The 55,325-nt window shown below is 67.7% G+C and carries 54 protein-coding genes and 3 pseudogenes (2 of these 57 cut by a window edge); 35 read left to right on the top strand and 22 right to left on the bottom strand.

All coding sequences use genetic code 11. The features are described from left to right. The 5 genes from xylB to ACPTTC_RS38595 form a co-directional block, all read left to right on the top strand. Window positions 1-1,218: the 3' portion of a xylulokinase gene (xylB, locus tag ACPTTC_RS38615; RefSeq protein WP_423396486.1), read on the top strand. The gene continues 261 nt to the left of window position 1, outside the view; only the last 1,218 of its 1,479 coding nucleotides appear in the window; its start codon lies beyond the left edge, outside the window; the stop codon is at window positions 1,216-1,218. A gap of 123 nt (window positions 1,219-1,341) precedes the next feature. Continuing rightward, a complete protein-coding gene (xylF, locus tag ACPTTC_RS38610; protein ID WP_175951853.1) occupies window positions 1,342-2,370 on the top strand; it encodes a D-xylose ABC transporter substrate-binding protein in 1,029 nt (342 codons plus the stop codon). A gap of 60 nt (window positions 2,371-2,430) precedes the next feature. Beyond that, entirely contained in the window at window positions 2,431-3,990 is a 1,560-nt protein-coding gene (gene xylG / locus ACPTTC_RS38605; RefSeq protein WP_423396485.1) for a D-xylose ABC transporter ATP-binding protein, read from the top strand. Continuing rightward, a complete protein-coding gene (locus tag ACPTTC_RS38600; protein ID WP_423396484.1) occupies window positions 3,987-5,198 on the top strand; it encodes a sugar ABC transporter permease in 1,212 nt (403 codons plus the stop codon). The genes xylG and ACPTTC_RS38600 overlap by 4 nt, the downstream gene beginning before the upstream one ends. 36 nt (window positions 5,199-5,234) lie before the next feature. Further along, complete coding sequence (locus ACPTTC_RS38595; RefSeq protein WP_423396483.1) at window positions 5,235-5,552, top strand: hypothetical protein; 318 nt, start codon at window positions 5,235-5,237, stop codon at window positions 5,550-5,552. 219 nt (window positions 5,553-5,771) lie between these two features. Here ACPTTC_RS38595 and ACPTTC_RS38590 read toward each other — a convergent pair whose 3' ends face one another. The 3 genes from ACPTTC_RS38590 to ACPTTC_RS38580 form a co-directional block, all read right to left on the bottom strand. Then, on the bottom strand, window positions 5,772-7,730 hold the full coding sequence (locus tag ACPTTC_RS38590; protein ID WP_423396482.1) for a phosphatase PAP2 family protein: 1,959 nt from the start codon (window positions 7,728-7,730) through the stop codon (window positions 5,772-5,774). 184 nt (window positions 7,731-7,914) lie between these two features. Further along, window positions 7,915-9,501 carry a methyl-accepting chemotaxis protein gene (locus ACPTTC_RS38585; protein ID WP_423396481.1) on the bottom strand — a complete coding sequence of 529 codons (1,587 nt, stop codon included), beginning with the start codon at window positions 9,499-9,501 and terminating at the stop codon, window positions 7,915-7,917. A 138-nt stretch (window positions 9,502-9,639) separates the two neighbouring features. Beyond that, on the bottom strand, window positions 9,640-11,160 hold the full coding sequence (locus tag ACPTTC_RS38580; RefSeq protein ID WP_423396480.1) for a diguanylate cyclase: 1,521 nt from the start codon (window positions 11,158-11,160) through the stop codon (window positions 9,640-9,642). Between the two features lie 137 nt (window positions 11,161-11,297). On the opposite strand from ACPTTC_RS38580, the gene ACPTTC_RS38575 reads away from it, so the two are divergent. From ACPTTC_RS38575 to ACPTTC_RS38555, 5 genes are all read left to right on the top strand, one after another. Continuing rightward, the gene (locus tag ACPTTC_RS38575) at window positions 11,298-11,543 is read left to right on the top strand and encodes a hypothetical protein (protein WP_423396479.1); all 246 of its coding nucleotides are present in this window, start codon (window positions 11,298-11,300) and stop codon (window positions 11,541-11,543) included. A gap of 66 nt (window positions 11,544-11,609) precedes the next feature. Continuing rightward, window positions 11,610-12,041 (top strand): STM2901 family protein, encoded by a 432-nt coding sequence (locus tag ACPTTC_RS38570; RefSeq protein ID WP_423396478.1) that lies wholly within the window; start codon window positions 11,610-11,612, stop codon window positions 12,039-12,041. 3 nt (window positions 12,042-12,044) lie between these two features. Further along, window positions 12,045-12,410 (top strand): DUF1493 family protein, encoded by a 366-nt coding sequence (locus ACPTTC_RS38565; protein ID WP_226199804.1) that lies wholly within the window; start codon window positions 12,045-12,047, stop codon window positions 12,408-12,410. 233 nt (window positions 12,411-12,643) lie between these two features. Further along, complete coding sequence (locus ACPTTC_RS38560; RefSeq protein ID WP_423396477.1) at window positions 12,644-13,939, top strand: MFS transporter; 1,296 nt, start codon at window positions 12,644-12,646, stop codon at window positions 13,937-13,939. Window positions 13,940-14,004: 65 nt separating this feature from the next. Further along, on the top strand, window positions 14,005-14,787 hold the full coding sequence (locus ACPTTC_RS38555; RefSeq protein ID WP_423396476.1) for a substrate-binding domain-containing protein: 783 nt from the start codon (window positions 14,005-14,007) through the stop codon (window positions 14,785-14,787). A gap of 24 nt (window positions 14,788-14,811) precedes the next feature. Here ACPTTC_RS38555 and dctA read toward each other — a convergent pair whose 3' ends face one another. The 7 genes from dctA to ACPTTC_RS38520 form a co-directional block, all read right to left on the bottom strand. Continuing rightward, window positions 14,812-16,140 (bottom strand): C4-dicarboxylate transporter DctA, encoded by a 1,329-nt coding sequence (dctA, locus tag ACPTTC_RS38550; protein WP_423396475.1) that lies wholly within the window; start codon window positions 16,138-16,140, stop codon window positions 14,812-14,814. Window positions 16,141-16,174: 34 nt separating this feature from the next. After that, window positions 16,175-17,098, bottom strand: a complete 924-nt coding sequence (locus tag ACPTTC_RS38545; protein ID WP_423396587.1) for a LysR family transcriptional regulator — start codon at window positions 17,096-17,098, stop codon at window positions 16,175-16,177. A gap of 86 nt (window positions 17,099-17,184) precedes the next feature. After that, the gene (locus ACPTTC_RS38540) at window positions 17,185-18,657 is read right to left on the bottom strand and encodes an NAD-dependent succinate-semialdehyde dehydrogenase (RefSeq protein ID WP_423396474.1); all 1,473 of its coding nucleotides are present in this window, start codon (window positions 18,655-18,657) and stop codon (window positions 17,185-17,187) included. Between the two features lie 110 nt (window positions 18,658-18,767). Further along, window positions 18,768-19,259 (bottom strand): Lrp/AsnC family transcriptional regulator, encoded by a 492-nt coding sequence (locus ACPTTC_RS38535; RefSeq protein WP_226199818.1) that lies wholly within the window; start codon window positions 19,257-19,259, stop codon window positions 18,768-18,770. Window positions 19,260-19,344: 85 nt separating this feature from the next. After that, window positions 19,345-20,745: an aspartate aminotransferase family protein gene (locus tag ACPTTC_RS38530; RefSeq protein ID WP_423396473.1), complete on the bottom strand. Its 1,401-nt coding sequence runs from the start codon at window positions 20,743-20,745 to the stop codon at window positions 19,345-19,347. A gap of 161 nt (window positions 20,746-20,906) precedes the next feature. Beyond that, entirely contained in the window at window positions 20,907-21,833 is a 927-nt protein-coding gene (locus ACPTTC_RS38525) for a 2-hydroxyacid dehydrogenase (protein ID WP_423396472.1), read from the bottom strand. A 12-nt stretch (window positions 21,834-21,845) separates the two neighbouring features. Further along, on the bottom strand, window positions 21,846-22,706 hold the full coding sequence (locus ACPTTC_RS38520) for a GNAT family N-acetyltransferase (RefSeq protein ID WP_175951868.1): 861 nt from the start codon (window positions 22,704-22,706) through the stop codon (window positions 21,846-21,848). A gap of 420 nt (window positions 22,707-23,126) precedes the next feature. On the opposite strand from ACPTTC_RS38520, the gene ACPTTC_RS38515 reads away from it, so the two are divergent. The 12 genes from ACPTTC_RS38515 to ACPTTC_RS38460 all read left to right on the top strand — a co-directional run bounded on the left by ACPTTC_RS38515 (window position 23,127) and on the right by ACPTTC_RS38460 (window position 37,967). Beyond that, a complete protein-coding gene (locus ACPTTC_RS38515; RefSeq protein WP_423396471.1) occupies window positions 23,127-23,795 on the top strand; it encodes a haloacid dehalogenase type II in 669 nt (222 codons plus the stop codon). Between the two features lie 488 nt (window positions 23,796-24,283). Next, window positions 24,284-25,858, top strand: coding sequence for an ABC transporter substrate-binding protein (locus ACPTTC_RS38510; RefSeq protein WP_423396470.1), 1,575 nt, complete (start codon window positions 24,284-24,286; stop codon window positions 25,856-25,858). A 79-nt stretch (window positions 25,859-25,937) separates the two neighbouring features. Then, window positions 25,938-26,891: an ABC transporter permease gene (locus ACPTTC_RS38505; RefSeq protein ID WP_423396469.1), complete on the top strand. Its 954-nt coding sequence runs from the start codon at window positions 25,938-25,940 to the stop codon at window positions 26,889-26,891. Between the two features lie 32 nt (window positions 26,892-26,923). Then, window positions 26,924-27,883 (top strand): ABC transporter permease, encoded by a 960-nt coding sequence (locus tag ACPTTC_RS38500; RefSeq protein WP_423396468.1) that lies wholly within the window; start codon window positions 26,924-26,926, stop codon window positions 27,881-27,883. Further along, window positions 27,883-29,754, top strand: a complete 1,872-nt coding sequence (locus tag ACPTTC_RS38495) for an ABC transporter ATP-binding protein (RefSeq protein WP_423396467.1) — start codon at window positions 27,883-27,885, stop codon at window positions 29,752-29,754. Before ACPTTC_RS38500 ends, ACPTTC_RS38495 begins: the two co-directional genes overlap by 1 nt. A 199-nt stretch (window positions 29,755-29,953) precedes the next feature. Further along, window positions 29,954-31,231, top strand: coding sequence for an NAD(P)/FAD-dependent oxidoreductase (locus ACPTTC_RS38490; RefSeq protein ID WP_423396466.1), 1,278 nt, complete (start codon window positions 29,954-29,956; stop codon window positions 31,229-31,231). A 25-nt stretch (window positions 31,232-31,256) separates the two neighbouring features. Next, complete coding sequence (locus ACPTTC_RS38485) at window positions 31,257-31,670, top strand: helix-turn-helix domain-containing protein (RefSeq protein ID WP_423396465.1); 414 nt, start codon at window positions 31,257-31,259, stop codon at window positions 31,668-31,670. Window positions 31,671-31,785: 115 nt separating this feature from the next. Continuing rightward, window positions 31,786-32,520 carry a cupin domain-containing protein gene (locus ACPTTC_RS38480; RefSeq protein ID WP_423396586.1) on the top strand — a complete coding sequence of 245 codons (735 nt, stop codon included), beginning with the start codon at window positions 31,786-31,788 and terminating at the stop codon, window positions 32,518-32,520. A 2-nt stretch (window positions 32,521-32,522) separates the two neighbouring features. Beyond that, the gene (locus ACPTTC_RS38475) at window positions 32,523-33,848 is read left to right on the top strand and encodes an NAD(P)/FAD-dependent oxidoreductase (protein ID WP_226199842.1); all 1,326 of its coding nucleotides are present in this window, start codon (window positions 32,523-32,525) and stop codon (window positions 33,846-33,848) included. Between the two features lie 130 nt (window positions 33,849-33,978). Further along, entirely contained in the window at window positions 33,979-35,256 is a 1,278-nt protein-coding gene (locus ACPTTC_RS38470; protein WP_423396464.1) for an NAD(P)/FAD-dependent oxidoreductase, read from the top strand. Further along, window positions 35,253-36,710 (top strand): aldehyde dehydrogenase family protein, encoded by a 1,458-nt coding sequence (locus ACPTTC_RS38465; protein WP_423396463.1) that lies wholly within the window; start codon window positions 35,253-35,255, stop codon window positions 36,708-36,710. The genes ACPTTC_RS38470 and ACPTTC_RS38465 overlap by 4 nt, the downstream gene beginning before the upstream one ends. A gap of 69 nt (window positions 36,711-36,779) precedes the next feature. Continuing rightward, a complete protein-coding gene (locus ACPTTC_RS38460) occupies window positions 36,780-37,967 on the top strand; it encodes a M20 aminoacylase family protein (RefSeq protein ID WP_423396585.1) in 1,188 nt (395 codons plus the stop codon). Between the two features lie 77 nt (window positions 37,968-38,044). On the opposite strand, the pseudogene ACPTTC_RS38455 reads toward ACPTTC_RS38460, so the two are convergent. Further along, window positions 38,045-38,431: pseudogene (locus tag ACPTTC_RS38455) on the bottom strand (cupin domain-containing protein); the annotation flags it as partial. A gap of 26 nt (window positions 38,432-38,457) precedes the next feature. Here ACPTTC_RS38455 and ACPTTC_RS38450 point away from each other — a divergent pair. Both ACPTTC_RS38450 and ACPTTC_RS38445 read left to right on the top strand, forming a co-directional pair. Next, window positions 38,458-38,637, top strand: a pseudogene (locus ACPTTC_RS38450) (IS5/IS1182 family transposase); the annotation flags it as partial. A 370-nt stretch (window positions 38,638-39,007) separates the two neighbouring features. Further along, window positions 39,008-39,682 carry a lytic polysaccharide monooxygenase auxiliary activity family 9 protein gene (locus ACPTTC_RS38445; protein ID WP_423396584.1) on the top strand — a complete coding sequence of 225 codons (675 nt, stop codon included), beginning with the start codon at window positions 39,008-39,010 and terminating at the stop codon, window positions 39,680-39,682. Window positions 39,683-39,778: 96 nt separating this feature from the next. Here ACPTTC_RS38445 and ACPTTC_RS38440 read toward each other — a convergent pair whose 3' ends face one another. Beyond that, on the bottom strand, window positions 39,779-41,182 hold the full coding sequence (locus tag ACPTTC_RS38440; protein WP_423396462.1) for a GGDEF domain-containing protein: 1,404 nt from the start codon (window positions 41,180-41,182) through the stop codon (window positions 39,779-39,781). Between the two features lie 731 nt (window positions 41,183-41,913). On the opposite strand from ACPTTC_RS38440, the gene ACPTTC_RS38435 reads away from it, so the two are divergent. Both ACPTTC_RS38435 and ACPTTC_RS38430 read left to right on the top strand, forming a co-directional pair. Then, window positions 41,914-42,084 (top strand): hypothetical protein, encoded by a 171-nt coding sequence (locus ACPTTC_RS38435; RefSeq protein ID WP_423396461.1) that lies wholly within the window; start codon window positions 41,914-41,916, stop codon window positions 42,082-42,084. 63 nt (window positions 42,085-42,147) lie between these two features. Continuing rightward, the gene (locus ACPTTC_RS38430; RefSeq protein WP_423396460.1) at window positions 42,148-43,356 is read left to right on the top strand and encodes a chitinase; all 1,209 of its coding nucleotides are present in this window, start codon (window positions 42,148-42,150) and stop codon (window positions 43,354-43,356) included. A 188-nt stretch (window positions 43,357-43,544) separates the two neighbouring features. Here ACPTTC_RS38430 and ACPTTC_RS38425 read toward each other — a convergent pair whose 3' ends face one another. Next, complete coding sequence (locus tag ACPTTC_RS38425; protein ID WP_423396459.1) at window positions 43,545-43,808, bottom strand: hypothetical protein; 264 nt, start codon at window positions 43,806-43,808, stop codon at window positions 43,545-43,547. Here ACPTTC_RS38425 and ACPTTC_RS38420 point away from each other — a divergent pair. The 5 genes from ACPTTC_RS38420 (at window position 43,807) to ACPTTC_RS38400 (ending at window position 47,026) form a co-directional block, all read left to right on the top strand. Next, entirely contained in the window at window positions 43,807-44,688 is an 882-nt protein-coding gene (locus ACPTTC_RS38420; RefSeq protein ID WP_423396458.1) for an endo alpha-1,4 polygalactosaminidase, read from the top strand. The genes ACPTTC_RS38425 and ACPTTC_RS38420 overlap by 2 nt on opposite strands. Before the next feature lie 190 nt (window positions 44,689-44,878). After that, on the top strand, window positions 44,879-45,451 hold the full coding sequence (locus ACPTTC_RS38415) for a hypothetical protein (protein ID WP_423396457.1): 573 nt from the start codon (window positions 44,879-44,881) through the stop codon (window positions 45,449-45,451). Window positions 45,452-45,594: 143 nt separating this feature from the next. Next, window positions 45,595-46,068 (top strand): universal stress protein, encoded by a 474-nt coding sequence (locus tag ACPTTC_RS38410; RefSeq protein WP_423396456.1) that lies wholly within the window; start codon window positions 45,595-45,597, stop codon window positions 46,066-46,068. Between the two features lie 67 nt (window positions 46,069-46,135). Continuing rightward, window positions 46,136-46,411 (top strand): DUF1488 domain-containing protein, encoded by a 276-nt coding sequence (locus ACPTTC_RS38405; RefSeq protein ID WP_423396455.1) that lies wholly within the window; start codon window positions 46,136-46,138, stop codon window positions 46,409-46,411. Between the two features lie 180 nt (window positions 46,412-46,591). Then, entirely contained in the window at window positions 46,592-47,026 is a 435-nt protein-coding gene (locus tag ACPTTC_RS38400; protein ID WP_423396454.1) for an Hsp20/alpha crystallin family protein, read from the top strand. A 105-nt stretch (window positions 47,027-47,131) separates the two neighbouring features. On the opposite strand, the pseudogene ACPTTC_RS38395 reads toward ACPTTC_RS38400, so the two are convergent. Continuing rightward, window positions 47,132-47,275: pseudogene (locus tag ACPTTC_RS38395) on the bottom strand (SagB/ThcOx family dehydrogenase); the annotation flags it as partial. Window positions 47,276-47,394: 119 nt separating this feature from the next. Here ACPTTC_RS38395 and ACPTTC_RS38390 point away from each other — a divergent pair. Both ACPTTC_RS38390 and ACPTTC_RS38385 read left to right on the top strand, forming a co-directional pair. Then, complete coding sequence (locus ACPTTC_RS38390; protein WP_423396453.1) at window positions 47,395-48,045, top strand: BON domain-containing protein; 651 nt, start codon at window positions 47,395-47,397, stop codon at window positions 48,043-48,045. A gap of 55 nt (window positions 48,046-48,100) precedes the next feature. Continuing rightward, window positions 48,101-48,340 (top strand): hypothetical protein, encoded by a 240-nt coding sequence (locus ACPTTC_RS38385; protein ID WP_423396452.1) that lies wholly within the window; start codon window positions 48,101-48,103, stop codon window positions 48,338-48,340. Window positions 48,341-48,535: 195 nt separating this feature from the next. Here ACPTTC_RS38385 and ACPTTC_RS38380 read toward each other — a convergent pair whose 3' ends face one another. The 4 genes from ACPTTC_RS38380 to ACPTTC_RS38365 all read right to left on the bottom strand — a co-directional run bounded on the left by ACPTTC_RS38380 (window position 48,536) and on the right by ACPTTC_RS38365 (window position 51,337). After that, a complete protein-coding gene (locus ACPTTC_RS38380; RefSeq protein WP_423396451.1) occupies window positions 48,536-48,760 on the bottom strand; it encodes a hypothetical protein in 225 nt (74 codons plus the stop codon). Window positions 48,761-48,899: 139 nt separating this feature from the next. After that, entirely contained in the window at window positions 48,900-49,925 is a 1,026-nt protein-coding gene (locus ACPTTC_RS38375; protein ID WP_423396450.1) for an LOG family protein, read from the bottom strand. Between the two features lie 22 nt (window positions 49,926-49,947). Beyond that, window positions 49,948-50,283, bottom strand: coding sequence for a c-type cytochrome (locus tag ACPTTC_RS38370; protein ID WP_423396449.1), 336 nt, complete (start codon window positions 50,281-50,283; stop codon window positions 49,948-49,950). A 52-nt stretch (window positions 50,284-50,335) separates the two neighbouring features. Further along, window positions 50,336-51,337, bottom strand: coding sequence for an Acg family FMN-binding oxidoreductase (locus tag ACPTTC_RS38365; RefSeq protein WP_423396448.1), 1,002 nt, complete (start codon window positions 51,335-51,337; stop codon window positions 50,336-50,338). A 173-nt stretch (window positions 51,338-51,510) separates the two neighbouring features. On the opposite strand from ACPTTC_RS38365, the gene ACPTTC_RS38360 reads away from it, so the two are divergent. Next, the gene (locus tag ACPTTC_RS38360) at window positions 51,511-52,500 is read left to right on the top strand and encodes a zinc-dependent alcohol dehydrogenase family protein (RefSeq protein WP_423396447.1); all 990 of its coding nucleotides are present in this window, start codon (window positions 51,511-51,513) and stop codon (window positions 52,498-52,500) included. Window positions 52,501-52,525: 25 nt separating this feature from the next. Here ACPTTC_RS38360 and fnr read toward each other — a convergent pair whose 3' ends face one another. From fnr to ACPTTC_RS38345, 3 genes are all read right to left on the bottom strand, one after another. Continuing rightward, window positions 52,526-53,299 carry a fumarate/nitrate reduction transcriptional regulator Fnr gene (gene fnr, locus ACPTTC_RS38355; RefSeq protein ID WP_423396446.1) on the bottom strand — a complete coding sequence of 258 codons (774 nt, stop codon included), beginning with the start codon at window positions 53,297-53,299 and terminating at the stop codon, window positions 52,526-52,528. 343 nt (window positions 53,300-53,642) lie between these two features. Beyond that, on the bottom strand, window positions 53,643-54,290 hold the full coding sequence (locus tag ACPTTC_RS38350; protein WP_175970320.1) for a response regulator: 648 nt from the start codon (window positions 54,288-54,290) through the stop codon (window positions 53,643-53,645). After that, window positions 54,287-54,433 carry a hypothetical protein gene (locus tag ACPTTC_RS38345; RefSeq protein WP_423396445.1) on the bottom strand — a complete coding sequence of 49 codons (147 nt, stop codon included), beginning with the start codon at window positions 54,431-54,433 and terminating at the stop codon, window positions 54,287-54,289. The genes ACPTTC_RS38350 and ACPTTC_RS38345 overlap by 4 nt, the downstream gene beginning before the upstream one ends. Window positions 54,434-54,678: 245 nt before the next feature. Here ACPTTC_RS38345 and ACPTTC_RS38340 point away from each other — a divergent pair, with 245 nt between their 5' ends. Next, window positions 54,679-55,149 carry a universal stress protein gene (locus tag ACPTTC_RS38340; protein ID WP_423396444.1) on the top strand — a complete coding sequence of 157 codons (471 nt, stop codon included), beginning with the start codon at window positions 54,679-54,681 and terminating at the stop codon, window positions 55,147-55,149. A 48-nt stretch (window positions 55,150-55,197) separates the two neighbouring features. On the opposite strand, the gene ACPTTC_RS38335 is transcribed toward ACPTTC_RS38340, so the two are convergent. Beyond that, window positions 55,198-55,325 carry the 3' portion of a universal stress protein gene (locus tag ACPTTC_RS38335; protein ID WP_423396443.1) on the bottom strand. The gene runs 706 nt beyond the window's last position, so only the last 128 of its 834 coding nucleotides appear in the window; its start codon lies beyond the right edge, outside the window; its stop codon occupies window positions 55,198-55,200.

Here is a 55,325-nt window from a genome sequence, read left to right as displayed (position 1 = left end):
CTCGATGCGCATGGCGCCGTGCTGCGCCCCGCGATCCTGTGGAACGACGGCCGCGCGGACGCCGAGTGCGCGGAACTCGAACGGCTCGCGCCCGCACTGCGCGCGGTGGCCGGCAACGTCGCGATGCCGGGCTTTACCGCGCCGAAGCTGCTGTGGGTACGCCGTCACGAACCCGACGTGTTCGCACGCATCGCCCAGGTGCTGCTGCCGAAGGACTATCTGCGCTACCGGCTCACCGGCGCATTCGCGACCGATCCGTCGGATGCCGCCGGCACGCTGTGGCTCGACGTCGCGAAGCGCGACTACGACGACACGCTGCTTGCCGCATGCGGGCTGTCGCGCGCACAGATGCCGGCCGTGTTCGAAGGCAATCGTGTCACCGGCACCCTGCTGCCGGCCGTCGCGCGCTCGCTCGGGCTGCGCGAGATCCCGGTGGTGGCCGGCGGTGGCGACAACGCGGCCGGCGCGGTGGGCGTCGGCATCGTGCGGCCTGGCGATGCGCTGCTGTCGCTCGGCACGTCGGGTGTCTATTTCGCGGTGTCCGACGGGTTTCGCGCGAATCCCGAATCGGCCGTGCACAGCTTCTGTCATGCGCTGCCGAATACCTGGCACCTGATGTCCGTGATGCTGAACGCGGCAGGCTGCGTCGACTTCACCGCGCAACTGGCCAGTTACGACGGCGTGGCGGCGCTGCTCGACGATGCACAGACGAATGCACGTGCGACCCGGCCGTGGTTCCTGCCTTACCTGAGCGGCGAGCGTACGCCGCACAACGACGTGAATGCGAAGGGCGTGTTCTATGGGCTCGTGCCCGACACGCAGCGTGCGGATCTCGCGAACGCGACGCTCGAAGGCGTCGGATTCGCGCTGCTCGACGGAATCGACGCGTTGCATGCGGCCGGGCTGGCGCCCGACAGCATCACGGTGATCGGCGGCGGCTCGCGCAGCGCGTACTGGACGCAGATGCTCGCCGATCTGAGCGGCCGCGCGCTGACCTTGCGCGCGGGCGGCGAGGTGGGGCCTGCGCTGGGCGCCGCGCGCCTTGCGCATCTCGCGCTCGAACCGGATGCGCCGCTCGGCGACGTGTGTCCGCAGCCGCCGGTCGTCGCGGTGCGCGAACCGGACAGGGCGCGCCACGCGTGGTATCGCGACGTGCGGCGGCCGACGTTTCGCGCGTTGTATCGCGCGCTCGAACCGGTGTTTGCCACGGGCGCTTGACGTGCGGATCGCCGACGCGATTCCCGTCGCGCGATGCCGTGTTGTGCAGTGACGCGATGCGGGCGGCGCAGTTCGGCTGCCGCCCGGCGTTCGTGAGGTTGTCCGATAACAAGGAGTGGAGACATGAGATCCGTGACGCGTCGTACCGTATTGAGTTCGCTTGCCGGCGCCGCTGCGCTGGCGATCCTCGCGCTGGGCACGCCGCTCGCGCACGCGAGCAAGGACAAGCCGGAAATCGGCTTCTGCATCGACGACCTGCGCGTCGAGCGCTGGTCGCGCGATCGCGACTATTTCGTCGCGGCCGCGACGAAGCTCGGCGCGAAGGTGTCGGTGCAGTCGGCCGACGCGAGCGAGGAGCGGCAGATTTCCCAGATCGAGAACCTGATTTCGCGCGGCGTCGACGTGATCGTGATCGTGCCGTTCAATTCGAAGACGCTCGGCAACGTCGTCGCAGAAGCGAGGAAGGCCGGCATCAAGGTCGTGTCGTACGACCGGCTGATCCTCGATGCGGACGTCGACGCGTACATCTCGTTCGACAACGAGAAGGTCGGCGAGCTGCAGGCGCAGGGCGTGTTCGATGCGAAGCCGAAGGGCAACTACTTCCTGCTCGGCGGCGCGCCGACCGACAACAACGCGAAGATGCTGCGCGAGGGCCAGCTGAAGGTGCTGAAGCCCGCGATCGATCGTGGCGACATCAAGGTCGTCGGCCAGCAATGGGTGCCCGAATGGAGCGCGTCGACCGCGCTGCGGATCGTCGAGGATGCGCTGACCGCGAACAACAACCGGATCGATGCGATCGTCGCGTCGAATGACGGCACGGCCGGCGGCGCGATCCAGGCGCTCGCCGCGCAGCATCTGGCCGGCAAGGTGCCGGTGTCCGGGCAGGACGCGGATCTCGCGGCGGTCAAGCGCGTGATCGCGGGCACGCAGACGATGACCGTCTACAAGCCGCTCAAGCTGATCGCGAGCGAAGCGGCCAGGCTCGCGGTCGATCTCGCGAAGGGTGCGAAGCCCGCGTTCAATGCGCAATACGACAACGGCAGGAAGAAGGTCGATACGGTGCTGCTGCAGCCGACGCTGCTGACCAGGCGCAACGTCGACGTCGTCGTGAAGGACGGCTTCTATACCCAGGCGCAACTGGCGAGCCAGTAACGGCGCGACGCGCGGGCCATCCATCGGTGCGCCCGCGCGCATCCTGCGAGGCATGAACGAATGACGGAACCCTTGCTGACGATGCGCGGCATCGTCAAGGCGTTCGACGGCGTGAAAGCGCTCGACGGCATCGACCTCACCGTGCGGCCCGGCGAATGCGTCGGACTGTGCGGCGAGAACGGCGCGGGCAAATCGACGCTGATGAAGGTGCTGTCGGGCGTCTATCCGCACGGCACGTGGGACGGCGAAATCCGCTGGGAAGGCGCGCCGCTCGCGGCGTCCGGCGTGCGCGACACGGAGCGGGCGGGCATCGCGATCATCCACCAGGAGCTGATGCTCGTGCCCGAACTGTCGGTTGCCGAGAACATCTTCCTCGGCAACGAGATCACGCTGCCGGGCGGGCGCATGCACTTCGCGGCGATGGTCCGGCAGGCCGAGTCGCTGCTGCGCGAATTGCGGATCGACACGATCAACGTCGCGCAGCCGGTGATGAACTACGGCGGCGGCCACCAGCAGCTGATCGAGATCGCGAAGGCGCTGAACAAGCAGGCGAAGCTGCTGATCCTCGACGAACCGTCGTCGTCGCTGAGCGCCGCCGAGACGCGGATCCTGCTCGATATCGTGCGTGACCTGAAGCGGCGCGGCGTCGCGTGCGTGTACATCTCGCACAAGCTCGACGAGGTCGCGGCCGTGTGCGACACGGTCACCGTGATCCGCGACGGCCGTCACGTCGCGACCGAGCCGATGCACGCGCTGACGACCGACCGCATCATCGCGATGATGGTTGGCCGCGAGATCCGCGACCTGTATCCGCGTGAGCCGCACGAGATCGGCGAAGTCGTGCTGGAAGCGCGGAACGTGATCTGTCACGACGTGACGAACACACGCCGCAAGCGCGTCGACGACGTGTCGTTCAGCGTGCGGCGCGGCGAGATCCTCGGCGTCGCCGGGCTGGTCGGCGCGGGCCGCACCGAGCTGATGCAGGCAATCTTCGGCGCGTATCCGGGTGCGTGCACGGCGACCGTGCGGATGAACGGCCGGGTGCTGTCGATCCGTTCGCCGGCCGACGCGATCCGTGCCGGGATCGCGATGGTGCCCGAGGACCGCAAGCGCCATGGCATCGTGCCGCAACTCGGCGTGGGCCACAACATCACGCTGGCGGTGTTGCAGCGCTTCGCGGCGCGCGGGCGCATCGACGCGGCCGCCGAACTCGATGCGATCCGCACCGAGATGCAACGGCTGTCGGTACGTGCCGCGCATCCGTTCCTGCCGATCGCGAGCCTGTCCGGCGGCAACCAGCAGAAGGCGGTGCTCGCCAAGATGCTGCTGGCCGAGCCGCAGGTGCTGATCCTCGACGAACCGACGCGCGGCGTCGACGTGGGCGCGAAGGCGGAGATCTACCGGCTGATCTTCGCGCTGGCAAAGCGCGGCGTCGCGCTGATCGTCGTGTCGTCGGAGCTGCCCGAGGTGCTCGGGCTGGCCGATCGCGTGCTGGTGATCGGCGAGGGCGAGCTGCGCGGCGATTTCATCAACCAGGGCCTCACGCAGGAACAGATTCTCGGCGCCGCGCTGAAACCCGCGCGGCGGCCGACCGACCCCACCGCAGCGAGTGCGACATGAATTCCGACCTTTCCTCCTCGACTCCCGCGACGCCGGATGCACAAGCGCGTCGACCCGCCGGCCGCGCAGCGGGGCTTCCGTTGCGCCAGGTCTTCGTGCGCTACAAGGTGCTCGCGCTCCTGTTCGCGGTGGTCGCGATATGGGTGTTCTTCTCGGTGCTGACGGACGGCGCGTTCGTCACGCCGCGCAACGTATCGAACCTGCTGCGGCAGATGTCGATCACCGGGATGCTCGCGTGCGGGATGGTGTTCGTCATCATCGCGGGTGAGATCGACCTGTCGGTCGGCTCGCTGCTCGGGCTGCTCGGCGGCGTCGCCGCGATCCTCGACGTCAATCGCCACTGGCCGGTCGCGGCGACGGTGCCGGTCGTGCTCGCGCTCGGCGTGCTGATCGGGCTCTTCAACGGCTGGTGGTCGACCTATCGGCGCGTGCCGTCGTTCATCGTCGGGCTGGGCGGGATGCTCGCATTTCGCGGAATCCTGCTCGGCGTGACGGGCGGCTCGACGATCGCACCGGTGTCGGACGGCTTCGTGTTCATCGGGCAGGGCTATCTGCCGCGCATGGCGGGCGACGGCCTCGCGATACTGCTGTTCGTGCTCGTGACGCTGCTGGTGGTGCGGCAGCGCGGCACGCGGCGGCGCTACCGGCTCGCGGTCGCGCCGCCGTGGCAGGACGGCGTGAAGATCGCGGGCGCGGGCGCGGTGCTGTTTGCGTTCGTCGCGACGCTCGACCGCTATGGCGGCATTCCGGTGCCGGTGCTGTTGCTGCTCGCGTTGCTCGGCGTGTTCTCATGGATCGCGACGCAAACCGTATTCGGCCGGCGCGTTTATGCGGTCGGCTCGAACCTCGAGGCGACGCGCTTGTCCGGCGTCGATACCGATCGCGTGAAGCTCGCGATATTCGCGCTGATGGGCTTGATGTGCGCGTTTGCCGGCCTCGTGAACACGGCGCGGCTGGCGGCGGGTTCGCCGTCCGCCGGCACGATGGGCGAGCTCGATGCGATCGCGGCGTGCTTCATCGGCGGCACGTCGATGCGCGGCGGATCGGGCACGGTCTACGGCGCGTTGATCGGCGCGCTCGTGATGGCGAGCCTCGACAACGGCATGTCGATGCTCGACGTCGACGCGTACTGGCAGATGATCGTCAAGGGCGCGGTGCTGGTGCTGGCCGTGTGGATCGACGTGGTATCGCGATCGAACCGGCGCTGACGAACCTGTCGGCCGCGAGACGACGAGGGGACGACCATGGATAGAAACACGATACGCGTGCCGGACGTTTTCACGCCGGCGCAGGCAACGCACGGGGAACCGCGTGTCGACCCCGTGCTGGGCCTCGGCGATCCGCGCGACCGGCGGGTCATCGCGGATGCGCTGCGGGCGCTGCTGCGCGAGCGTTCCGAAGCGCTCGCATTCGCGATGCGTATCGCCGACGAGTGTGGCCGTTCCCGGCCCGATGCGGTCGATTTCGCGCTGAGCGACATCATTCGGCTCGCGCGCGCCGTCGAGCGGATCGAGCGGGAAGGGGCGTCGACGCACGATGCCGAGCCTGCCAGGGCGCGCTGAAAGACGACGCTTGCGACGCGCGAGCCGAGCGGTGCACGGGGCCGGCAGCGGACTTCGCATGCCGTGCGTTCGACTGCGCGAACCGGCCCGTATGACCGATCGGGCGGCGAATCCAGCGTGTCCCGGGCGAACGGCACGGTTTCTTGCGCCGCCGCACGATCGACCCCGCGCGGTCCTGAAGTCGCTGTCGAAGCCGCCCGGATCGACGGCCGATGCCGGCTACGCCGCCGACAGCGTGATCGACACGCCCGTCGCGGTATAAACGGGCGTTGCCTTGAACCCGTCGACCGTCACCGTCGAGAACTTCGCGGCAGCCGCCGCGCCGTCGATCAGCGCGATGGTGTCGCCGGCCTTCGGCGCGTAGTCGTTCACGAACTTCACGTGCAGCGTGCCGCCCGCGACGGTGAGCGGGCCGCCCACGCGCAGGCGTCCGCCGCCGTTGCCGTCGATGTCGAGTTCGAGCGTCGTGCCGTCGAGCTGCGTGTAGCGGGTCGCGATCGTCACCGGCGCGCCGGCCGCGATCCTCACGCTGCCGCCCGGGCCGACGTACACGTCGCCTGTGCCGAACGCCGTCGTCGACGCAGCCGCAAGCGTGCCGCCGCTCACCTGCGTGCCGCCCGTGTAGCGGTTGTTGCCCGCCAGCGTCAGCGTACCGCTGCCCTGCAGCGTCAGCTTGCCGGCGCCCGCGACGTCGTTGCGCCACAGGTCGGCCGCATTGAGCCCGCCTTGCGACGCATCCATCGACACGATCACGTTGCCGTTGAACGCGCCGTAGCCGTCGGCTGCCGCGAACAGGTTCAGGCGCCCCCAGCCTTCCGCATCGTCCATGACCGGATAGCCGGACGGCAACTCGGTGGTCTTCAGCACGACGCGCCGCTGGTCGGCGCTCAGGTACGGGAAGCGCGTCTGCAGCAGGATCTCGGCGCCCTTCGGCACGACCGGCGGCGCGTCCGTCGATTCGATCGCGCCGAAGCCGAACGTCAGGCGGCGCAGGAATGCGGCCTTGTTCGTCGCGTAGTCGGCGAACCGGTCGGTTGCCGCCGTGCCGGTGTGCGCGAATGCGGAGAACGTCGTGGCGGTCGTCCCCGTCAGTTGTTCCAGCGTCTGGTGGGCTTGCGTGTAGGCGGCCTGCGCGTCGCTGGCGTACGCGGTCAGGTTCGCCGCGCTGACGGCCAGCGCGAGCATGCGGCCGCCGATCACGTCGAGCGGCGAGTGCATGCCGGCGAGGATCCGGTTCTCGCCGAGTTCGAGGCCGCGGCTGACCATTTCCTGGAAGCGTTCCGGCACGAGCCACGCCATCGTCGTCGCATCGCGCATCGCTTCCGCCTCGTGGCCGCTGATGAAGCCGCCGTCGGTCGCGGGCGTCGTGCTTTCAGCCGGAACGAGCGTCGGCGCGACCACCACGCTCGTGCTCCAGCGGTACGGGCGCGCATATTTGTAGAAGCGCTTGGCGGGTTCGGTCGACGCGTTGTTGCCCATTTCGTTGAGCAGGTCGACGACTTTCCCGAAGTTCGCGTTCGTGCTGCTGCCCACGCCGACGTTGTTGCCCGAGTCGTTGTAGAGCACCGACGTCGCGTCCGCCGGAATGCTGGTGATGCTGGTCGTCTGCTGGGCCGCGGTGCGCCACGCCGCCGTGAGCGGGCCCATGCCGTCGGTCACGCTGAAGCCCTTGCCGCGCCGGTCGTCGTAGTACGCGGCATCGGCCTGCTGCGGCGTGCGGGCGGTCGTCGCGTTGATCACGTACTGCACGTTGGCCGACAGCACGGTGTCGTTCAGGATCGTGCCGCACGGTGCGCCGCTGCCGGGCAGCCCGGAGCAGGTGGACGGCGAGATGGCCGGAAACGCGCCGTTCGCCGGCGCGCTCACGCCCGCGTCGACCAGCATCGTCGACGGCTGCCAGAGATCGAGAAAGCGGCTCACCACGCGCACCGCGGCGTTGGTCGACAGCGTCGCATAGCGCACATCGCCGCGCTGGTTGGTCGCGATGTTGTCGACGAACGCGGGCACGCTCGGCACCGGGGCGCTGTCGACGAAGCCGGGGTCGGCGGGCGGCGCCGGAACGGCTGCGGCCGTCGTGCCGGTCGACACGACATCGTCGCCGCCGCCGCAGGCGGCCAGGACGATCGCACTCGACAACGCTGCAACGTGCAGCGGGAAACGGCTTCGTGATGCAAACATGCAAGACTCCATCCTGATGATCGAAGATGGCGAATTGTGGTGATGGATCGTTACGTGGCCGTTAAGGAAATGTTTCGCGTTGGCTTCGGCGCGCGCGAATTCCCACTATCTGGTTAATTTCCGGTGCTGAACATGTCGGGTGCCGGATTCGATGCACCCATTGAGGGCACGCGCGCGGGGGAGGTTATGCGCCGGCCGCCCGCGTATCCAGCCGGAACAGCGATACCGCCTCGGCAAGCCGGCCTCCCTGTTCTTCGAGCGACTTCGATGCGGCGGCCGCCTGTTCGACGAGTGCCGCGTTCTGCTGGGTGACTTCGTCCATTTGTGTAATCGCCAGATTCACCTGCTCGATGCCGCGGCTCTGCTCGTTCGACGCGGCAGCGATCTCGCCCATGATGTTGGTCACGCGCGCGATCGCATGCGTGACCTGGTTCATCGTCTCGCCCGCGTGGTTCGCGATATGCGAGCCGTCCTGGATTTTCCGGACCGATTGCGAGATCAGCTCGCGAATGTCCTTCGCGGCGCCCGATGAGCGCTGTGCAAGACTTCGGACTTCGCTGGCCACCACGGCAAAGCCGCGGCCCTGTTCGCCGGCGCGGGCGGCCTCCACGGCCGCGTTGAGCGCGAGGATGTTGGTCTGGAACGCGATGCCTTCGATGATCCCGGTGATCTCGGCGATCCTGGTGGAACTGGCGCTGATGTCCGTCATCGTGTCGACCATCAGGCCGACTGCCGTGCTGCCGCGCTGGGCGACCTCCGATGCGTTGGTGGCCAACCCGCTCGCCTGCTGCGCATTGTCGGCGTTCAGGCGCACGGTGGACGTCAGCTGCTCCATGCTCGATGCGGTCTCCTGCAGCGAGGCGGCTTGTTGTTCCGTGCGGGAGGAGAGGTCCTGGTTGCCGGACGCGATTTCGCCGGCGCCTGTCGCGACATTGCCGGATGCGGTACGGACTTCCGAGATCAGGCGGGTCAGGTTCGCCCGCATGTCCCGCATGGAAGCCAGTACGCTGCCGACCGGCGCGGCACTGGCCGATGATTCGGTACCGAGATCGCCGGCGGCGATACGGCGCGCGATGTCGCTGAGCGTGGCAGGCTCCGTGCCGAGCGAGCGCAGCAGGCCGCGCGTGATGAAGACGCCCGAGATCGCGGCCGCTGCTGCTGCTGCGATACACATGACGATCAGCATCAGTCGTCGCGATGCATAGCGGTCGCCCGATTCCGTCACGCGTTGCGCGCCCTGCGTGCGGGCGTACGTCGCATAGGCGTCGGTGGCGGCGACAAGCCTGGCCAGCAGCGGCCGACACTGTTCGTTGATCATCGTGATAGCCTGATCGCGGCGATTATTCGCCGCCGCGTCGACGATGGCACGCGCCACGGGGCCGTACTGCGCTTCGACCGCGCCGATTTGCCGGACCAGCTCGCGGGACTTGTCGGATGCGCCGCTCCCCTCGCGGACCGCATTCGTCAGTTCGCCGAGCAGCGCGCCGACCTCGCGGTCGGCCTGCAGCGCCGCTTCCTTCTCGATGTCCGCGTCGCGCGGCGCGGTCGCAAGCACCTGGTTGCGGGCGGCGATCGCGCGCCGGTCGACCGCGACGCGGACCTTGTCCGCCAGGGTGGCGCGGGTGTTGGTGCCATTGACGAAATTTTCGAATGCCGCGTTCGCATTGCCGAGCGATACGATGCCGAGCAGGGAGACGAGCAGAACCATGCAGGTCAGGAGGCAGAAAGCCAGGGTCAGCTTCGCGCGAACCGTTAATCGTCGATCATTCATAGGTGAGGTCCGGTTTTATTGGCATCGAATAGTTTTCCTGATTATCGGAACGGCGCATGAACAATTGAGGACTGGCGTATGACACTATCGTTTGCGGGTCGTCAACCGCCGAACAAAGCAGACCCGATCCGTGGCCGGTCAAGCCAGGCGAGCGAGTTGCTCCGGTTCCGCGCAACACACCCGATTCCTGCCTTCGCGCTTCGCGCGATAAAGTGCCATGTCGGCCTGGCGCGACAGCGCATGCACGGACGCGGGGCGCGCGCGATGGCCGGTCGCGCAGCCGATGCTGACGGTGAAGGCTGGAACAGGTTGCGCAAACCCGTCGAGCCGGTTGCGTTCGACTTCTCGGCGAATCGCCTCCGCGACCCGCGCGGCGCCGTGTTCGTCCGTATCCGGCAATACCGCGACGAACTCCTCGCCGCCATACCGGGCGGCGAGATCGCCGCGTCGACGCGTATGGGTGCGGATGCAGTCGGCGAGAAAGCGCAGCGCCGTATCGCCTTCCGCATGCCCATACCGGTCGTTGTACTGCTTGAAGTGGTCGGCGTCGATGAACAGGATCGACAGGCTGCCGTTGCTGCTCCGCTGCAGCCGTTCCCATTCGTCGGCCAGCGCGATATCGAGCGCGCGGCGGTTGCACAGGCCGGTCAGCGGATCGGTCCGCGTGAGATCCGTGAGCAGCGTCTGTTTGCGCAGGTTGCCCTGCAGCGCAAACGCAAGCAGCCATACCACCGCGCAAAACAGCGCGCTGATCACGGTCGCCAATACGCCGGCCGTCCACGACAGGCGCGTAATGCCCGCCAGCACGTCGCGCTCCGCCGGCGCGACGACGGCGATCAGCGGCGTGCCCGGCACCCGCTGGTAGGTATACAGCCGCACGGTGCCGTCGATGCTCGAGCGCGCGGGATAGAAGCCCGATTCACTGTTCACCATCCGCTCGAATGATTTCGAGCGACGCAGGTTGTTCATCTGGTTGTCGTTCAACGCCGGATTTCTCGACAGGATCGAGCCGTCCGCGCGCAGGATCGCGCTGACCCCGTTCGGCCCGACATCGAGGCGGGACAGCAGCTGATCGAAATAGGCGAGGTCGATGGCGACCACCGCGATCCCGTTGAACGTGTGATCGGGCCGCTCGATGCGCCGCGACAGCGCGATGGATTCCTTGCCGGCGCGCGAGCGCGCGCGATAGACCTCGGACACGTAGAGGCCGACGTTGTCCGCATCGCGATGGACCTTGAAGTAGTCGCGATCGCTGAAATCCCAACGGTGGGTCTTGCCGCAGCATCCGTCGATCAACTGGCCGCGCTGGTCGGTCACGCCCATGCCGGTGACATATTGGGCCGCGGTGCGCTCGAACAGCAGATCGTGTCGCAGCCCGGCATCCATGCGCCGCACCGCGGGATTGCCGAGATCGGAGGCCAGTGCGAGCAGCGCGTTGTTCGACGTTTCGACGGTGCGTGCGATCTGGCTCACCAGCACGGCTGCCACGTTGCGCGACGTTTCATGCGCATGCTCGATGGCTTCGTTTCGCCCGGCCCACAGAGTCGCCGCGCTGATCCCGAGTGCGGCAAGCGACATCAGCGTGCCCGCCGCCCCGACGACAAGCGGGTGACGTCCGGCCCAGTCGGCAATTTTCTCGATCGAGGTGAATGCGGGCATGCTCGCGCTCGTAAGGGAAGCCGGCTGCAATGACGCCGGCCCGGTTCAAATCCGGGTTAACGGCACGGTTAACTGAAAATCAAGGCCCGCACGGCGGCCAGCCGCGTGCGTGCGATCGCGCGCCGGGGCGCAAACGTGTGCGACCGAGCCTGGGGAGATCGAGCAAGGCCATCCGGCGGCCCGACGGTGTGGCGGCCGGCGGAGGCCGGGAAACCCGGGCGCTTGCGGGCACGATCGCGATCGGCGAGGGCGGCCCGCTGCCGGCGCTGAAGCGGCTCGGCAAGTCGGGCGGCGTCGGGGGGGACGCTCGGCCTGCGGACAAGCCCGCGTTCTCGAACGTGCCGCTCGCGCCCGGCCCCGGGCCGTTCCAGGCGATGCGGTAAAGTGTCGCCTTCGCAGGGGGTACCCGCTGGGAGAGCAGCGCCCTTGCTGGATCAGGAGAAAAATGAATGAATGAAAACAGGTACACCTACGGCACCTGGCAGGATTTGCGGCCCGTCGACGTCTTTGCCTTGGTCGCGTTCGACGAGACACGCAAGCAACTCGGCCTGGACAATCTCGCCGCTGCGTCAGCGATGTTTCTCGATCAGGCCGACGTCCCAGTCCCCGGCAAGTTCGCCGGCGCTACGCCGGGCACGTCCGGCGCCTCCGTTGCCGCTCGGAAGTTGCTCCCTCAAACGTTGCCGTTTCGCCTGCCGACGATCACGGGTGGCGGGTTGTCCGGTATTCGGATCGCCTTCACTCGCCGCCTCGGTGCGTGGGTCGGTCGGGCGATCCCCGTGGTGGGCGAGGTATTCCTGGCGCTCGACGCCTACCTGATCACGCACAACACCGTGTCGACCTACAATCGAATCGTGAAGCCCGAGGACCGGGTGCTCTGAGCCATGGAAGACGATACCTGGGAACGCCTGGAAGCCTTCACACGCGAGGAACTCGGGCGGCCGGTGTTCGGCAGCAAGCTGAGCGTGCAACCGGAATCCCGGCTCGAGCAGGATCTCGGCATCACGGGCCTCGACGGGGTGGAGTTCATCGACCGGTGGGCAGCGACATTCGGCGTCGACGCCCGAGGATTCCCGTACCGGCGCTATTTTGGCCCCGAAGGCCAGGCACTGCTGTCGTCACTCATCGGGCTACTCGTGAAGCGCCTCCGGCACCCGGAGCGACGGCCGCTGACCTTGGGGATGCTGGCCGAGGCAACGCGACGCGGGAAGTGGGACACGGACGCGATCGAGGCTGCTGCGGGGCAGTGATCGTCAGTGATCGTAGATGGCAGGGCCGGTCGAGGTACTGACCGGCCCTTTTTCATGGGCTGTCGTCCGGAACCCTGTCCCGCCACGTGCGCCGCCCGCGCGCCGATTGATAACCAATCAACATCAATCCTTCCAAAAATTGCACTTATCGTTTGCCTGACGCCAAGCGAACATGGCGGAAAACGACAATCGTCCGCCCCCCGCGTATTTCTGGATTTTCAGGAGACACCCCGATGCACCCCTCGTCCAGCCTTCCGACCGAACGTTCGAAGGCCGCTGCGGTCTTCCGCGTCACAGCCGGGAATTTTCTCGAGCAGTTCGACTTCTTCCTGTTCGGCTTCTACGCCACGCAGATCGCCAACGTCTTCTTTCCCGCGCAAAGCGAGTTCGCATCGCTGATGATGACCTTCGCCGTGTTCGGCGCCGGCTTCCTGATGCGGCCGCTGGGTGCCATCGTGCTGGGCGCGTACATCGACGACGTCGGCTGCCGCAAGGGCCTGATCGTCACGCTGTCCATCATGGCGAGCGGCACCATCCTGATCGCGTTCGTGCCGGGCTACGCGACGATCGGCCTGCTCGCACCCGCGCTCGTGCTGCTCGGCCGGCTGCTGCAGGGCTTCTCCGCCGGCGCGGAACTGGGCGGGGTATCGGTATATCTCGCCGAGCTGGCGACGCCCGGCCGCAAGGGCTTCTTCACGAGCTGGCAGTCCGCCAGCCAGCAGGTCGCGATCGTCGTCGCGGCGGGCCTGGGCTTTGCACTGAATCAATGGCTGAGCGCGTCGGCCATCGCCGCATGGGGATGGCGCGCGCCGTTCTTCGTCGGCTGCATGATCGTGCCGTTCATCTTCATGCTGCGCCGCAATCTGGAGGAAACCCAGGCGTTCAAGGCGCGCACGCATCGTCCGGGCATGAAGGAAGTGTTCGGTACGCTGGTTCGGAATTGGGGCGTCGTGGTGGCCGGCATGATGCTGGTCGCGATGACCACCACGAGCTTCTATCTGATCACGGTCTACGCGCCGACCTTCGGCAAGACGGTGCTGCATCTGAGCACCGCCGACAGCCTGCTCGTGACGCTGTGCGTCGGCGTGTCGAACTTCGTGTGGCTGCCGATCGGCGGTGCGCTGTCCGACCGGATCGGCCGCCGGCCGCTTCTGGTCGGCATGACGGTGCTCACCATCGTGACCGCCTACCCGGCGCTGTCGTTGCTCGCGCACGCGCCGTCGTTCGTCAACATGCTGCTCGTGCTCCTCTGGCTCTCGTTCATGTACGGGATCTACAACGGCGCGATGGTCGTCGCGCTCACGGAAGTGATGCCGGTGCAGGTGCGCGTCGCGGGCTTCTCGCTCGCCTACAGCCTCGCGACAGCCGTGTTCGGCGGCTTCACGCCGGCCATCTCGACCGCGCTCATTCACATGACGGGCGACAAGGCCGCACCGGGATACTGGATGAGCTTCGCTGCGGTGTGCGCGCTGCTTGCGACGTTCGCGCTCTATCGCCCCCGTGCCGCGACGCTGACGCCGGCGCATTGATGGCCGGCCCGTCCGGCAGGCTCGGAAAACCCTACGAACCCACGCGAATCCCTACGACCATGACCATGAAAAACCTGCTTCTGAAATGTTGTGCGACCGCGCTCGTCGCCGCTAGCGCGGCGGCGACCAACGTGCAGGCCGCCGAACTGCACGTGATGAGCTCGGGCGGCTTCACCGCCGCCTACAAGCTGCTCGGCCCCCGGTTCGAGTCGACGACGGGCAATACGCTCGATACCGCGCTCGGTCCGTCGATGGGCAAGTCGCCCGAAGCGATTCCGAACCGGCTCGCGCGCGGCGAGCCCGCCGACGCGGTGATCATGGTCGGCTACGCACTCGATGACCTGATCAAGCAAGGCAAGGTCATCCCCGGATCCCGCGTCGAGCTGGCCGATTCGCGCATCGGCATGGTCGTGCGCGACGGTGCGGCAAAGCCCGACATCAGCTCCGCCGAAGGGCTGAAGCAGGCGCTGCTGCACGCCAGGTCGATCGCCTATTCGGACAGCGCGAGCGGCGTGTACATCGAACGCGAGCTGTTCAGGAAGCTCGGCATCGAGGATCAGGTGAAGTCGAAGGCGAAGATGATTCCGCGGATCCCGGTGGCGTCGGTCGTGGCGAACGGCGACTACGAAATCGGCTTCCAGCAGGTGAGCGAGTTGCTGCCGGTCAAGGGCGCGACCTTCGTCGGCAAGATTCCCGAATCGCTGCAGTCGGTCACGCGCTTCGCCGCCGGCATTCCCGTCGGTGCGCAGCACCCGAAGGAAGCGAAGGCGCTGCTCGACTATCTTGCGTCGCCCGAGGTGCAGGCGGACGTGAGGTCGACCGGACTCGATTCCGTTGCCGCTCACTGAATCCGGTCGACGGGAAGGCGTGCGTCAGGCGGCCTTCCCGTTACCGTTGGCATCGGCCGCGACACGGCCTTGATCGGCCCCGTTCGGGAAGGCTGGACCGGCCACGGCGAGCCGCTGCGCAAGAAGCGCGCGATCGCACGCGCGTTCCCACATCGACACGAAGATGACCGCGCAGGCATTGCTGATCACGCTCGTCAGCGCGCGCGCCTCGGACATGAAGCGATCGATGCCGACCAGCAGGGCGACCCCGGCAACGGGCAGGTCGGGCATGACGGCGAGCGTGGCGACCAGCGCCACCAGTCCGCTACCGGAAACACCCGCCGCGCCCTTGGACGTAAGCAGCATGACGGCGAGCATCATCGCGATCTGCGACGCGGAAAGCGGCACGTCGCACGCCTGCGCGATAAACAACGCGGCAAGCGTCAGGTAGATCGCGGTGCCGTCCAGGTTGAACGAATAGCCCGCCGGCAGCACGAGCCCGACGACGCCCCGGTCGCAACCGAGCGACGTCAGCTTGACGATCAGGCGCGGCAGAACGGGCTCCGACGAGGACGTCGCGAGGACGATGAGCAGCTCTTCGCGCAGGTAGCGCAACAGCCGCCACAGCGCGAAGCCGTGCAGGCGCGCGAGCGGTGCGAGCACCAACGCGACGAACAGCGCGCATGCCGCGTAGAAGGACAGCATCAGCTTCGCCAGCGAGCCGACCGAGCCGATACCGAAGCGGCCCACTGTGAACGCCATCGCGCCGAATGCGCCGAGCGGCGCGAGCCGCATGATCATCGCAAGCACGCGGAAGACGACCTGGGCGACCCCGTCGATCAGCGCAAGAACGGGCCGGCCGGCCGTCCGGTGCGCGTTCAGCGAGAAACCGAACAGCAGCGACAGCAGCAGTACCGGCAACACCTCGCCCTTCTCGAACGCGCCAAGCATCGTATCGGGAATCACGCTCAACCCGAACGCCACGAGCCCGCGTGGCTGCGCGTCCTTCGCGTACTGCGCGAGGATGCTCGAATCGAGATGGTGCACGTCGATGTGCAGGCCGGCGCCCGGTCGCAGCACGAACGCGGTGACGAGCCCGATCGCGAGCGCGACGGCGGTCAGCGAATAGAAGAGCGCCATGGCCCGAACGATCGTGCGGCCGATTGCCTTCCCGTCCGCGAGTGACGTGATGCCCGAGACGATCGTGCAGAAGACGATCGGCGCGATGGTCATCCGCACCAGGCCGACGAACGCATCGCTGAGGGGCTTGAGCATGGCGCCTGCGCCCGGCCATGCGTGACCGACGCTCACGCCGAGCAGCATCGCAAGCAGCACCTGCACATAGAGCGATTTGAGCAGCCTGGCCAACCTCACGGGACGATCTTCCTTCGGGTCTTTCCTGTCGTTGTCATGCCGCTGCACCGCTGCTCGCGATGCCGCCGCGCTTCGCGTCGACGATCATCCGATGAAACGCTTCGGCGGCCGGCGTGAGCGGACGTCCGCGCCGCTTGACGATGCCCACGCGCCGTTTGACGACCGGCTCGACGAGCGGCACGCTCGTGAGAACGGGATGGTCGTGCCCGGGCATCGCCATCGAGGGCACCGCGGCGACGCCGAGCCCCGCCTCGATCAATCCGAGCAGGGTCGTCACGTGGCGTGCTTCGCACACGCTCGGCCCGCGCGGCGCCACGGCGGCCAGCGCCTGGTCGAGCAGCAGACGGTTACCGGACGTCTTGTCCACCGCCACGTAATCGTGCTCGTACAGTTCGTTCCAGGTCACGCGCTTCTTGCGCGCGAGCGGATGGTCTCGGCGGCACGCCGCGACGAAGCGCTCCTGGAGCAGCACCTTGAACTCGATCTCGGCTTCCTGGCTGCCGATGAAGCTCACGCCGAAGTCGGCCTCGCCGCTGATGACGGCGCCCAGCACCTCGTTCGCGCCAGCGTCCAGCAGCTTGACCCGGATGCGCGGAAAGCGCTGATGATAGCGCGCGATGATCGCGGGCAGAAAGTAGTAGGCCACCGAGGGCACGCACGCGATGGTCACATGGCCCAGGCGGCTCGACGACACGTCGCGAATGCCGAGCAGCGCGGCGTCGAGATCGTCGAGCAGTTGTTCGGCGCTCTGGGCGAACACGCGGCCGACCGTGGTGAGCGTGACGCGGCGCGTGGTGCGCTCGAAGAGACGCACGCCGAGCGCCTCCTCGAGCTTGTCGATCCGGCGACTCAACGCCGGCTGGGAAATGCTCACCGTCTCCGCGGCCTTGCGGAAACTGCCCGTTTCCACGACCGCGCGAAACGCCTGCAAGTCGTTCAAATCGAAGTTGATCCCCACGGGCAAGCCTCCGCATCTCAGATGCGCAGTATTGTCCATGATTCCCGCGATCCTGCCTTGCCGGCGTTGCACGCATCCGCGCAATGTCAGTCGAGCCCGCCCTGGCACAGGTACTTGATCGACAGGTAGTCGTCGAGGCCGTAGCGCGAACCTTCGCGGCCATAGCCCGATTCCTTCACGCCGCCGAACGGTGCGGCCTCGCTCGCGAGCGCGCCTTCGTTGATCCCGACGATGCCCGTTTCGAGCCGTGCCGACACGCGCGCGATGCGTCGCACGTCCTGCGTGTAGAAATACGCGGCGAGCCCGAACGGCGTGTCGTTCGCGGCGGCGACGGCTTCGTCCTCGGTATCGAAGCGAAACAGCGCGGCGATCGGGCCGAAGGTTTCCTCGCAGTTCAGTTGCATCGCGGCGGTGGCGTCGGCGAGCACCGTCGGCGCGTAGAAGTTCGGGCCGAGTTCGGGCAGGCGCTTGCCGCCGGCCAGGACGCGCGCGCCGCGCTCGATGGCGTCGCCGACGTGGCGCGCGATCTTGTCGACCGCGCGCGCGTTGATCATCGGACCGATCTGCGCGGCCGGGTCGGTCGCCGGCGCGACCTTCAACGCGGCGACGCGCGCCGCGAGCTTCGCGGCGAATGCATCGTAGACGCCGGCCTGCACGTACACGCGATTCGGCGACACGCACGTCTGGCCGCCGTTGCGGAACTTGGCCGCCATCAGCCCGTCGACTGCCGCGTCGAGCTCCGCGTCGTCGAACACGATGAACGGCGCGTTGCCGCCGAGCTCCAGCGACAGCTTCTTCAGCGTCGCGGCCGATTCGCGCGCGAGCAGCTTGCCGACGAGCGTCGATCCGGTGAACGTGATCTTGCGCACGCGGCTGTCGGCGAGCCAGTCGGCCACGGCATCGATGCCGCGCTCGCGCGACGCGGAAATCATGTTCAGCACGCCGGCCGGCACGCCCGCTTCCTGCGCGAGGAACGCGAGCGCGAGCGCGGTCAGCGGCGTGTCCTCCGCCGGCTTCGCGACCACGGTGCAGCCGGCCGCGAGTGCGGGCGCGATCTTGCGCGCGATCATCGCGAGCGGGAAATTCCACGGCGTGATCGCGGCGACGATGCCGATCGGCTCCTTGACCGCGGCGAGGCGTTTGCCGCGCTGCTGCTGCGGAATCAGGTCGCCGTACGTGCGCGTCGCTTCCTCGGCGAACCACAGCACGTACGACGCGCCGTAGGCGACTTCGCCGCGCGCTTCGGCGAGCGGCTTGCCCTGTTCGCGGGACATCAGCTTCGCGAGATCCTCGGTATGCGCGACGATCGCCGCGTGCCAAGCGCGCAGGATCGCCGCCCGTTCGCGAGCGGGCGTCGCGCGCCAGGCGGGCAGCGCGCGCGCGGCCGCGTCGGTCGCCGCGCGGGCGTCGGCGGCGCCGCTGTCGGGTGCTTCAGCGGCGGTGTCGAGCGTTGCCGGATCGGTGACGGCGAAGCGGCGGCCGTCGAGCGCATCGCGCCAGGCGCCGTCGATCAGGTTGGCGGTGCGCAGGAGTTCGGAGCGGGACAGCGTGAGTGGCATGACAGGTCCTTGGATGAAGCGGTTCGGCGGCGGTGCGCGGCGGCGCGGGCGCGCGACGACTCCACGCGGACGGCATGGCTGCCGCGTTCGTGGATGCCGCACGCTGTCCGTCAATGCCGGTCGCCGAACAGCGATTCGAGCGGATAGTGCCGTTTGACGAACGGCGACTTGATGATCACGTAACTGAAATACTTCTCGATGCCGATGTTCTGCTCGAGCAGGCCCTCGATGATCGTCTGGTAATGGCTGACGCTGCGCGTGATGAACTTCAGCAGATAGTCGTAGCCGCCGCTTGCGAGATGGCACTCGACGATCTCGTCGACATTGCGGATCGCCGCGACGAAACGGTCGAAGTCCTCGCGCCGGTGGTCGGCCAGCGTGACCTCGGTAAATACGACCTGCACGTCGCCGAGTTTCTCGAGCTGGATGTGCGCGCCGTAACCGCCGATGTAGCCGGCCTTCTCGAGCCGCTTGACGCGGATCAGGCAGGGACTGGGCGACAGCCCGACCGCGTCGGCCAGTTCGACGTTGGTCATGCGGCCGCGCTTTTGCAACTGGGAGAGGATGCGCAGGTCGATGCGATCCAGCTTGCTGTCCGTCATGGTCCGTGAGAGGGCAAAAATGGAATGTCCGGTTACTTTAGAGTCGAACCGGGGCCGTCACAAGCCCCGCTTACCCTTGTCGCGCTCATGCCGGCTGCGCGTGTGCGGCGTCGAGCGCGCGCTGCACGCCGGGTTCGGCCAGCACGTCGTCGAGCGTCTTGCGCACGCGCTCGAACAGCAGGTCGAACTCGCCCGCGGTGAAGCTCAGCGCCGGTGCGAAACCGAGCACGCCGTCGCCGAACGCACGGAACACCACGCCGTTTGCATACGCGGCGGCGGCAATCCTGTCCGGCACGTTCAGTGCCGGGTCGAAGCGCGTCTTGCGTGCCTTGTCGGCCACCAGCTCGAGCGCGCCGAGCAGGCCGACCGAGCGCGCGTCGCCGACGAGCGGATGCGCACGCAGCGCGTCGAGGCCGGCGGCAAAGCGGGGCGCCATCGCCTGGCCGTTCGCGAGCAGCCCGCCTTCGTGATAGAGCTTGAGCACTTCGAGGCCGATCGCCGCGCTGACCGGATGCGCGGAATACGTGTAGCCGTGGCCGACCACGGCCGATTCGGCGCGGCTGCCCGCGATCCCCTCGTAGATTTCGTCGGACATCAGCACCGCGCCCATCGGCGCATAGCCGGCGGTCAAGCCTTTCGCGACGGTCATCAGGTCGGGTTCGACGCGCTCGGTTTCGCACGCGAACAGCGGGCCCGTCCGGCCGAAGCCGGTGATCACCTCGTCGGCGACGAACAGGATGCCGAGGCGCCGGCACGCGTCGCGCATCGCCTTCAGCCAGCCGGCCGGCGGCACGATCACGCCGCCGGAGCCCTGCACGGGCTCGCAGAAGAATGCCGCGACGTTGTCCGCGCCCAGTTCGGCCACCTTCGCTTCGAGCGCGGCGACCGACGCGGCGATCAGCGCCTGCGGATCGTCGCCGAGCGGATGGCGGTACGGGTAGGGCGACGGGATGTGGTGCTGATCGGCGCGCGGCAGGTCGAAATGGCGATGGAACGCGGGCAGCGCGGTGAGGCCGGCGCCGATCGTCGACGAACCGTGATAGCCGCGTTCGAGCGCGATCATCTGCTTTTTCGACGGCCGGCCGGTCGCGTTGAAATAGTGCGTGATGAAGCGCACCGCGGAGTCGATCGCATCCGAACCGCCGAGCGTGAAGTACACACGGTTCAGCGACGGCGGCGCGAGCGCCGCGAGCCGTTCGGCAAGCTCGATCGCCGGCCGCGACCCGAAATGGAAATAGCCGGTCGCGTAGGGCAGCTTCGCCATCTGCTCGGCGGCGGCCTTCACGATGCTGGCGCGGCCGTAGCCGACGTTCACGCACCACAGGCCAGAGAACGCGTCGAGCAGCGTATGGCCGTCGGCGTCGCGCAGGAACACGCCCTCGGCGGATTCGAGCACGGTGACGCCGCGCGCCTCGTGCGCACGATAGTTGACGACGGGGTGGATCAGGTGTTGACGATCGGCTTCGATCAGCGTGGCGTGGTTCATGGGAAGGCGGGACTCTCGTCGGGTGTCAGCGGTGAGTTCATGCTACCGGGCGAGCCATTCGCCTGTGCCTTCAATTCGCTGCCCGAAACGTATGGATACGGCGTTTGCACGGGGTGCTTCGGCATTTTCTGCTGCGCACCCCGCCGCACCGGAGGCGCGCGTCAGTAGCCGCGCGCGCGATCGACGACGCCGATCATCGGCTGCCCCGCGCGATGCCGCGCGAGGTTCGCGAGCACGGCGTCCACCGCGGTATCGGGCCGCGTTGCGCTCGCGATGTGCGGCGTGATCCGGATCCGCGGATGCGTCCAGAACGGATGGCCGGCGGGCAACGGTTCGGGGTCCGTCACGTCGAGGATCGCGCTGTCGAGCCGGCCGCTGTCGAGCGCGGCGAGCAGGGCGGCCGCATCGAGCTGCGGCCCGCGCCCGGCCTGCACGAGCGACGCGCCGGCCGGCAGCGCATCGAACACGCGCGTGCCCAGCAGGCCGCGGGTGCTGTCGGTGAGCGGCAGCAGGCAGATCAGGAGGTCGGTGCGGGCCAGGAACGCGTCGAGCGCCGCGTCGCCCGCGTAGCAGTCGATGCCGTCGAGCGTGCGCGGCGTGCGGCTCCAGCCGGCACACGGGAACCCGAAGCGCCGCAGCGTATCGAGCACGGCCTGGCCGAGCGTGCCGAGCCCGAGCACGCCGACGCGCCGCGACGCGGCCGCGCGCACCGGTTTCTCGCGCCACACCTGCGCGCGTTGTTGCGCCGCATAGTCGAACAGGTCGCGGTGGATCGTCAGCACGGCCTGCGTCACATACTCGACCATGCCTTCGACGATGCCGGGCTCGATCATCCGCACGACCGGGATGTGAGCCGGCACGCGCGACAGGTCGAACTGGTCGATGCCTGCACCGACCGAGAACACGACCTCGAGGTTCGGCAGCAGCGCGGCCGGATCGTCCGGCGGTTGCCATGCGGCGAGGTAGCGGACGTCGTGCGGATCGCCGATGTCCGGCCAGATCCGGAACGCCAGGTCGGGCGCCTGTTGCGCGAAGCGCTGCGCCCATTGCGTGCCGCGCACCGGGTCGGCCTTGTAGAGGAAGCTCATCGGGCGTGCCGTTCAGCCGAGCGCCTGGCTGACGATCGCGAACGCGCGCAGCGCGGGGTCGCGTTCGGGCGTCGCCCCGCGCGCCATCGCGACGACGGTATCGACGCGCGGCAGCCCGAGCCCTTGCAGCCAGTCGGATAGCCCGCTGTCGCCCGGCACGTCGAGCCGCACGAACATGCCTTCATGCAGCGCGAGCCAGTGGCTGATCAGCGCCTGTGCGCGCAGCGTGTCCGGTGCGACCACCGGGCCGATCACGTGGCCGCGGCCGAAACGGCGAAACAGCGCGAAGCCGAGCAGTTCGCCGTCACGGTCGAGTGCGATGCCGTTCGCGACGCCGAGCAGGGCCTCGATCACCGCGTCGCGTCGATAGCCCGCGGCCCGCGACGCGAGCGCGGCAAGCCGCGGGCCGTCGTTTGCGCCGAGGGGCCGCAGGCGCTCGCCGGGCGGCAGCGATATCAGCGGCGGCTGGAACGCGGCGCCCTGGTGCTGATCGATCGTATCGATCGCTTCGAATCCGAACTTCGCGTACAGCGGTTCGCCCGCCGGCGTCGCATGCAGAAAAATGGTTCGCGAGCCGAGGCTGTCGAGCACGCGGGAAAACAGTTCGCGCCCGATGCCGCGGCCCTGGCGCTCGGGCGACACGATGACCATGCCGAGCGACGCGTGCGCTTCGCCGAAGCGCCAGCCCAGTGCGGTACCGACGATGCCGGTTTCGTCCTCGGCGACGAAGCCGCCGCCGAGCTGGAACACGAAGCGCCAGTCGTCGAGCCGGTGCGGCCACTTGACTGCCTCCGACAGCCGATGCGCGGCGGGCAGGTCGGCTTCGGCGAACGGGCGATAGGTAAGCGTGCTGGAAGGATTGAGGTCGGACACGCCGGACTCCGGATGAGTGGGAACGATGCGCCCACTGTGCCAGCGACACGGCGGTGCGGATAGGACGATTCGCCTGTTTTCCGGTGCACGCGGCCGGTCGGGCGAGTTCGACGCAAACCGGCCTGAGCGGCGCGCGGGAACGCGCGGTTCGTGCCGGCCCGACCCGTCATTCCGGCAGTTTCTGCGGTTCGAACGCAATACGATTGAAGCAAGGCGCCGAAGTGGCCACGCATCACGCATCCACCCGTGCGCCCCATGAAGGCCACCGCAGATCGTGCCGTGCGAGGCGCGCAACACGCGGCGATTCTGCGCTTTGAGCGGCATCGAACGACGCGCGGCGGATTTTTTGCCCTGATTCAATTTCATACAACCCAGCCCGTCCCCGGCCCTGCCGGGGCTTCACACCGACAGGACGTCACCATGATCCAATTTGAACCGAAGTTCATCACGTTCGACTGCTACGGCACGCTCACCCGCTTCCGGATGGCGGAAATGGCGCGCGAGGTTTACGCGGACCGGCTGTCGCCGGTCGCGCTCGAGGCGTTCGTGCGCGCGTTCGCCGCCTATCGCCTCGACGAGGTGCTCGGTGCATGGAAGCCGTACCGGGATGTCGTCGTCAACGCGATCCGCCGCACCTGCAACAGGCTCGGCGTGACGTTCGACGAAGCCGAGGCGGAAAGCTTCTATCTGGCGGTGCCGACCTGGGGCCCGCATCCGGACGTGCCCGCGGGCCTGTCGCGACTGGCCCAAAAATACAAGCTGGTGATCCTGTCGAACGCATCGGACGACCAGATCATGAGCAACGTCGACAAGCTCGGCGCGCCGTGCCATGCGGTGTTCACCGCGCAACAGGCGCAGTCGTACAAGCCGCGGATGCAGGGCTTCGAATACATGTTCGGCCAGCTCGGCTGCCAGCCGGAGGATGTGCTGCACGTGTCGTCGAGCCTGCGCTACGACCTGATGACGGCCGAGGATCTCGGGATCAAGCACAAGGCGTTCGTCAACCGCGGCCACGAGCCGGGCACGCCGTTCTACAACTACTACGAGGTGTCGGACATCGGCCATCTCGCGACGCAGCTCGGGCTGTAGGCGGCGTATCGGCCGCGCGGCGCGCCGTCGAACCGGCCGGGATCGCCTGCGTCGCCGCCCGGCGGTCGATACGCGCGGGCGCGGCGCCGGGCAAGCCGCCCGCGTCGCGGTCGGGGCCCGGATCGGTCGCGTCGGGCGCCGGCTATCGTCTGAACTTTCATGCGAGGCCGGCGCGGCGGCGCGGGGGCATCGCGGGTCGGCACGGCCATCGCGGCACGGTGTCGGCCAAACGGCGTGACGCGGCGGGGCGTGGCGTGACGCGGCGTGACGTGACGTATACGCACGCAGCAATTCATGCTGCGCAGCCTACCCAAAACGGTTGATTCGTGTCGTGCGGCCGCCCCGAATCGCGACAACCCGCATTTTGGCGATGCTTAAATGAACTTCATGTGCAAGACGTTGCGCCGGCCACCAGCAGGCGGGCGCAACGGGATGATCGAACCACGCTGGACCCCAGGACCCACTTTCCACAGTCAGGAGCAGTTCGGATGAACGACGATATCGACAAGGGCGGTTTCACGCGCCGCGACATGATGCGGGTCATGGCGGCGAGCGGCATGATGGCCGTCGGCGGCGGCGGGCTGCTGATGCATGCGCAGTCGGCGTTCGCCGCGCCGGCGCCGAAGCGCGGCGGCAAGATCCGGGTCGCGAACGAATCCAGTTCGACGGCCGATACGCTCGATCCGGCCAAGGGCTCGACCGGCGCCGACTACATTCGCTTCTTCATGTTCTACAGCGGCCTCACGCAGCTCGATGCGAGCCTGACGCCGCAGATGAATCTCGCCGAGTCGCTGCAGACGACCGACGCGAAGACGTGGATCGTCAAGCTGCGCAAGGGCGTCACGTTCCACGACGGGAAGCCGGTCGGGCCGGCCGACGTCGTGTTCTCGCTGATGCGCCACAAGAACGCGGCCACCGCATCGAAGGTCAAGACGCTCGCCGACCAGTTCGCCGACGTGAAGGCGAGCGGTCCGGACGAGGTCACGCTCACGCTCGCCAGCGCGAACGCCGACCTGCCGGTGATCCTCGCGACGCCGCAGCTCGTGATCGTCAAGGACGGTACGACCGACTTCTCGACCGGCATCGGCTGCGGGCCGTACAAGCTCAAGTCGTTCAAGCCGGGGGTATCGACCGTCGGCGTGCGCAACGACAGCTACTTCAAGCCCGGGATGCCGTACCTCGACGAGATCGAGCTGATCGGCATCAGCGACAGCGCCGCGCGCCTGAACGCGCTGCTGTCGGGCGACGTGCACCTGATCAACTCGATCGACCCGCGCTCGACGCAGCGGGTCGCGTCGACGCCCGGCTATGCGCTGAAGGAAACCAAGTCGGGGCTCTATACCGACCTGATCATGCGCAGCGAAAACCCGATCACCGCCCATCCCGATTTCGTCGAGGGGATGAAGTACCTGTTCGATCGCGAGCAGATCCGCTCGGCGGTGTTCCGCGGCTACGCGGTGATCGGCAACGACCAGCCGATCCCGCCGGGGCATCGCTACTTCAATGCGTCGCTGCCGCAGCGCCCGCACGATCCGGACAAGGCGAAGTTCCTGTTCCAGAAGGCCGGTGCGCTCGGCGCCGCGCTGCCGCCGATCTACGCGACGTCGGATGCGAACGGGTCGATCGAGATGGCCGTGCTGCTGCAGCAGGCCGGCCAGAAGATCGGACTGAACCTGCAGGTGAACCGCGTGTCGCCCGACGGCTACTGGTCGAACCACTGGATGAAGCATCCGCTCGGCTTCGGCAACATCAACCCGCGCTCGAGCGCCGACGTGCTGTTCACGCAGTTCTTCAAGTCGGATGCGCCGTGGAACGAGTCGGGCTGGAAGAACACGAAGTTCGACCAGTTGCTGCTCGCCGCGCGCTCCGAGACCGACGACGCGAAGCGCAAGCAGATGTACGGCGAGATGCAGGCGATCGTCGCGCAGCAGGGCCGGGTCGGCATTCCGGCGTTCATCAGCTTCCTCGACGGGTACGACAAGCGGCTCGCGGGCCTCGGCTCGGTGCCGACCGGCGGGATGATGGGCTTCATGTTCGCCGAGCACGTGTGGTGGAACGCCTGATGCCGACGCCTGCCGCCGTGGCGCGACCGGTGCGGGAAACCGCGCCGGCTGCGCGCGGCCTTTTCGGGAGTGCCGCTCCATGAACCGAATCCTGCTCGGGCTGATCGGCCGGCGCATCGCGGTGACCGCGCTGACGCTGCTGATCGTGTCCGCGATCATCTTCACGATCACGAACCTGCTGCCGGGCGACGCCGCACAGGCCGCGCTCGGCCAGTCGGCGACGCCGGAGACGGTCGCCGCGCTGCGTCAGCAGTTCGGCCTCGACATGCCGGCCCACGTGCGCTACCTGCACTGGCTCGCGGGGCTGCTGCACGGCGATTTCGGCCGTTCGCTGTCCGGCGACATGCCGGTATCCGAAATGATCGGCGGGCGCCTGCCGAAGTCGCTCGCGCTCGCGGCGATCACGACGGCCGTGTCGGTGCCGATCGCGCTGCTGCTCGGGATCCTCGCGGCGGTCAAGCGCGAGTCGGCGATCGATCGCGTGATCAGCCTCGGCACGCTGTCGCTCGTCGCGACGCCGGAGTTCCTGATCGCGACGGTCGCGGTGCTCGTGCTGGCCGTGAAGCTGCACTGGCTGTCCGCGCTGTCGTACAGCGGCCCGATCGACAGCGTGCACGACTTCCTGCGCGCGTATGCGATGCCGGTGCTGACGCTGTGCGCGGTCGTGATCGCGCAGATGGCGCGCATGACGCGCGCCGCGGTGATCGAGCAGCTGAGCGCGTCGTATGTCGAAATGGCCGTGCTCAAGGGGGCGAGCCCCGCGCGCGTCGTGCTGCGCCATGCGCTGCCGAACGCGATCGGGCCGATCGCCAACGCGGTCGCGTTGAGCCTGTCGTATCTGCTCGGCGGCGTGATCGTCGTCGAGACGATCTTCAACTATCCGGGCCTCGCGAGCCTGATGGTCGATGCCGTCGGCAACCGCGATTTCCCGCTGATCCAGGCGTGCACGCTGATCTTCTGCGTCGCGTACCTGACGCTCGTGCTGTTTGCCGACCTGTGCTCGATCGTGTCGAACCCGCGACTGCGCACCTGACAGGTTGCCGTCCTTCTACCGAGATGCCGCCCATGCAACCGACCGAACCCGTTCAACGCAGCAGCGCGCTGCCGCCGTCCGGCGAGCAGCGCCCACCGTGGGGCGGCTCGCCGCCGCCCGCCGCGCCCGCCCCCGATCGGCCGCGCAAGCGCCGCGCCGCGCGCATGAAGCTGACGGCCGGCGGTCGCGTCGGCCTGTCGATGGTCGGCCTGATGCTGTTCATCGCGGTGTTCGCACCGCTGCTCGCGCCGCACGACGTCGGCACGATCGTCACGCAGGACGTGTTCGCGCCGTTCGGCGCGAAGCTGCCGTTCGGCTCGGATTTCCTCGGCCGCGACATGCTGAGCCGGATCCTGTACGGCACGCGGCTGACCGTGCTGCTCGCGCTCGCGGCCGTGTTGCTCGCCGCGCTGACCGGCACGACGCTCGGGCTGCTCGCGACCGTGTCGGGCCGCGCGGTCGACGAGACGATGAGCCGGCTGCTCGATGCGCTCACATCGATTCCGTCGAAGATGTTCGCGCTGATGTTCGTCGCCGCGTTCGGTTCGTCGCTGCCGCTGCTGGTCCTCACCGCCGCGGTCAGCTACATGCCCGGCTCGTACCGGATCGCGCGCGCGCTGGCCGTCAACATCAGCACGCTCGAATTCGTCCAGGTCGCGCGGGCGCGCGGCGAAAGCGCGCTGTACATCGCGTGCGTCGAGATGCTGCCGAACATGATTCACCCGATGCTCGCCGACACCGGGCTGCGCTTCACGTTCGTCGTGCTATTGCTGAGCGGCCTCAGCTTTCTGGGGCTCGGCGTGCAGCCGCCTTACGCGGATCTCGGCTCGCTCGTGCGCGAGAACATCGCGAGCCTCGGCGACGGCTCGGCCGTCGCGATCATGCCCGCGGTCGCGATCGCGATCCTGACGGTGGGCGTGAACCTGTTGATCGACGGCCTGCCGCATCGCGGCCGCCGCAAGGGCGCTGCGGGCGCCGCGGGAGGGCACTGATGCAACACGAATCGAACCTGCTCGTCGAGGTGCGCGGGCTGCGTGTGGTCGGCGGCCGGCCGGGCGGCGAGGAAACGACGATCGTCCACGGCGTCGACTTCGAGATCCGGCGCGGCGAAGTGCTCGCGCTGATCGGCGAATCCGGGTCGGGCAAGACGACGATCGCGCTGTCGCTGATGGGCCATGCGCGCGCCGGCTGCCGGATCGCCGGCGGCTCCGTGAAGCTCGGCGGCACCGACGTCTGCACGTTGTCCGCCCCTGCATTGGCCGCGCTGCGCGGCCGCAGGGTCGCGTACATCGCGCAGAGCGCCGCTGCCGCATTCAATCCGTCGCGCACGATCCTCGACCAGGTGATCGAGAGCGCGCTGATCCACAAGACGCTGACGAAGCGCGACGCGCAAGCGAAGGCGGTCGAGCTGTTCCGCGCGCTCGCGCTGCCGGAGCCGGAGACGATCGGCAGGCGCTATCCGCACCAGGTGTCGGGCGGCCAGTTGCAGCGGCTCATGGCCGCGATGGCGCTGATCACCGATCCGGAGCTGGTGATCCTCGACGAACCGACCACGGCGCTCGACGTGACCACGCAGATCGACGTGCTGCAGGCCTTCAAGAGCGTGATCCGGCGCTACGGGATGAGCGCGGTCTACGTGTCGCACGATCTCGCGGTCGTCGCGCAGATGGCCGACCGGATCGTCGTGCTGAGCGACGGCGTGATCCGCGAGGCGGGCGAGACCGAACAGATCCTGCATGCGCCGACGCACCCGTACACGCAGAGCCTGATCGCGGCGGTCACGCCGGACGATGCCGGGCACGATGCGAAAGCGGCGCCCGCCGCGCCGGCGCACCTGCTCGACCTGCGCGGCGCGATCGCCGGCTATGGCGGCCGGACCGCGAAGGGCTGGCCCGCGAAGGTGATCCTGCACGAAGTCGACCTGCGCATCGGGCGCGGGCAGACGGTCGGCGTGATCGGCGAATCCGGCTCCGGCAAGACGACGCTCGCGAAGGTGATCGCGGGCCTCGTGCCGGCGACGGGCGGCGAGATCCTGCTCGACGGCGAGCCGCTCGCGCGCGATATCGGCAAGCGCACCAAGGAGCAGCACCGCCGTGTGCAGATCGTGTTCCAGAACGCCGATACCGCGCTCAACCCGGTGCATACCGTCGAGCGCACGCTGGCGCGGCCGCTCGCGTTCTATCACGGGATCAAGGGGGCGCGTGCGCGGCAGCGCGTCGCGGAACTGCTCGAACTCGTGCGGCTGCCGCAGACGGTCGCCGCGCGGCGCACCGGCGAGCTGTCCGGCGGCCAGAAGCAGCGCGTGAACCTCGCGCGCGCGCTCGCGGCCGAGCCCGACCTGATCCTGTGCGACGAGGTCACGTCGGCGCTCGACACGGTGGTGGGCGCCGCGATCATGGACCTGTTGCGCGACCTGCAGGCGAAGCTCGGCGTGTCGTACATATTCATCACGCACGACATCGCGAAGGTGCGCGCGATCAGCGACGAGATCGTCGTGCTGTACGCGGGCCGGCGGGTCGAGACCGGCAGCCGCGATGCGCTGTGCGCGCCGCCCTATCACCCGTATTCGCACCTGCTCGTGTCGTCCGCGCCGGAACTGCGCGCGGGCTGGCTCGACGGTGCGGCCGAGCGTTGCCATCGGCCGCTCGTGCCGATCGGTGCGAGCGCGGACGATGCGGAGCTGTGCCCGTTCCTGTCGCGCTGCGCGATGCGGGTGGACGGTGTGTGCAATCGCACGGCGCCGGTCCTGCGCACGCTCGGGAACGGCGCGCAGGTGCTGTGCCATCGCAGCGAGGACGATCTCGCGCGCTTCCAGGCCGAGCCGGCCGGGGCGGACGCGCCGGTGCAGCCGGTGCGCCTGTAACGCGCGGCGGCGCCCATGCATCGCGTGCGCCGCGCCCGGCGAGCGGCCTTCCGCATAGTGTGCTGCGGCGGTCGTGCAAAACGGTGAATCGTGCGCGCGCCATGCGTGAATACGCGGCAACTGCGCTTTTCGATGGTGATTAAATGGCTTGCAACGGACGGTCGCCGATCGTCGGTGCCGAATGCTCGAGAAGGATCCGATGAAATTCGAATCGTACTGGCTGGATACCCGCCCCGCGTTTCGCGCCGGCTGCGAGGGGCCCGTTGAAGGGCGCGCCGACGTGGCCGTGATCGGCGGCGGCTTCACCGGCCTGTCCGCGGCGCTTGCGCTGGCGCAGCGCGGCGTCTCGGTGGTCGTGCTCGAAGCCGCGCAGATCGCAGGCGAAGCGTCGGGCCGCAACGGCGGCCAGTGCAACACCGGCGTGGCGCAGGACTACGCGTCGCTGGCCGCGCGAATCGGCGCCGAACCCGCCAAGCAGTTCTATCGCGCGTACGAAAACGCCGTGAAGAGCGTCGAGACGATCGTGGCCGAGCACGCGATCGACTGCGATTTCCGGCGCGCGGGCAAGCTGAAGCTCGCCGCGAAGCCGCAGCATTTCGCGGGGCTCGCGAAGACGTTCGATGCATTGCGGCGGGACGTCGATCCGGACATCGAACTGATCGAGCCGGCGCGGATCCGCGAGGAAGTCGCGTCCGACGGTTTCCACGGCGGGCTGTTGCAGCGCCGCGGCGTGCAGATGCACATGGGCAAGTTCGGCGTCGGCCTCGCGCAGGCGGCGGTGCGGGCCGGCGCGCGCATCTACGAGCAGGCGGCCGTCACGCGGCTCGAACGGCTCGGGGGCGAGCGGCACGCGATCACCTGTGCGCGCGGCACACTCGTCGCCGACCGCGTGCTGGTCGCCACCGGCGCGTCGCAGCACGGCCCGTTCGCATGGTTCCGGCGACGCATCGCGCCGGTCGGCAGTTTCATCGTCGTCACCGAGCCGCTGCCCGACGCGCAACTGAACCGGTTGTTTCCGCACCGCCGCGCGTACGTGACGTCGCGCCAGATCGGCAACTACTTCCGCGTGACGCCCGACAACCGGCTGCTGTACGGCGGCCGCGCGCGTTTTGCGATGTCGAGCCCGCGCTCCGACGCGAAAAGCGGCGACGTCCTGCGCGCGGGCATGGCCGGATATTTTCCGGAACTGGCCGACGTGCGGCTCGATTACTGCTGGGGCGGGCTGGTCGACATCACCGCCGACCGGCTGCCGCGCGCGGGCCAGCACGACGGACTCTATTACTCGATGGGCTACAGCGGCCACGGTGTGCAGATGTCGGTGGACATGGGCCGCGTGATGGCCGACGTGCTGTACGGGGCAGCCGCGTCGAACCCGTGGCGCGAGCTCGACTGGCCGGCGATGCCGGGCCATTTCGGGCATGCGTGGTTCCTGCCCATCGTCGGCGCGTATTACCGGATGCAGGATTTCCTGCATTGAAACGCGTGACCCGGGAGGATTCGACATGAACGCACGATTCGTTTGCCCGCTCTCGCCGGCAATCGGCGACGTGCTCCGCACGATCGATGCGTCGTTTGCGCAGCCGCTGAACCTCGACACGCTCGCGGCCGTGGCCGGATTGAGCGTGTCGCGTTTCACCGCGCGCTTTCGCAGCGAAGTCGGGTTGTCGCCGCACCGGTATCTGTGCCTCGTGCGGGTGCGACGGGCGCAGGACCTGCTGCGGGCCGGCCTGGCGCCGTCGGTCGTGGCGACCGAGGTCGGCTTCTTCGATCAGAGCCATCTGTGCCGGCATTTCCGGCGCGTGCTCGGGATCACGCCGCGCGACTACATGGTCGCGCGCACGGATGGCGCACCGGCCCGCGTGCAGGCGATTCGCCCGCGGACCGAACACCGCGAAGCGTCGTGTCACGTCGCGTAGGTGCAAGGGCGGCGTGCCCGCCCGCGGGTTGCCGGCCGACGCGCCGGCAAACGACGATTTCCGATATCGCGCGGCGGTTTTCCACCCGGCCCGCGCGCACAGTACAGGAGCAGGAATGAGCGCAGTTTTCGTGTTGCACCGTGCCGACGGCAGCCCTTCTTCAGCCGCGTTCGACATGCGCGCGTTCGGCGAGCGCGATCCTTTCGCGCGACATCGCGAGATCGCTTGGGAAGGGCCCGACTCGATGGCCGCGGGGCGGATTCGCTTCGTTGGCGAGTTCGACGTCTCGAGCTATCCGCACATTGAAACCCTCGTCGTGGTCGAAGGCGAACTGACGCTCGAAGCGGACGGGGCCGCCCCGTTGGTGCTCGGGCCGGGAGAGGGGGCCGTCATCGGCGGCGGCACGGCGCTTCGCGTCAGCGCGGCATCGCGCGTGCTTCTCATGTTCTGCGCGGCCGCGTGCGCGAAACCGACGAAGCGAGGATGCTTTCCGCTGAGTGCCGACGCGGACTTCAAGCCGTCGTCGTCGCTGCCGGCGGAGGTGCTGCTCGGGCCCGCACCGCAATGCCGCAGCGACAACGTGTTCATCGACGACGGCGCCGAGTACTGCGCGGGCACGTGGGATTCCACGCCCTATCACCGCATCGTTCGCCCGCATCGCGTGAACGAGTTCATGTTCCTGCTGGCCGGCAGCGTACGGTTCGCCGCGCCCGACGGCAGCGTGCTGTCGCTCGGCGCCGGCGATGCGCTGTTCGTGCCGCGCGGCGCACCGATCGGGTGGGAAAGCCGCGAGCGCGTGGCGAAATTCTACGTCGTGCAGAACGTCCACGTATCCACCGAACGAGACTGAACATGTCCCCTCCGCTGCGCCAAATAGAAACTTCGCCCACGCTGCCGGCTTCGGCCGACGTCGTCGTGATCGGCGGCGGAATCATCGGCGTCTTTACCGCGTACTACCTGGCCCGGCGCGGGGTGTCGGTCGCGCTGGTCGAGAAGGGCCGGATCGGTGCCGAGCAGTCGAGCCGCAACTGGGGCTGGTGCCGGCAGCAGAACCGCGACGAGCGCGAGTTGCCGATGGCCAGCAAGAGCATCGATCTGTGGGAGCGATTCGCCGCCGAGTCCGGCGAAGACACGGGCTTTCATCGCTGCGGGTTGCTGTACCTGAGCAATGACGAGGCCGAGCTGTCCCGCTGGGCCAGCTGGGGCGACTTCGCGAAGACCGCGGGCGTGACGACGTACATGCTCGACAGCAAGCAGGCCGGCGAGCGCGGGCGCGCAACCGGGCGGCCATGGAAGGGCGGCGTGTTCTCGCCGACCGACGGCACGGCCGACCCGGGGAAGGCCGCGCCGGCCGTGGCGGCCGCACTGATGAAGCTGGGCGGCAGCGTGCACCAGCAATGCGCGGCGCGCGGGATCGAACTCGAGGGCGGGCGTGTCGCAGGAGTCGTCACCGAAGCCGGCGTGATCAAGACCCGGACGGTCGTGCTTGCCGGCGGCGCGTGGGCGTCGTCGTTCTGCCGCCAGCTCGGCATCCGCTTTCCGCAGGCGTCGATCCGTCAGTCGATCCTGAGCGTGTCGCCGGTCGAGCATCCGCTGCCCGATGCGATGTACACGTCGGGGGTGTCCGTGACGCGCCGCAGCGACGGACGCTACGCACTGGCCATCAGCGGCCGCGCGCGCGTGGACGTGACGCCGCAGTTCCTGCGATTCGCCCCGCAGTTCGTGCCGATGTTCGCCAAGCGCTGGCGCAACCTGCTTCCGGGCGGCCTGGAGGGCGTGCGCGGCGGACACGAAACGCTGAAGCGGTGGCGGCTCGACGCGCCGACCCCGATGGAGCAGGTGCGCATCCTCGATCCGAAACCCGATATGCCGACGGTCGCCGAAACCTACCGCCGCGCCGTCGAGCTGCTGCCCGAGCTTCGCGACGCAACGATCACGCATGCGTGGGCTGGCTTCGTCGACAGCACGCCGGACGGCGTTCCGGGGATCGGCGAAGTGCCGGGCGTGCCGGGGTTGATCCTGGCTGCCGGCTTTTCCGGGCACGGTTTCGGCATCGGCCCCGGCGCGGGGCACCTGATCGCGGATCTCGCCACCGGTGCGCAACCGATCGTGGACCCGCTGCCGTATCGGCCGGGCCGGTTCGACGCGTCCGCATGGGGCAAGGTCGCCGATTTCTAGGCGACGGCCGTCACGCGGAAGGCAGCGGCGTTTGAACGAAGCGTTTCGGTTCGGATCGCGCGACTTGCCGGACCGGCGCGGCGAACGCCCGCCGGCTGTCCGGCCCGATGCGCCAGCTTTGGAGTGTGTGATGCGTTTCAGTTCCTACTGGCTCGATACGTCCGAGCCATTCGTGGGCAGCTCGCCGGAGCTGCCTGACGGAAGTTGCGACGTGGTCGTGGTGGGCGGCGGGATCACGGGCTCGGCGGCTGCGCTGGCGCTGTCGAAAAAAGGCGCGCGGGTCGTCGTCTGCGAGGCGGGCACCGTGGGGCAGGCAGCGTCGGGACGCAACGGCGGCATGTGCAACAACGGCTTCGCGCAGGATTACGCGTCACTGTCGCAGCGCATCGGCACCGAACTGGCCAACCGGTTGTATCGCGCGTTCGATGCGGGTGTCGACACGGTCGAGCGGCTGGTCAGGGAAGAGTCGATCGACTGCGATTTCGTACGCCGCGGCAAGCTCAAGCTCGCGGCGAAGCCGGAGCACTTCGACAAGCTGGTGCGAAGCCAGGCGCTGCTCGCCGCGAGCGTGGACCCCGACACGCGTGTGGTGACGAAGGCGCAACTGCGTGACGAGATCGGCTCGAACCGTTATCACGGCGGATTGATCTTCGAGAAGAGCGCCGGGATGCACGTCGGCCGCTATGTGCGCGGGCTGGCGCGTGCCGCGCAAGCGCGCGGCGCGCACATCCTGGAGCATGCGCCGGTGCTCGGCTTGAAGCGGGAGGCGGGCGGCGCATACGCGGTGCATACGCCGCTCGGCGAGATCCGTGCGCGCCAGGTGCTGCTCGCGAGCGGCATCTCGCAGGTGGGGCCGTTCGGCTGGATCCGCCGCAGGATCGTGCCGGTCGGCGCGTTCATCATCGTCACCGAGCCGTTGCCGCGCGACCTGCTCGACCGGTTGCTGCCGACGCGCCGGATGGTCACCGACACGAAGCACTTCGTCAATTTCTTTCGCGTCACGCCCGACAACCGGATGCTGTTCGGCGGGCGGGCGCGTTTCGCGGCGTCGAACCCCCGCTCGGACGAAAAGAGCGGGCTGATCCTGCGACAGCAGATGGCCGCCGTGTTTCCCGAGCTGGCCGGCGTGCGCATCGACTATTGCTGGGGCGGCATGGTCGACATGACGGCCAACCGCCTGCCGCGCGCGGGCCAGCGACAAGGCGTGTATTACTCGATGGGCTATAGCGGCCACGGCACGCACATGGCCACGCTGATGGGCACGCTGATGGCGGAGATCATGGACGGGCGGGCCGATCTCAACCCGTGGAGCGATTTCGACTGGCCCGCCATTCCTGGCCACTTCGGCAAACCGTGGTTTTTGCCGTTCGTGGGCGCGTGGTACCGACTGAAGGACACCCTGCAATGAATTCGCCTGTTCGTCACCTGATGCAAGCCGGAAGGCTCGACCGCTTCTTCATCGATGGAGACTGGGTCTTGCCCGACGGCGGCGACCGGTTCGCCGTGGTCTGCCCGTCCACTGAAGACACGCTGTGCGACATTCCGCTCGGCAGCGCGCGCGACGCCGATCGCGCGGTGCAGGCCGCGCGCAACGCGTTCGAGCGCTGGGCCGCGACGTCGCCGCAGCAACGCGCCGCGCTGCTCGACCGCATTCATGCGCTGATCCTCGAGCGTGCGGAGTCGTTCGCGCTGGCGCTCGCGATGGAGATGGGCGCGCCGATCGCCTATGCGCGCGGCGCGCATGTGCCGCTTGCGGCGGAACATATCCGGGTCGCGCGCGACAACCTGGCGAGCTACCCGTTCGTCACTCGGCGGGGGACCACCGCGGTCGCGCGCGAGCCGATCGGCGTCTGCGCGCTGATCACGCCGTGGAACTGGCCGATCTATCAAATCACCGCGAAGGTCGGCCCGGCGCTCGCGGCGGGCTGCACCGTGGTGCTGAAGCCCAGCGAGCTGTCGCCGCTCAGCGCGTTGCTGTTTGCGGAAGTGATCGCCGATGCGGGCGTGCCTGCCGGCGTGTTCAACCTGGTGAGCGGCAGCGGCACGGAGGTGGGCGCATCGCTCGCGTCGCACCCGCAGGTCGACATGGTGTCGATCACGGGGTCGACGCGCGCCGGCGTGCTGGTGGCGCAAGCCGCGGCCCCGACCGTCAAGCGCGTCGCGCAGGAGCTGGGCGGCAAGTCGCCGAACCTCGTATTGCCGGATGCGGACCTGTCGCTGGCCATCCCGCCGGGCGTGGCCGCCGCGTTCCGGAACATGGGCCAGTCGTGCAGCGCGCCGACCCGCATGATCGTGCCGCGCAACCGGCTCGGCGCGGTCGAGGATCTGGCCGTCGCGGCCGCGCAGCAGCTGATCGTCGGCGATCCGTTCGACGACGCGACGACGCATGGGCCGCTGGCCAATCGTGCGCAGTTCGGCCGGGTCGCGCAGATGATCGACATAGGCATCGACGAAGCGGCCAAGCTGATCGCCGGCGGTCCCGGAAGGCCCGCGGGGTTCGACAAGGGCTTTTACGCGCGGCCGACGATCTTTTCCGATGTGCGACCCGACATGACGATCGCGCAGCAGGAGATCTTCGGTCCGGTCCTCGCCATCCTGCCGTACGACACCGTGGAAGAGGCGATCGCCATCGCGAACGACACGGTCTACGGGCTCGGCGCACATGTACAGGGCGCCGACAAGGACGGCGTGCGCGCGGTGGCCACGCGCATCCGGTCGGGGCAGGTGCACCTGAACTATCCGGCGTGGGACCCGCAGGCGCCGTTCGGCGGGTACAAGCAGTCGGGCAACGGTCGCGAGTACGGGATCGAAGGGATGGAAGAGTACATGGAGATCAAGTCGATCGTCGGCTATTACGACTGACGCGGCCGCCGCGTGCGAACGCGGTGGCGCGACAGCATGGAAGCCGTTTTCTTTCCGAAGGTGCCGAAATTGGAAAACCCCGTCATTCCCGATACGTCGCTGCACGCGCATCACGCGCACTGGGCGAAGCTGCGGCGCGACCTGCATGCGCATCCCGAGCTGCGGTTCGAAGAACACCGGACGGCCGACGTCGTCGCCCGCGAGCTGGAAGCGCTCGGCTATGCGGTGTCGCGCGGCCTCGGCGGCACCGGCGTCGTGGCGAGCCTGCCCGGTGCGGACCCGGGCCGCGGCATCGTGCTTCGCGCGGATCTGGACGCGTTGCCGATCCAGGAGGCCAACGACTTTGCGCATGCATCGTGCACGCACGGGATCATGCACGCGTGCGGCCATGACGGCCATACCGTCATGTTGCTCGGCGCCGCGCGCGTGCTGAAGGACCTGCCGCAACTGCCGGGCACCGTCCATTTCGTGTTTCAGCCCGGAGAAGAAGGGGGCGCGGGCGCGCGCAAGATGATCGACGACGGGCTGTTCGAGCAATACCCGACGGAAGCGGTATTCGGCATGCACAACTGGCCCGGTTTGCCGGCCGGGCACTTCGGACTGCGTACCGGCCCGATCATGGCCGCGGGCTCGCGCTTCAGGATCACGGTAACCGGCAAGGGTGCGCATGCGGCGCAGCCGCACCTGGGTATCGATCCCGTGCCGCTCGTGTGCTCGATGGTGCTGCAGTGCCAGACCATCGCCGCGCGGCACAAGGATCCGGTGGATCCCGCCGTCATTTCCGTCTGCATGGTCCATGCGGGAACGACGGACAACGTCATTCCGGACAGCGCCGAGCTGCGCGGGACGATTCGCACGCTGTCGTCCGCGTTGCAGCAACAGTTGCAGCGCGACGTCCGGCTCATGTGCGAGGGGCTGGCAAGCGCCCATGGCGCACGCGTCGACGTGGAATTCTTTCAGTACTACCCGGCAACGGTCAACACGCCGGCCGAGACCGCACTGTGCGAAGCGGTGATACGCGAGACGTTCGGCGACGAACGCCTTGAGCGCGACGTGCCGCCGAACATGACCTCCGAGGACTTCGGCTTCATGCTGGAGGAGCGCCCCGGCGCTTACGTGCTGATCGGCAATGCGCCGGCCGGCGACGTCGCACCGGGGCTCCATCACCCGAAATACGACTTCAACGACGACATCATTCCGGCTGGTGTCCGGTACTGGGTTGCGCTGGCGCGCGCTTACTTCACGCGCTTGCCGTGACGGTGCACCCGATTCGTCGCGTTGGCTGACGCGGGGAGGCGGCCCGGCGTTGCCGGGCCCCGGTCGCGATCGCGCTGCTTCACCGGTGTCGGGACCGGCACGCCCTTGTCATTGATCAGGAACACGATGAATTTTTCCGGACCCGTGCGGCTGGCGTTTCGTCCGACCGTGTGCACGTCGTCCGGGCCTTCATGAAACGTGTCGCCGGCATGGAGCGTGACCGTTTTCCCGCCGTTCAGGCCCATCACGATGCTGCCGTCGAGCACGTAGACGAATGCGTGTGCGTTGTGACGATGCACGGGATCGACGCTGCCGGGCGGATAGTTCACGACGATCATCTCGACTTCCTTGCCCGGATACTCGGGCAACGGCTCCGTGGCCCGCTGCGTCACCGTGGCTTGCGGCGCGGCGGCCGCCGGCTGAACGGGAATCAGGAACGGCAGCGCGAGCGGGGCAAGCGCCAGCCCGTATCGCCGGGTGCGGGGAACCTCACGGCAGCGGCCTCGGAAAGGTTCGCCGGGTCGTTGAGCGCACGCATGCCCGGTCGCACCACTTCCGGCGCCTCCGTATCCGTTTCGAGCGACGTGCCGACATTCATGACGCTTTCCTCACACTCGGCTGCTGCTTGATCTGCTGGAACACCGTGCAGCGGAATCCCCCGTTTTTATGAAAACTTCTCTAAATGAATTGGCGGTTTATTCAATATCGCAATCGAACTTGAGCCATAAAATATTGAAATGAAAAACGATTCAAGCCTTTGATTGAAATTAAAAAACTATCCATGCGGGACGTTTATTTTTTCTATTTTTGCGGATAAGGTTCGGTTTGGTGAAAGCGATTTGTCAGAAAGCGTGGCGATTGATCATCGCTTGCCGCGATTTCATTGGGCTGCCGCTTTTGCCGATCAATGTGCGCGTCGACGCGTCGACAGGATTCTCTGCCAGGGATCTTGCTGCAGGCTCGATATGCGCCTATCCGTTCCGACATCAATGCCATGAGGGCTCATGAAAAAGAACATCCGCAGATACGTTGCTTCCGTGATGCCATGCTCGTTGGCCGCCGCGGCGCTGCTGGTTGCGGCGGCCGGTGCGCACGCGCACGGCCGCTTGACCGAACCGCCTTCGCGCATCGTGCTGTGCACGCAGGGCCAGAATCCGAACTGTCATGTCGACGCCTGGCACGCGAACGCGATGGAGAACGGCAAGTTCTTCCCCGCGACGCAAAGCGGGCTATCCGATCCGTTTGCGCCGGACGACGCGAAGAATGCCGCCCCACCGATGGACGGCGAAATCGCCGGTGCCAGCACGAATGGCCCGCTGCCCGTGCTGAACGAGCAGTCGCCGGGCCGCTGGCAGAAGATCCCGCTGCGGCCGGGCGCGTTGCAGAATTTCAAATGGGAATTCAGCGCGGTGCACAAGACGCGGCGCTGGAACTACTTCATTACACGCGCCGACTGGAACCCGTCGGAAAAGCTGACGCGCGCGCAGTTCGAGCCCACGCCGTTCTGCACGATCCAGAATCCCGGCCAGCCCTACTGGAACCCGAACGCGAACCTGGTGCCGCAGCAGCCGACCATTCACCAATGTCGGTTGCCGGTGCGTAGCGGTTACCACGTCATCCTTGCGGTCTGGGAAGTCGCGGATACGGCGATGGCGTTCTATCAGGTCGTCGACGCGACGTTCACCCAGGGCGATACGACACGCAGCCCGTTCTGAACCTGCTGCGACATGACGCGCCCGGCGATGGCCGGGCGTCATGAATCGAAGAACGCCTGCCGGAGGCGACGCGGACGATGCCGATACGGCAACCGGCTAGCCGGCGACCACCTGGTTGCGACCTTGATGCTTCGCGCGGTACAGGCGTTCGTCGGCCTTGCGCAGGATCGCGTCGATCGTCTCGCCGTCCCGGCCGAATTCGGACGCGCCGACGCTCACGGTGACCTTGATCGGTTCGCCGATGCCGGCTTCGAACGGCGCGCCCGCGATCGCCGTGCGGATGCGCTCGCCGATCGACAGTGCGGTGTCCAGCGCGGCTTGCGGAAGCAGCACCATGAATTCCTCCCCGCCCACCCGCGCGACGCCATCATACGGCCGGATCGCATCGGCGCATTTGTCGACGAAGCGTTGCAATACCTGATCGCCTGCCTGATGCCCGTAACTGTCGTTGATCGCCTTGAAGTGGTCGAGATCGAGCGCGAGCAGCGAGAACGGCGCGCCGTTGCGCTTGGCCCGGTTGATTTCCGCTTCCACGCTTTCGATGAATTGCCGCCGGTTGGTCGCGCCCGTGAGCGGGTCCGTGGCTGCCAGGTGTTCGAGTTTTTCGTTGGTCCGTTGAAGCGCCTGCAGGGCGCGCTCCGTCCTGGCCATCGCGTCCCTCAACCGGGCAAACAGTTCTTCCTGGCTGTAGATCTTCGAAAACGAACGGGTTGTATGAAAGGCCTGCACCACGCCGAAACTGAGCAGGAAGAAGCCGGCCGCAAAAATGGCATGCGCCAGCCACCACATGTGATTCCACGGCCGCCCGAGGATGAAGGCGAGCGACGAGAACGCGAATGACGTCACCGAAATGCCGTAGATCGTCATCAGCGGCGAGCGGATGCGGCGCATGACCAGCGCAACGACGTTTGCGACCGAGAGCAGCATCGCGCCGCCCTCCATCGACACGCGTACCCACAGGTGGCCGGCCACCGGCGAGAAGGCGATCACGGCGACCGCGACGTCGACGAGCGCGAACAGCGCGAGCCAGGGTAACCAGATGCGGGGATCGGCGCGGGTTGCTGCGCTGTCGGCCTTGTGACTGTAGGTGAACTGCCCGACCAGGATCAGGATCGACATGGTCAGGCGCGACGCCGGCCCGTACAGCAGGAACAGCCAGATGTTGTGATGCGCCATGCCGGTGAACAAGCCATGCAACGCATAGATGAGGGAAAAGCCCAGAAAGCCCAGCGTGAGCCAGCGGAGCAACGGCTCGCCCGACAGGCGATAGCAGCGCCAGCAGACATAGGTGACGAACGCGCCCTCGAGCGTGGCGATCGCGATCGCCAGTTCGTGAAAGGTGTGATTCTCGAACGTCAGCGAGGGATCCTGGAACACGTACAGGTAGGCGATCAGGGAAGCAGGCGCCAGCGCGAAGCCGACCAGCAGGAGCCTCGCGTACACCCGGGTAACCAGTTCGGCGGTGCGGGCCGACTCCTGGGCGGCGACATTGACGGTCATGATCTGCCTCCGGTTTAGGTGGATGCATCAAGGATGAGAACGGCAACCACGATGTCCTGGCGAGCCGTTCGCCAATCCGATGAAGCACGATCGCAGCGCCTGAATTTCATCGATTTGAATAATAAGCCAGACGACCGCGAGATATCTTTTTGAATTATCGAATGGCGACAATTTCAATCCGGCAATGCAATCGCTTGAATATTTCGGGTTTCGACATGAGTGGAAATAGTCGATTCCAGGGTTGATGCCGGATGATTATGTAGTATAACAAATCGAAGTGCGGATGCAGGATTGAAGCATCACTACATTGGCCGTCGAAATATCGGCGTTCGCCATCGTGGGGCCGGCGCCATCTCAGGCCGGCGTGACGACTTCACGATACCGCGTGCACCGCGTCGTTCCGGACATCCGGTCTTGCGCGAAAGTGACGGATGACCTGCTTCACCACCATTGAATGAAGTCGTGGTGTTTTCCGTTGGCGATATAAAAACAGAATCAATATCGAAATTTGTCTTCAAGTGACAATTTGTAAGGTTGATTTCCTTTGAATTCGACCTGGGCGGAGCTTTGTCAATCGAAAGGGGAAACCATGAACCAGATTGGAATGACGAACGGGCAGGGTTCGAGAAATGAAACGGGCCCCATGCCACAAGACGTTTCGCTTTCATTCGCCTTGCTTTGGATGCCTGGAGCGACGGTGCCGGGCCATGCGGCAGCGGTACTGATCCGTCATGTCCGGGAAGGCGCCCAACGGGTACGTCAAACCGTTGATTGACGCGCGGAACCAGGTCAACGGCGCGCTGACGCACAGCCCTTCCATTGATTTTGCGAGCGGCGCGGCAGGCGGTTACACGGCGGTGAAAGTCCATGACCTGGTCACCGGGCGCGTAACAAAAGGCTGATTCGAGCACGATGTTGATTTTGCAGTCCGTATCAATTGTGCAGGCGTTTGCTGTCGATGTCACATGGCGGATTACCGCTGCGCCCCCATGGGTGGAGCGGGTCTTCCTGAAATATTCCCCGGCATGGTTTGCGTGAAGGACAGGTGCCGGCAATGCGTCAAACACGATGAGGACATGAACATGAAGAGCAACCCATCCGGAATCATCCAGCGATCGACCTTGAAGGGCGCGCTGGCGCTTCTGTTGGCATGGTCGTCTTTCGGCACCGGCGCCGCCGCGGCGGGCGCGGCGGCCACCGGCACGGCGCCGGCGTTCGTTTACAGCCCGTACAAGGACGCGACGATTTCGATGAACTGGAACACGAACGTCATCTCGTCGAACGTCACGGGCCAGATGAGCCCGGTGCTGTCGGTGCTGCCGGCCGGTGTCCGTACGCTGACGCTCGCGTTTGCGACCGGGGAATGCGGCAGCGAGAACTGGGCGGGCGTCGACGGCGGCGCGATGGCGGCCGCCAATGTGCCGCTTTTCACCGCGGCCAATGTGAATTACGTGATTTCCACCGGCGGCGCGGCCGGCATGTTCACGTGCGGGACGGATGCGGGCATGGCGGCCTTCATCAACCGTTATGCCTCGAGCAACCTGATCGGAATCGATTTCGATATCGAGGGCGGGCAGACACAACAGGTGATCAACGATCTCGTCCAGCGCGTGGCGGTCGCCCAGCAGAATTATCCCGGCCTGCGCTTCAGCTTCACGCTGGCGACACTGGCGCCTTCCCAGCAGGGCGCGACCACAGCCAGTTCCTGGGGGGCCAACGCCCCCGACAGCTTCAACGTGTATGGCGACTGGGTCATGCAGGCGATCCAGGCGGTCGGCCTGAAGAACTACACCATCGACCTGATGACGATGGACTATGGGTCGGCCGGGGCGGGGAACTGCGTGGTCGCGAACGGCACCTGCCAGATGGGGCAATCGGCGATCCAGGCGGCGATGAACCTGCACGACCACTGGGGCGTGCCGTACAGCCAGATCGAGCTGACGCCGATGATCGGCGGCAACGATGTGAGCGGCGAAACCTTTACGCCGGCGGATGCAGACACCGTTGCGCAGTTCGTGAAACAGAACGGTCTCGTGGGTGTCCATTTCTGGTCGTTCGACCGTGACGTCGATTGTCCGCCGGGCGCCGCATCGTCGACGTGCAATTCGATCGGCGGGGTCGGTACGCTCGGTTATACGAACCGGTTTGCCGCGGACCTGGCGCCCGGCAATTGAACGAAGCCGGGCAGGGTGGAGACCATGCGGGCCGCCCGTATCATGGCGACGATGTGTCCCATGGTCTCCGACTGCCGCGGCCGGCAACCGGAGGAATCGCCGCGTGCATGCGTTGAACGGCACCCGCCGCTCGAATGCGAACGGATCGGCAGGATCGCGGCCGTCGCGCAGGCGAAGAGACGGATCGATCAGGCAACCGTCACGTTCGTCGCATCGAGAAGCCGTTGCGCGTGAGGAAGTTCGTACCACGGCAGCCATGGCCTGCCGCCACCCGCCGCGCCGACAAAAATCGACAAATTGGAACAGATCGGCGCGGCGTTCCCGCCTACCATCCGCACGTGCTTCGCGCATTCCCGCGCCACCGCAGCATCGGCAGAGTCATCGCCCGCATCCCGCTGCACGTGTCTTCCTCGCATCCTGACAAGCCGCCCAACAGGCAAAGGATTCGCCATGTCCGCCAGATCGTTCGCTTCAGTCGTGCTGATGCTGCTGCTCGCCGCGTGCGGAGGCGACTCGGATTCGCTCGCGCCCGGCACCGCCGTCGCGGCGGCCTCGGCGCGCGCGTCGCAAGCCCCCGCGTGGAAGCCGCTCGTGCCCGGCACGAGCTGGCAATGGCAGATCGACGGCAACCGCATCAACGAGACGGTGCTGGACGGCGCGAACAACCCGCGCAAGATGTTCGACGTCGACATGGAGCTGACCGATGCCGGCACGATCCAGCGCCTGAAGGCGAAGGGCATCTATGTCGTCTGCTACATGGAGGTGGGCGGGCGCGAAGACAGCCGTGGCGATGCCGGCAAGTTTCCGGACAGCGTGCTCGGCAACCCCGTCGAAGGGTACGAGGATCACGAACGGTGGCTGGACATTCGCCAGACCGCGATCCTGATGCCGCTGATGCTGGCGCGTCTCGACCAGGCGAAGAACAAGGGCTGCGACGGCATCGAGCCGGACCTCGACGACAGCTATCGCCAGGAAACGGGCTTTCCGCTGACGCGCGACGATCAGCTTCGCTACAACACGGCGCTGATCGCCGCCGCGCACGATCGCGGGATGTCGATGGGTCTGAAGAACGGCTCGGAGATCGCGACCGCGATGGCGAAAGTGGCCGACTGGGCGCTCAACGAGCAATGCAACAGGTTCCATGAGTGCGGCGGCTACGCCAGCTTTATCGCGCAGAACAAGGCCGTGTTCAATGTCGAATACACGCGTCCGGACGGCATGACGCTCGCGGATTTCTGTCCGGCGGACAATCAGGCCAATTTCGACGGCATTCTGAAACTGTCGAGCGACACGCTCTCGGCGCTGCCGCGCGGGGCTTGCCGGTTCGAGTGAGCGACGACGCGCGCCGCCGACTTCGTCGGGCGAGTCGGCGGCTATTTCGCGCGCTCGCGCTCGCTCGATGATTTGTGTCAAGGAGAAGGGTCCGGCAAGCGCGAAGATGGGTGTTCCTGCATGCTGGTATCCGCGAGGCCGGCATGTTCCGTGGCGTTTGCGTCGTCACGTTCATGATACGGACACCGTCATGCTTGCCTTCTTCCGGGACACCGCTGGCCACCGGCTCGTTACCCGCGCCGAAGCGGGCACGCCGAACGCGTTGCGTGCCGCGCGATACCCGGCGCGGCTGGCCGAAGTCGCGTGGGCGGTCGGCGTGCTCCTTGCGTTGGGCGCGTGCGCCGGTGCGGAACGGAACGCGGCCTTTCGATCGACGGAAACGCAATTGTTCGCGACGCGCCAGGCCGCGGCACTGCCGTGCTCGACACCTGCCGAATGCGACGGTGCATGGCGCCTTGCACGCCGCTACGTCGAAGCCCATTCGTCGACCCGGATCACGCGGGCCGATGCCGATACGATCGAGACGGCGCCCCCGTTCCTGGCCGGCGAAGTCTATTTGTGGGCATCGCGCACGGCCTCGGGGGGCGGCGCCTCGGTGATCCGGCTCAAGGCGATGTGCAAGGGCATGTACGACAGCGAAGGCGGCCCGGGGTGGCAGTACGACGCGTGCGCGGCGAGGATCCTCGACCTCGAGCGAGGCTTTCGGGCGTATGTGAATCCGGCGAGCGCGCCGGATGCGCCGGCGCCGGTCGCGCCGGGATGATCCGGCGTCTCGCGCCGGCGCGCCTGCCGGTTTCCGCGTGAGTTCGAACCGTTGACTTCCGTCAACGCCCGCTTGCGGCGAACGCCGATGATGAAAGCCAAGCCGAACGCCGCCGGCGCGTCGGTTCATCCAGCGAGGTCGGTATGTACACGAACATCATGGTCGCCGTGGACGGCAGTCCTTCATCGCAACGGGCGCTCGACGAGGGCCTGAAAGTGGCGCGATCGTGCGGCGCCCGCCTGTTCGCCGTTTTCGTCGTCGACAAGTCGCTGCTGATCACGTTCGGCGGACGCATGGACCCGGATGCATTGCTCGCCGAGATCCGGCGCGACGGTGTGTCGGTCCTGCGGCGCGCGGAACGGACCATCGCGCACGCGGCGGTCAACGGCGAGGCTGAACTCGTCGAGACCGAGCTCGGCGAGAGTGTCGCCGAACGGCTGCAGCGCTACGTCGCCGACCGGTCGATCGATCTGGCCGTGATCGGCACGCACGGTCGGCGCGGGGTCCGGCGGTTGTTCCTCGGCAGCGTCGCCGAACGGTTCCTGCGCGGATCGAGCTGCCCGGTCCTGCTCGTGCGCGGCAGCGACGCCGCACCGGCCGCGGCGGCGGCGGCGTAGTGCCGCCGCGCGCGCGGTGCGCCGCCGGCCGGCGCTTGCCCATGCGCAACCTGCCCAGGTGACCATCATGCAGATCTCCTTTCCTTCCGAACCTCCGACGTATTGCGGCCAGGATCCGGCGCTGACCTTTCCGGCGCTGGTCGAAGGCCGCCGCGTGCACTGCGCGATCACCGCGGCGGCGCTGGAGGATCACTTCCGCGCGGCGTCGCCGCGCGAAAGCGATCTCATGGATGCGTTTGCCCGCCATCGTCCCGCGATCGAGCGTGCCGCACGGTGCCTGCTCGAGGAGATGGGCGGCCGGCCGATCCTGCTCCACAGCGGCTATTTCCGGTTCTGCACGTGAGCGCCGGGTGCCGTTGACGCGCGTCAAGCGCCTGCCGATGCGGGCCGCTACGCTGGAATCCTGATGATCGTTCGTCCGCTGCGCGGCGCACGGCGCCGCGCCAATCCGGTCTTCATCGTGGCTTCGCGCGAGCGGGACGAACGCGCGGGCCGCCTGTCTATCGTTCGAGGAGTACGAACCATGAGCAATGTCACGCGTTACGATCCGTTTTCGATGGAACCCGTCGCCGATCTGTTTCAGGGGCTGTTCAGGCCGCTGCGCGGGATGACGCTGACGGACGAGCCCGATCTTGCCGCGATGAAGATCGACGTGACGGAAAGCGACGATGCGTACAAGGTCAATGCGGAACTGCCGGGCGTCGCCAAGGACGACATCGACGTCCAGGTGACGGGCAGCACCGTGTCGATCAGCGCGAAGATCGAGCGCAACCAGGAGCAGAAGGATGGCGAACGCGTGATCCGGCGCGAGCGCTACAGCGGCGCGATCAGCCGTTCGTTCTCGCTGTCGGGCGAGATCGACGACGCGCGCGCATCCGCGACTTACCAGGACGGCGTGCTGTCGCTGACGCTGCCGAAAAAGACGCCGGTCGCGCAGAAGAAACTGACGATCAGCTGATCGGGTGGCAGGCAGCGGGCGATGCCGGCACACGCCGCCCGAACGGAGATAACGGCGCGCGGAGCGATCCGCGCGCCGTTTCTTCGAGGCGGGCCGCCCGAACGCTTAGGCCTGCGATCCCGCACCGCCGGCCCGGAAGCCGATCGTCTGCGCGAGGATCGGGAGTTCGTCCTCGTTCAGCCGCAGCGCGTCGGCAAGCGCGCGGGGGTTGATCCAGCCGCGCACGACCGTGCCGAGCCCGGCGGCTGCGAAGTGTGACGCGCGATGAGCGGCGTCCGTTGACCTGCATCAGCGAGTCGTGGCGGGGCGTGTGCAAATCTGGAGATGTGCGGCGGACAGGCTCGCCGCGGCTCACAGGAGTGCAGGCGATGAAGACCGACAAGCAGTTGAAGCAGGACGTTCAGGATGAACTGGAGTCCGACCCGGCGATCGACGCGACTCGAATCGGTATCGAGGTGGCCGACCGGATCGTGACGCTGTCGGGGCACCCGCCGAGCTATGCGGAGAAGCTGGCGATCGAGCGCGCGGCGAATCGCGTGGCCGGCGTCAAGGCACTCGTCGTCGACCTGACCGTGCATCTGCCGGACGACGACGTCCGCACCGACGAGGACATCGCGAACGCGGTGCGTTCGGTGCTGCACTGGACGGTCGGACTGAGCGACGACGCGGTCAAGGTGCAGGTCGAACATGGCTGGATCACGCTGTCCGGCAGGGTCGAGTGGGCGTACCAGAGCCACCTGGCCGTGCGGGCGATTTCGCAGATGCGCAGCGTGACGGGCGTGACCGACCATATCGTGGTGCAGGCTGCGATCGGGTCGGCCGACATCGGCGGCAGCATCAAGCGCGCGATCATGCGCCATGCGGAGCGCGAGGCGAAGCACATCGCGATCGAGGTGCGCGACGGCACCGTGCGCCTGTCCGGCAAGGTCGGCTCGTTCTCCGAGCGCAAGGCCGTGCGCGGTGCCGCGTGGTCCGCGCGCGGGGTGCGTGCCGTCATCGACGACCTGGTTGTCGAGTAAGCGCGGTGCGCGTCCACCGGACAGGCAGTCCGCGTGGATGAAGGAGGGAAGCGAGATGAGTCTGTCAGGCGAGGTACATGACACCGGCTGGTCGGTGGCGATCGAGACGGTCGCCGCCGAAACGGGCGGCTACCGTTGCAGGATCCATGTCGCGCTCATGTCGCAGGATGGCACGTGCGAGCGTACGTTCTCGCACAGCCGGACCCATGCGTCCGAGCGCGAAGCCGCGATCGACGGGCTGCGGGCCGGGATGACGTGGGTCGAGATGAGGAGGTCGAACACGTTCACGGTGTGAGGCAGCGGCGCTCGTGAGCGTGTCGCCCGGGCGGCGGCGTTTCGTTCGTCATCCGATTCGATACGCGCCGCATGCGTATGCGCATGCATCTATGTGTCTGGCTGTCCACCCGGTTTCGTGCGGCAAGCGGCGGCGCGGCACGGTCACGCGCGGCTTCAAGCGGTCTCAGGCAGTCTCAGCCGGTTTCAGTCGATCTCAAGCGGCCTTGAGCGCGGACAGTTGCAGCGCCTGCGCGAAGCGGGCCAGCGTGGCGACCGATCCCGTCACGCTTTCGTACCGCTCGCGCCCGATCTGGGCGTCGAGGATCACGAGCATGCCGGCGTCGCGCGCGAGGGCGACGAGCGCCTGCGTGTCGAGCGCGGGTGCGTAGGACCGGCCGGCCTGATCGCCCGGGTCGGGAAGATGGGTAGCGTGTGACATGACGATTCTCCTGATGGCCTCGAATCCGGATACCGTGCAGCCGTGATCCGTGAATCCAGTATCGTCGCCGTGCCTGGGCGATTCAATCGGCGTACCCCGAAGCTGCGGTAGGAATCATGCGGCGGGCGTCGGCGGATTCCTACATGGCACGCGGTTTCGGCGGCACGCGGCGGCGCACCGGCCGCGCGGCGCGCCGCCGCGCATACCAGCTGCCGATCGCGCGCCAGATGTCGGGGGCGGATTCGCAGTACGTGAACAGGTCGAGATCGCGGCGGTCGATCATCCCTTCGTCGGCGAGGAATTCCAGGTCGACCGCGCGCTTCCAGTACGCTTCGCCGACGAGGATGACCGGCAGCGGCGGGATCTTGCGCGTTTGCAGCAGCGTCAGGACTTCGAACAGCTCGTCGAACGTGCCGTAGCCGCCGGGGAAAAATACCGCCGCCTTCGCGCGTTCGAGCAGGTGCAGCTTGCGGATCGCGAAATAGTGAAACCGGAAGTGGAGATCGGGGGTGATGTACGGATTCGGCGCCTGTTCGCGCGGCAGTTCGATGTTGAAGCCGATGCTCGGCGCGCCGCGCTCGTACGCGCCGCGGTTCGCGGCCTCCATGATGCCGGGGCCGCCGCCGGTGACGATGGCGAGCCGCGCGGCTCGCGTGCACCGGTCGGCGTGGCCGACGATGCGCCCGAATTCGCGCGCGACGCGGTAATACACGCTGTGCTCGACGAGCCGGCTCGCCGCCGCGACGGCACGGCGCCGGCCGGCATCGTGCGGACGCGCCGCGAGCAGGCGATTGGCCTCGTTCAGCCGCGCGTTCGCGACGGCAGGGGCAACGATGCGCGTGCTGCCGTAGATCACGACGGCATGGCCGATGCGTTCTTTCTGCAGGCGTTCCTCGGCCTTCCAGTAGTCGAGTTGCAGCCGGATGCCGCGCATGCCCGCGCGCTGCAGGACGGTGGCATCGTCATCGGGCGCGCGGCCCGGGCTGTGGGCGCGACGCGGCGCGCGACGCGGGATGCGCTGGACGCCGTCGCCGCGGACGATCGCATCGGGCCGCGTGCGTGCGCGTTTGCCGCGCGCATTCGCGGGTGTCGCGCCCGCCGCGGCACCACGGCGCGCGTCGCCTCGTGCGAGACCGGCGGGAATGCGTTTGATGGCGGTCGACATGCGTTGCGGGGCGGCGGGCCGGTTACTGGCTCAGCACCCACTGCACGAGCTGATGCGCGTCGTCGGCGGACAGCGGGCCGCCGCGATCCTCGGCGGCCGGCATCGGCGTGTCGCCCCAGTGCACGCGGCCGCCGATGCGCAGCTTGCGCTCCAGTTCCGGCGCCGCCGCCGGATCGCCGCGGTAGCGCTGCGCGATCTCGCGGAACGACGGCCCGAGGAACGTCATGTCGACCGTATGGCAAAACATGCAGTGCTGCGCATTGACGAGATCGGTCGGCTCGGGCACGGCCGTCTGCGCGGCGGCCAGGTTGGCCGCCGTGACGATCGCGCAGAAGGCAGCGTAGCGCGGGAGGTTCATGTTGTCTTTCCTCGTCCGGATCGGAAGGGCGATTACGCGCCGCAGGGCGCGCTCACGAGACGACTTCGTCGAGCGGGCGGCGCGGCGAGTGCGGCGCATGCGGGCCGCGCCCGACGCGCAGCAGCAACTGCGGCTCGCCGTGCAGCCCGAGCAGGTGGCGCAGGTGGGCGCGCAGCCCGGCCGTCTCGATCGGCTGGTTCAGGTACGACGCCGTATAGCCAGCGCGCGTCGCGACGAGCAGGACGCGCTCCAGCGCCTGGCCGGCGGCGAGCCACGCGTCGCGGTCGTCGCGCAGGGTCGACAGGCAGACGATCAGCGGCGAGGCGCCGACGAGCTGGTGATGCAGCGCGGCCAGCCCGTCGCCGAGATCGAAGGTTCGCACCGCCATCGTCACGACGGGCGCCGCGAAGTCCAGCAGCGTCGGCACGCCGGCCGCGAACGCCGGCATGCCGTCGACGTGCCGGCGCGGATCGATCCAGCTCGCCAGTTCGCGTCGGAAGCGCGGGTCCGCGAACTGCTGCTGATCGGCCTCCGCGACCAGCGCGGCCACCCGTGCGCGATGCGCGATCGAATCGATACAGGTGACTTCCGCGCCTTCCGCGACGCCGGCCGCGATCAGCTCGCGCTGCAGCGCGTCCGGCACGGCCGTCGAGTTGAACGGCGCGCGCGTCGTGACGCGCTCCGGAATCGCATCGAACAGCGCGCCGAGCGACGCGTCGGAGTAGCCGTCGTCGCACACGCGGATCATCGCCAGCAGGTCGGGATCGATGTCGGACGGAAAGGTGCTGATCGTGTGGGCGAGCCCGGCGTGATCGAGTGCGACGCGCAGGTTGAGCAAGGCCGCGCCGCAGCTGATGATCAGCTCGCGATCGAACGGATCGATGACGGGCAACGCGCGTACGCGATCCGCGCAGACCGCGATCGTGGGGCCGTCGACGATGAACCGCCACGGCTGCGAGTTGTGGCTGGACGGGGCCAGCACCGCGTAGGCCAGCAGCGATCTCAGACGGTCCTCGGGGTGGGCGCTTGCGGCCAATGGGGGAACGGATATCATTCGAACATCTCCTGGGCGCCACAGGCGGGCGTTATGCCACTTCATCGTGTCAGCAACCGTCCGAGCGTCGTTGACCCACGTCAAGCGCCCGTCACCGGGCCATGCACACGCGGCGCGTGGCGATTAGCCTTGGAACGTGCAGCGCGTGAACACGATTGCGCGGGGAGGCGAGCATGCTTGCGATGATGTTTGACGGCGCGACACCGCATTTGCGCGAGACGCGCGTGCCGGACCCGTTGCCGGCGGCGGGCCAGTTGCTGATCGACGTACATGCGTGCGGCGTATGCCGGACGGATCTCCACGTCGTCGACGGCGAGCTCGCGCATCCGAAGCTGCCGCTGATCCCGGGGCACGAGATCGTCGGCACGGTGCGCGCGCTCGGCGCGGGCGTGACGGGCTTCGCGGCGGGCGAGCGCGTCGGTGTTCCGTGGCTCGGGTCGACGTGCGGCCATTGCGCGTATTGCGCGGCTGGCCGAGAAAATCTGTGTGACAACCCCGGATTCACGGGCTATACGATCGACGGCGGCTACGCGGAGCGCACCGTCGCCGACCATCGGTATTGCGTGCATCTGCCGCGGCGCTATTCCGATCTCGAGGCCGCGCCGCTGCTGTGCGCCGGCCTGATCGGCTATCGCACCTTGCGCATGGCGGGCGACGCGAGGCGCATCGGCATCTACGGTTTCGGCGCGGCGGCGCATCTCGTCGCGCAGGTCGCGCATGGCGAGGGACGGAAGGTGTTCGCGCTGACGAAGCCCGGCGATGCGGTTGCCCAGCAGCTCGCGCTTTCACTGGGCGCCGCATGGGCCGGCAGCAGCGACGAAACGCCGCCCGAGCCGCTCGATGCCGCGCTCATCTTCGCGCCGGTGGGGGCGCTGGTGCCGGCCGCGCTGCGTGCGCTCGACAAGGGCGGGATCGTCGTGTGCGGCGGCATCCACATGAGCGACATTCCCGGCTTTCCGTACGCGTGGCTGTGGGGCGAGCGCCGCATCGCATCGGTGGCCAACCTGACGCGTGCGGATGCCGTCGAATTCATGCGGATCGCCGATGCGATGCCGTTGCGGGTCGAGGCCGTGCGCTACGCGCTGACCGACGCGAACCGCGCGCTCGACGACTTGCGCACGGGGCGTCTGTCCGGGGCGGCGGTGCTCGCCATGCGCGGCTGATGCGCCCGCCGCGCGTGCGGCGAGGTCAGATCCGCCCGAGGCCTTCCGAATCGACGATGCGGATCTGCTTGCCCTGCGCGGCGACGAGCCCGTTGCGCTGGAACTTCGACAGCATGCGGCTGACCGTTTCGAGCTTCATCCCGAGGTATTCGCCGATCTCGTCGCGCGTCATCCGCAGCACGAATTCGGCGGCCGAGTAGCCGCGCGCCTTGAAGCGCGTGGAAAGGTTCAGCAGGAACGCGGCGACGCGCTGCTCGGCGGTCATCGTGCCGAGCAGCAGCATCAGTGAGGATTCGCGGACGATTTCGCCGCTCATCATCTGGTACACGTGATGCTGCATCGGCCGCACCTCGCGGCAGATCTGCTCGAGCTGGCCGAACGGAATGATGCAGACGGTACTGTCCTCGAGCGCGATCGCATCGCCGTTGTGGTGCCCGGTGTGCACGCCGTCGAGCCCGAGCGATTCGCCGACGATCTGGAAGCCGGTGATCTGCTCGTCGCCGTCGCGGTGCATCACGATGGTCTTGAACGACCCGGTTCTCACCGCATAGATGCTGTTGAACGCGTCGCCCGCGCGAAACAGCGTTTCGCCGCGCCTGACGTGCCGCGTCGTGCAGATCATCGCGTCGACCCGCGCGAAATCGTCAGGCGAAAGATCAGGCGGCAGGCAGACCGTGCGCAACGAACACGTCGAACAGCGGGACGCGGCGCGTTTCGGTTGTTCCGCCCGTTCGACGGGATGCAACGGGATGAACGGGCGTAACGGCATGGCCGGCGAAACTTCGGCATGGCTTTGCATGATCGGCTCCAGTACTCCAGTACATTGGGGACAGCGGCGGGCCGCCGTGGGACGCGGTCGCGCTGGTGATAACGCCGGCGGCCCTGGTGCAAGCCGCCCTCATCGGAAAAGCCGCGCCGGACGAAAAGTGAGACCTTTCCCGGCGGCGATTGCCGCCGTTGCTTCGCCAGGCGCGTGCTTGTTTTTCTTGATCTGGAGTATGGATGTTGCGCGGCGTCAAGGAAATCAGCAGGCATTGAAGATGCAGTAGGTCACGCGGAAGCGCTGTAGGCGGTTTCCTACACGGGTGCGGCATTCTGTCCCGGTCGACGCGAGGGCGCGGCGGTCGTGCGCCGGAGCCGCGTCAGAGTTCGTCCGGGTCGTCGAACAGCTTGTGGCGCATCGCATAGCGCACGAGCGCCGTGTCGTTCGGCATCTGCATCTTCTCGAGAATCCGCGTCTTGTAGGTGCTGACCGTCTTGACGCTGACGCAGAGCGCTTCCGCGATCTCGGAAATCGACTCGCCGGCGGTGACCCGCCGGAACACGTCGAATTCACGGTCGGACAGCCGCTGGTGCGGCAGGAGATCGGTCGGTTCGTTCAGGCTCTGCGCAAACTGTTCGGCCATCGTCAGGCTGACGTAAACGCCGCCGGCCGCGATCTTGGCCAGCGCCGCGACCAGCTCGGCGCTGGCGCTTTCCTTGGTCATGTAGCCGGATGCGCCGGCGCGGAACGCGCGCACCGCGTATTGCTGCTCGGCGTGCATCGTGAGCACGAGAATATGCAATGCCGGTTTCTCGTCCTTGATCTGCTTGATGAGTTCGACGCCGTTTCGGCCGGGCATCGACAGGTCGAGCACCAGCACATTCGCGGCCGTGTCACGCACGAGCGCGATCGTGGACGCGCTGTCGCGCGCTTCGCCCGCGACTTCGAACCCGCTCGCGCTCTGCAGGATGTGCCGCAGGCCGTCCCTGACGAGGGCGTGGTCGTCGGCGATGAGTACCCGGATCATGACAGCCCATCTCCTTGCTGGATGGCGTGAAGCGGCAACGCCACGATGATCGTGCATCCCGTTCGCGCGAGCAGGTCGGGGGCCGAACTGCCGTCGTCGTCGCCGAAGCCGCCGGAATAGACGGGGGCCGCCGTGATGTCCATGCACAGCCGATCGGATTTCGCCGGCGGCGGGCGGGCGTCGGGCCGGACGCGAGGCACGAAACGTGGGGCGGGCCGAAGTTGCGATGTCGCCCGAAATTGTGCGCGTTTTGTCTGTCTTCGCCAATCGGGACCGATGCGTACGCCCGCGGCCGGGCAGGCTTGACCGGCGTCAACCGGATCACGCCCGCCGGGCCCAGACTGGTGTGGCATTCCAGTCAAAAACCGGACGCCACCAGGGAGGCACCATGTATGCAAGGATCTTTGCGGCGCTCGACGGCAGCCGCAGTTCGCGGCTCGCGCTCGACGAGGCGATCGCGCTCGCCCGCGATTCGGGGGGCCTGATCGTCGCCGTGTGCGTGGTATCGGACGCGCCAAGAGTGGCCGACGTCGACAGCGGCTATATCGACCAGCGCGACCCGACGGGGCTGGATGCGGACAAGGCCGCGATCGCGGTGGCGGATGCGCAGGCCGCGTTTCGCCTGTGCGGCGTCCGCGGCACCGCGCACACGATCGACGCGTGCGGCGAGGACGTGTCGTCCGTGCTGGCGCGAGCCGCCGCCGAATGCGACGCGGACCTGATCGTGATGGGGACGCACGGACGCCGCGGCGTGCGCCGCGCGGTGCTCGGCAGCGTCGCCGAATCGCTGGTGCGCAGCGCCGACCGGCCGGTGCTGGTCGTGCGGGAGGGGCACGGCGCGTGTGCGGCCGTGCTGTGACCGCAGAGGGCAGCCGCGGGCGGCTGCCCCGCCGTCATGCGTGCGGCGTCAGTGCGACAGCAGCACCGGCACCGTCATCGTCTCGAGGATGGTGCGCGTCGCGCCGCCCAGCACGCGTTCGTGCATGCGCGCATGGCTGTACAGGCCCATCACGAGGAGGTCCGCATGCAGGTCGG

Source organism: Burkholderia mycopellens (assembly GCF_964265025.1).
Classification (GTDB): domain Bacteria; phylum Pseudomonadota; class Gammaproteobacteria; order Burkholderiales; family Burkholderiaceae; genus Burkholderia.
This window is presented reverse-complemented; position numbering and strand designations above follow the sequence as displayed.

Excerpts from the sequence above, each read along its gene's own strand:
- ACPTTC_RS38415 (WP_423396457.1), top strand. The coding sequence starts at position 44,879 with ATGCTTGCCTTCTTCCGGGACACCGCTGGCCACCGGCTCGTTACCCGC.
- ACPTTC_RS38380 (WP_423396451.1), bottom strand. The coding sequence starts at position 48,760 with ATGTCACACGCTACCCATCTTCCCGACCCGGGCGATCAGGCCGGCCGG.
- ACPTTC_RS38345 (WP_423396445.1), bottom strand. The coding sequence starts at position 54,433 with ATGGACATCACGGCGGCCCCCGTCTATTCCGGCGGCTTCGGCGACGAC.
- ACPTTC_RS38480 (WP_423396586.1), top strand. The coding sequence starts at position 31,786 with ATGAGCGCAGTTTTCGTGTTGCACCGTGCCGACGGCAGCCCTTCTTCA.
- ACPTTC_RS38595 (WP_423396483.1), top strand. The coding sequence starts at position 5,235 with ATGGATAGAAACACGATACGCGTGCCGGACGTTTTCACGCCGGCGCAG.
- ACPTTC_RS38430 (WP_423396460.1), top strand. The coding sequence starts at position 42,148 with ATGGCGGATTACCGCTGCGCCCCCATGGGTGGAGCGGGTCTTCCTGAA.
- ACPTTC_RS38375 (WP_423396450.1), bottom strand. The coding sequence starts at position 49,925 with ATGTCGACCGCCATCAAACGCATTCCCGCCGGTCTCGCACGAGGCGAC.
- ACPTTC_RS38540 (WP_423396474.1), bottom strand. The coding sequence starts at position 18,657 with ATGCCACTCACGCTGTCCCGCTCCGAACTCCTGCGCACCGCCAACCTG.
- ACPTTC_RS38525 (WP_423396472.1), bottom strand. The coding sequence starts at position 21,833 with ATGAGCTTCCTCTACAAGGCCGACCCGGTGCGCGGCACGCAATGGGCG.
- ACPTTC_RS38350 (WP_175970320.1), bottom strand. The coding sequence starts at position 54,290 with ATGATCCGGGTACTCATCGCCGACGACCACGCCCTCGTCAGGGACGGC.
- ACPTTC_RS38475 (WP_226199842.1), top strand. The coding sequence starts at position 32,523 with ATGTCCCCTCCGCTGCGCCAAATAGAAACTTCGCCCACGCTGCCGGCT.
- ACPTTC_RS38585 (WP_423396481.1), bottom strand. The coding sequence starts at position 9,501 with ATGAATGATCGACGATTAACGGTTCGCGCGAAGCTGACCCTGGCTTTC.
- ACPTTC_RS38470 (WP_423396464.1), top strand. The coding sequence starts at position 33,979 with ATGCGTTTCAGTTCCTACTGGCTCGATACGTCCGAGCCATTCGTGGGC.
- ACPTTC_RS38420 (WP_423396458.1), top strand. The coding sequence starts at position 43,807 with ATGTCCGCCAGATCGTTCGCTTCAGTCGTGCTGATGCTGCTGCTCGCC.
- ACPTTC_RS38390 (WP_423396453.1), top strand. The coding sequence starts at position 47,395 with ATGAAGACCGACAAGCAGTTGAAGCAGGACGTTCAGGATGAACTGGAG.
- ACPTTC_RS38365 (WP_423396448.1), bottom strand. The coding sequence starts at position 51,337 with ATGATATCCGTTCCCCCATTGGCCGCAAGCGCCCACCCCGAGGACCGT.
- ACPTTC_RS38495 (WP_423396467.1), top strand. The coding sequence starts at position 27,883 with ATGCAACACGAATCGAACCTGCTCGTCGAGGTGCGCGGGCTGCGTGTG.
- ACPTTC_RS38485 (WP_423396465.1), top strand. The coding sequence starts at position 31,257 with ATGAACGCACGATTCGTTTGCCCGCTCTCGCCGGCAATCGGCGACGTG.
- ACPTTC_RS38600 (WP_423396484.1), top strand. The coding sequence starts at position 3,987 with ATGAATTCCGACCTTTCCTCCTCGACTCCCGCGACGCCGGATGCACAA.
- ACPTTC_RS38580 (WP_423396480.1), bottom strand. The coding sequence starts at position 11,160 with ATGCCCGCATTCACCTCGATCGAGAAAATTGCCGACTGGGCCGGACGT.
- ACPTTC_RS38465 (WP_423396463.1), top strand. The coding sequence starts at position 35,253 with ATGAATTCGCCTGTTCGTCACCTGATGCAAGCCGGAAGGCTCGACCGC.
- ACPTTC_RS38555 (WP_423396476.1), top strand. The coding sequence starts at position 14,005 with ATGAAAAACCTGCTTCTGAAATGTTGTGCGACCGCGCTCGTCGCCGCT.
- ACPTTC_RS38440 (WP_423396462.1), bottom strand. The coding sequence starts at position 41,182 with ATGACCGTCAATGTCGCCGCCCAGGAGTCGGCCCGCACCGCCGAACTG.
- ACPTTC_RS38510 (WP_423396470.1), top strand. The coding sequence starts at position 24,284 with ATGAACGACGATATCGACAAGGGCGGTTTCACGCGCCGCGACATGATG.
- xylG (WP_423396485.1), top strand. The coding sequence starts at position 2,431 with ATGACGGAACCCTTGCTGACGATGCGCGGCATCGTCAAGGCGTTCGAC.
- ACPTTC_RS38500 (WP_423396468.1), top strand. The coding sequence starts at position 26,924 with ATGCAACCGACCGAACCCGTTCAACGCAGCAGCGCGCTGCCGCCGTCC.
- ACPTTC_RS38515 (WP_423396471.1), top strand. The coding sequence starts at position 23,127 with ATGATCCAATTTGAACCGAAGTTCATCACGTTCGACTGCTACGGCACG.
- fnr (WP_423396446.1), bottom strand. The coding sequence starts at position 53,299 with ATGCAAAGCCATGCCGAAGTTTCGCCGGCCATGCCGTTACGCCCGTTC.
- ACPTTC_RS38445 (WP_423396584.1), top strand. The coding sequence starts at position 39,008 with ATGCCATGCTCGTTGGCCGCCGCGGCGCTGCTGGTTGCGGCGGCCGGT.
- ACPTTC_RS38490 (WP_423396466.1), top strand. The coding sequence starts at position 29,954 with ATGAAATTCGAATCGTACTGGCTGGATACCCGCCCCGCGTTTCGCGCC.
- ACPTTC_RS38590 (WP_423396482.1), bottom strand. The coding sequence starts at position 7,730 with ATGTTTGCATCACGAAGCCGTTTCCCGCTGCACGTTGCAGCGTTGTCG.
- ACPTTC_RS38530 (WP_423396473.1), bottom strand. The coding sequence starts at position 20,745 with ATGAACCACGCCACGCTGATCGAAGCCGATCGTCAACACCTGATCCAC.
- ACPTTC_RS38410 (WP_423396456.1), top strand. The coding sequence starts at position 45,595 with ATGTACACGAACATCATGGTCGCCGTGGACGGCAGTCCTTCATCGCAA.
- ACPTTC_RS38340 (WP_423396444.1), top strand. The coding sequence starts at position 54,679 with ATGTATGCAAGGATCTTTGCGGCGCTCGACGGCAGCCGCAGTTCGCGG.
- ACPTTC_RS38400 (WP_423396454.1), top strand. The coding sequence starts at position 46,592 with ATGAGCAATGTCACGCGTTACGATCCGTTTTCGATGGAACCCGTCGCC.
- ACPTTC_RS38405 (WP_423396455.1), top strand. The coding sequence starts at position 46,136 with ATGCAGATCTCCTTTCCTTCCGAACCTCCGACGTATTGCGGCCAGGAT.
- ACPTTC_RS38370 (WP_423396449.1), bottom strand. The coding sequence starts at position 50,283 with ATGAACCTCCCGCGCTACGCTGCCTTCTGCGCGATCGTCACGGCGGCC.
- ACPTTC_RS38360 (WP_423396447.1), top strand. The coding sequence starts at position 51,511 with ATGCTTGCGATGATGTTTGACGGCGCGACACCGCATTTGCGCGAGACG.
- ACPTTC_RS38505 (WP_423396469.1), top strand. The coding sequence starts at position 25,938 with ATGAACCGAATCCTGCTCGGGCTGATCGGCCGGCGCATCGCGGTGACC.
- ACPTTC_RS38570 (WP_423396478.1), top strand. The coding sequence starts at position 11,610 with ATGAATGAAAACAGGTACACCTACGGCACCTGGCAGGATTTGCGGCCC.
- ACPTTC_RS38560 (WP_423396477.1), top strand. The coding sequence starts at position 12,644 with ATGCACCCCTCGTCCAGCCTTCCGACCGAACGTTCGAAGGCCGCTGCG.
- xylF (WP_175951853.1), top strand. The coding sequence starts at position 1,342 with ATGAGATCCGTGACGCGTCGTACCGTATTGAGTTCGCTTGCCGGCGCC.
- ACPTTC_RS38385 (WP_423396452.1), top strand. The coding sequence starts at position 48,101 with ATGAGTCTGTCAGGCGAGGTACATGACACCGGCTGGTCGGTGGCGATC.
- ACPTTC_RS38535 (WP_226199818.1), bottom strand. The coding sequence starts at position 19,259 with ATGACGGACAGCAAGCTGGATCGCATCGACCTGCGCATCCTCTCCCAG.
- ACPTTC_RS38425 (WP_423396459.1), bottom strand. The coding sequence starts at position 43,808 with ATGGCGAATCCTTTGCCTGTTGGGCGGCTTGTCAGGATGCGAGGAAGA.
- ACPTTC_RS38435 (WP_423396461.1), top strand. The coding sequence starts at position 41,914 with ATGTCCGGGAAGGCGCCCAACGGGTACGTCAAACCGTTGATTGACGCG.
- ACPTTC_RS38565 (WP_226199804.1), top strand. The coding sequence starts at position 12,045 with ATGGAAGACGATACCTGGGAACGCCTGGAAGCCTTCACACGCGAGGAA.